Below are 52,455 nucleotides of genomic sequence, written 5' to 3'. Positions count from 1 at the left end.
CCGACGACACCCGGCTGCGTATTTTACTGCTGATTGTGCAAGAGCAGGAGCTGTGTGTCTGTGAACTGACCTGTGCGCTCGGCTTGTCGCAACCCAAAATATCCAGGCATTTGGCTTTGCTGCGCCAGCTCGGCATTTTGAGCGATCGCCGTCAGGGCCAGTGGGTGTTTTACCAGCTGCACCCGGAGCTGGACGACTGGGCGCAGACCATCTTGCAACAAACTCTGAGCGCCAATCAGGCCTTGCTCAGCCACAACCAGCAGCAACTGGCGCAGATGGGCGATCGCCCCGAACGCTCCAGCCAATGCTGCATCGCTTCTTGTTAATTCTTTAAGGAATCATCATGACCATCAAAGTAGGGATTAACGGCTTTGGCCGTATTGGCCGGCTGGCCCTTCGTGCAGCCTTCGATTGGCCTGAGTTTGAGTTTGTCCGTATCAACGATCCAGCCGCTGATGCTACCACCTACGCCCATCTGCTGAACTTCGATTCGGTGCATGGTATCTGGCAGCACAATGCCACTGCCGAGGGCGACAACATCCTTATTAATGGCCAGCGGATTGCGGTCACTGGCAACAAAGCCATCAGCGATACTGACTGGTCGGGTTGCGATCTGGTGATTGAAGCCTCCGGCAAGATGAAAACCGTCGCTGCACTGCAAGCCTATCTGGACCAGGGCGTGAAACGGGTGGTGGTCAGTGCCCCGGTCAAAGAAGCCGGTGCGCTGAATGTGGTGATGGGTGTGAACCATCAGCTGTACGATAAAAACAAACACCCTATCGTCACTGCCGCTTCGTGTACCACCAACTGCTTAGCGCCGGTGGTCAAAGTGATCCATCAATCGCTCGGCATTAAGCATGGCTCCATCACCACCATCCATGACTTAACCAATACCCAAAGCATTATGGATACCCCGCATAAAGATCTGCGCCGGGCCCGCGCCTGCGGTACCAGCTTAATTCCAACCACCACCGGCTCGGCGACTGCCATTATTGAGATTTTCCCGGAACTAAAAGGGCGCTTAAATGGCCATGCGGTGCGGGTGCCACTGACCAATGCCTCGTTAACCGATTGCGTATTTGAAGTAGAGCGCGCTACCAGCGCCGAAGAAGTGAATCAGTTGCTGAAAACCGCCGCCGAAGGCGAGCTGAAAGATATTCTGGGCTACGAAGAGCGGCCACTGGTGTCGATTGATTACAAAACCGACCCCCGCTCCAGCATTATCGATGCCTTATCGACCATGGTGATCAATGGCACCCAGGTGAAAATCTACGCCTGGTACGACAACGAGTGGGGCTATGCCAACCGTACTGTCGAGCTGGCTAAAATGGTTGGTTTGCAGGATCAGGCAGGCTAACGGCCATGCCCGGTTTGCTTAACCAGCTGCGGGCACTTAGCCCGGATATACGCCAGTACCTGCTGGTCACCGGCAATTACTGGGCCTTTACCCTGACCGATGGCGCCCTGCGTATGCTGGTGGTGCTGTATTTTTACAGCCTGGGCTATGGCGCCCTTAGCATCGCCATGCTGTTTGTGTTTTACGAGTTCTTCGGCGTGGTCACCAACTTGATCGGTGGCTGGCTCGGTGCCCGTATTGGCTTGAACAAGACCATGAACATCGGGCTGTTTTTGCAAATCGTGGCGTTATCGATGTTGCTGCTACCAGCCGAGTACTTAATTGTGCCCTGGGTGATGGCAGCGCAAGCGCTGTCAGGCATCGCCAAAGACCTGAATAAAATGAGTGCGAAAAGCAGCATCAAGCTGTTGGTCAGCGATGAGCAGCAAGGCACACTGTACAAATGGGTGGCCATTTTAACCGGCTCGAAAAATGCGCTTAAAGGCGTCGGCTTCTTTTTAGGCGGTGCCCTGCTGGCGCTGTTTGGTTTCTGGTGGGCGATTTTGCTGATGGCCGTTGCGCTGCTGCTGGTCTGGCTGCTTAGCCTGAAGCTGTTAAAACGCGATCTTGGCAAAAGCAAAGCCAAAGCCAAATTTCGTGAGATGCTCTCAAAAAGCCGCGCCATCAACCTGCTATCGGCTGCCCGCCTGTGCTTATTCGGCGCCCGTGATGTTTGGTTTGTTATTGCGCTGCCGTTATTTTTAGCTGGGCAGTTTGGCTGGGATCACTGGCAGGTTGGCGGCTTTTTAGCGCTCTGGGTGATAGGTTACGGCGCCGTGCAAAGCATAGCGCCGCAGGTTACCGGTAAGCGTCAGGGGAAAGTTCCGGATGGTCGCAGCGCCGTGCACTGGGCTTTATTGCTGTGCGCCCTGCCTGCGCTGATCGCGCTCAGCATTCAGCTGAATTGGCAGGTAGGTCCTGTGCTACTGATTGGCCTGCTGCTGTTTGGCGCGGTGTTTGCTATCAATTCCTCGCTGCACAGCTATTTGATTGTCAGCTATGCCGGGCGGGATGGCGTATCACTGGATGTCGGCTTTTACTACATGGCCAATGCCATGGGACGCTTGCTCGGCACCGTGCTATCGGGCTGGCTGTACCAAGAGTATGGTCTTGCCACCTGCTTATGGGTCTCCAGTGCCTTACTGATCGCCACCGTGCTGATTTCGCTGGCATTGCCGAAGCACAGCTCTATGCCCAAAAGTAGCCATTGATGTTTAGCAAACTGAAACAAGGCCATTCTGATTTAACTTAATGGCTTCCCTTCAATGCAAATGGCTTTAAGGGATCTTTCCTTAAAGCCATAATTTCTGCAATCAAACAGTCCGGGCTCTGAATATGCAAGTCATCACCCATGGCAATACACCAGCGTACTAGCTCATAGGTCATGGGAGTGTCAAAGCGAAGCTGGTGAACCTCCTGGCTAACCTGCTCTTGCTCCAAAACCAAAGCACTGTCTTGCAATTGCTGTAAGGCTACGCCCTTCGCTTGCAACTGGACCGTTATCGGCTCCTGCTGGATGCGCCAACCAGATAAACCTTGGTTGCTGAAATGCTTTAAATCCAAGCCTTCCGGTGTTTGCAACTGCTGCCAGTGTACCTCCGCCGCTTTGAAGCGTTGCAAAGCAAATAACCGCACAGATGACAAATCGTCTGGTGTATCTGTGGCTATCAAGTACTTGCGCTCCCCCGCATTGATCAAACCATAGGGGTGCAACAGCATGGTTTTTAGTGCGGAACCCGCAGCCTTATACTGAACCTGTACGCACGATTGCTCAAATAGTGCCTGATAGAGGGTATTTTTAATCTGTTGTTCAACAGCAATAGCTAATGGTGGGAAGCTACCCGACACTTGGATCACCCGCTTTTGCCAGTCGCCCAGTTTATCCTGCATCAAAATACGGTGCGCCTGATGAATACGACTTCGGTACGTTTCCAGTAAAGCTGCAGGTGCATTCTGCTCTAACGGTGCTTCAGCCAATACATAGGCTAGCGCCAATTCAGAAGTTAAGCGCTCGCCAAATAAATATTTATCTGGATGGCGGCACCAATGATTGGTTTTCCCTTCCGTGAAGCAGCACAGCAAATAGTTGCCTTCCAACAGCACCAGATACCGCTCTAAGGTACGTTTGGTAAAACCAACCTCAGCATTGTCCTGCAAGCGTTGGAATAACTCCCCCGTACTTAACCGGGCTGGTGCTGCAGGGATATGCTCCAAAATGGTAAAAACGCGTTGTAGTAGTTCGGTGCTCATGGCTATCCACCACGGTATTGAAGATATATGCGAACATACCCCAGAAACAACAACACAAATCCTAGGTTGCTAATCAGTGGTCGTATTAACCAGCGCAGTACTACTGATTGCTCTGCCTTGCTGGTTAATGTAAAGCTTGCAATCAGCACAGACCATCCAATAGGTAAAAACACCGAATTCACAACTAAGATGCAGACAAAAAAGTTGATTGCAGCATAGAGGTAGATCATTGCAACAAAGGCGGGACTTCGCGCTTTTACCACCACCGCCATCGTACTCCAGATGGCGAGAATGGTGGTATGTAGGATAATTTCCAAAAAAACTCCGATTTAATTTTTGGTTTTAGTTTAATAAACGTACGCCACTCCATTACGAAACGAGATCTATTAAACCAGTTGAACAAACAAGCTTACCGGCTGAAGAATAAAGTGACATTTGATTTTAAACACCTTCAAAATCGACAGGATAAAATTATCATGATCTTGTGTTTAAAGAGGCTTTTGAAATTCAGCTTTGACGAGTTCTAGGCCGTATTTACCCTCTTGCATTTTAACAATAAAGCATCCTTGCGGCATATCTTGACATCAATCGGTAAACATTATACTTACCGTCACCCCTACTATACCGCCAATTACAGGCACTGCTTGAGCTACTGCCTTATTAGTAATAACAATTCCAAAGCGTGCAGCAACTTTCTCTATTAAAGTTGCCAGCAACTTGCTCGCTAGTCTCGGCATAAGATATTTTTAGTGGCTACATCAGCTAATTCTCTAACTGTGCTGGTAGGCAGCAACCATAGAGTTAAAGATACAGCACTCACAATAGCTATCATGACGTGATTTTCACTAACAAATATATTCCAAAAAACTCCATCTACCTTTCATCTAGTCAAAGATGTCGCTTCAATAGCCGACGCTGCTTTACCTGCGTCTCGCGCCGAAGGCGCGCAGTGTATTGTCTTGTTAACAAAAACTCAGTCCGATGTATGCGAAGGTCGAACTGAGCCTAATATGACTCGGCATTCATTGATGCTGGTGTATTTACTTCTTATAGCTGAAAACTTCCTTGAAGACGGATATAATTCGTTCTGAATTCTCTGGGAAAATGACTTCACCTGTTTCTGGGTTATAGAATTTTTCCAATACCGAAATATAAGCATGGCCGACAGCTTCCGTAATAGCAATTGCGGTAGTAGCTGAAATTGCGCCGCCGATTAAGGTTCCAGCACCGGGAATGAATTTCAAGGCATTGGACACTACAGCCTTACCCACTTGAGCTAGTGCGGTAACTCCCATGATGCCGGTTAAAATAGATGTCATTTTAGAATTATCTGCATCTAGTTCAAACTCCGTATTAATTTTATAAATCATAGTGCTTTGTATTGCCGCGATGATAGGTGCATCTGAACCGGGAATAGGTGAAGCACCTGCGGTTCCAGCTGCGGCAGAAGCAATGTGAACCCATTTTTTGGCCCCATCTTTCATAGCAGCAAGGCGCTTTTCCACTTTTGAACGCTGAGCTTTTAGAAAGGCATTTTTTGCTGATTTTTTGCCCGTAGGAAATCGTGACTCGGTGACCTCGGTTAGTAATTCAAGCCCTTTGACCTTTACTACCATATCTTCATCAATTTCATAGGGTACGGAATTGACAGAAACATATGCTCCGCTCAGGAAGTCTTTAAATTCTTTGTCGATGATGAGCTTTGCTTTTTCAACAAATTCTCTCTCGGCCTTACCTGTAACACGGGTGAAAACAACGACAGCGGGGATTTTTCGATCAGTGAGAAGCCTAATCAACGTGAGATCGCGATCTTCAACTCGATCACTGCTAGCTTTAATGCAAACCCAGCCAATATGAGGAAGGTCGCTGTCGTCAGTGGCGTTATCAATTGCTTGCCTGAATTCATTTTTCAGTGATGCCATTGTGGCTTGATAGTTTTCAGCTTCAATACCCTTAGTGTCCCAAAGGCAAATACCTTTTTCAGGAATGGTAACTTTTTGAAGATGCTGAGTGACGGGCATACCTGCTCCGGCTTCAACAACTTCTTCGCCAAAAATAGCGTTAATCAAGGTACTTTTACCTACACCGCTGGCACCACAAATAATGATGTTACATTTTTCTCTTTCATTTAAAGCCTTATTTTTGGCCTTGCGCTGATCAAGTTCACCGCTTTCCTCGTTGTAGCTGTCGCCAAGAAAATCCCTATAATCGCTCATTATTTTTCTCCATATCACTTCAGTTAAAAGTTAGAATTATTTTTTTAGAATTAAATGCTAACTAATCAATTAAACCAGAAACTTATTGATATTTTTTGAATATATCCCGCTTTTTCCGGGCAAACCAGCCTTTTATCGCTCCGGCATTCTGATAGCTTAGGTTCTGGCTGCTGCATTCTGGGCAGCTTGTTGGCTGTTCGCCAGGCATCAATACATCACTGCTGGGTGCAAAGGTTTTGCTCCAACCGCACTGTTGGCAACTAACCGTATAAGGGGAAGGTGGTAATGGCATCTTTGCATCCTTTTTTGAGCAAGTGCTACTGTTATAGCCTGATCATGCGACATTATTGGTCGCAAAAAAGAAAAAATGCAATTTTTTGGTCCTGCTTGATTCGGAACGGCTAGATAACAGACATTAGCCCCGCATCAACTGATGCCGATACAAGGCGCGCACCAGATCCTGCTTGCAGTGCAGCACCAGGAGCACAAAAATCTGGTCGCCTTGTTGGCGATACAGCAACCGGTGGTCCTGATCCAGCCGCTCGCGCAGCATCAGACCATAATCGGCCAACAGGGCGTTAAAACGATAACGGTCCGGGGCCGCTAAAATGGCTTGCACACTCTGCTGCAGGTAATCATCAACCCAGACTGCCGCCGCCTCAGGGCCTTTAAACGCCGCCTGCCAGGATTCTATATCCTGCAAACAACGCAGGGCGGTACGAGTGAACTGCAGCTGCATGTCAGCGTCTGGCCGCTCGCAGTTGTTGCAACGCCTGCTCTGCACTCAAGGTATCGCCCTGTCGAATATCCTGCTCGGCAAGCATCGCCAATTTCAGCAACGCCATACTTTGACGCTCCCTCTCCTGTGCGGCCAGCTCTTCCGCTCGCTCATCCGCGGTCTGAATAAAAAGCTCCGCCACGCCATTGCGCGTGACGTAACACCCGCCACGAAATGTGTCCGGTGCCCCTAACGCTTCACGCGCACGTTTTTGTGACATGGTGTTGGCACTGTATTTTGCCGTTGTCTCACTCACCTGTAACTCCTCACTATCCAGCCCTTGGTAAGCTTAATGCAACTTCATTTGAGGAGCAAATTAAGGACAAATTTTACCCCTTGCTATTCGTCAGCTAACCGCTAAAATAACTGTATATCTAACCAGTATTTGTGATAGCCATTCCTCATGAGCACAGAGCCTGCTTTACGTCATGATACCAGCCCGGATATGCTGGGAGTGCCAGCCGATCCGGCTGGACGGGCGCTACCGATGTACCTGAATACCGTGGCGGCCGGTTTTCCATCACCCGCGCAAGATTATCTGGAAGGCTGTCTTGATTTGCATGAACTGCTGATCAAGCACCCGACCGCGACTTTTTTTGTGAGAGCCCGCGGCGATTCCATGCGTGGTGCCGCTATTTTTGATGGCGATATTCTCCTGGTCGATCGTGCCCTGCAGGCACAGCATCAGGACATTGTGATTGCCAGCGTCAACGGCGATATGACCGTCAAACGTTTGCTGCTACGCCCGCAGTTAATGCTGCAAGCCGCCAACCCCAAATACCCATCCATCGAGATTGCCGATGGCATGGAGTTTGAATTGTTTGGCGTGGTCAGCAGTGTGATCCATCAACTGAAGCGTTAAGCCATGCCAGTGCCTCTGAATACCAAGCGCTGCTTTGCGCTGGTGGACTGCAACAACTTTTACGCTTCCTGTGAGCGCTTGTTCCGGCCGGATTTAAAACAACGACCTGTGGTGGTGCTGTCCAACAACGATGGTTGCATTATCGCTCGCTGTGCGCTGGCCAAGCAGATCCCCATTCCGATGGGGGCCCCCTTTCATCAGGTCAAAGCGCTACTGAAGCAGCATCAGGTGGCGGTGTTCTCTTCCAACTACGCGCTGTATGGCGATCTGTCTAACCGAGTGATGCAAACCCTGGAGCAACTGGCGCCGAAAGTCGAGATTTACTCCATCGATGAAGCCTTTCTGGAGCTATCTGGCCTGGAGTTTGGCCACAACCTGACCGACTTCGGCCAGCATATCCGCAGCAGCATCCAACAGCAGCTTGGCTTGCCAGTCTGTATCGGTATAGCGCCCAGCAAAACCCTGGCCAAGCTGGCCAATTATGCCGCCAAGAAATACGCCCAGTTCGACGGTGTACTTGATGTAACCGACCCTCATAAGCGCTTGCATATTCTGGCCCGCACACCCGTGCAGGAAGTCTGGGGGGTTGGCCGCAAACTGGCCGAACGGCTGCAGGCGATGAACATAGATACCGCCTTGCAACTGGCCAGAGCCTGCCCACAGCACATTCGCAAAAAGTTCTCGGTGGTGCTGGCCCGCACCGTCAATGAGCTAAACGGCATCGCCTGTCTGAAACTGGACGAAGTACAGGAGCCAAAGCAACAAATTATCAGCAGCCGCAGCTTTGGTCAGCGGGTGCAAGACAAAACCGCCATGCAGCAGGCCATTACACTGTACATCAGCCGGGCGGCAGAAAAGCTGCGGGCACAAAACAGCCTGGCACGTCAGCTTAGTGTTTTTATTCGCAGCAGCCGCTTTGACCAAAAAGCCAGGTTTTTCGGCGATCAGGCCAGCCTGGTACTGGAGAGTCCCAGCAGCGATAGCCGGGTACTGCAACAGGCAGCGATGCAGCTGCTGGACAGGATCTGGCGGGATGGCCCGGCCTATGCCAAAGCAGGGGTCGTGCTGAATGATCTGTGTCCGGTACAAGGCTTGCAAAACAGCTTATTCACCCCACCGCCCTCTGAGCGCAGCCAGCGGCTGATGGCCACCATCGACCAGTTGAACCAGAAACACCGCGGCAGCGTATTTATCGCCCGGCAAGGTCGAGACGGTGACTGGCAAATGCAGCAACAATTTCTGTCCCCGGCCTATACCACCCGCTGGGATCAGCTGCCGGAAGTACGATAAAAAACACCCATGGCACTGTTATTAGCAGCGTCAGCACTTATACTGGATGGAGTGCCTGACACTAAGCCTCTGACCGGCAAATAGGAGTCCTGAATGCCAAAATTTCGTCAGCAAGCCTTTCAAATTGCTCTCTACGTTAACTGTGGCTTATTCATCCTGGCCATGTTGCTCGCGTTTTTGCACAGCACCTGGCTGATCGCCTTGCTGATCGGTTTACCGGCCGTGATTATCCCCCTGTGGCTGCAGCAAAGCCTGGGCGATCATCCATTGGCCCGCATCAGTTACGGCATTAGTTTTATGTTGTTTTGTGCCCTGCATATTCAACAAAGCATGGGCATGACCGAAGTGCATTTTGGCATCTTTGTGCTACTGGCTGTGCTGATTGCTTTTCGGGATTGGCTGGTGATTTTGGTCGCTGCTGGGGTGATCGCAGTGCATCATTTGCTGTTTATGTGGTTGCAAGCCAGTGGGCAGCCGGTTTATCTGGTCCCTCCAAGTGATGCTACCTTCAGCATTGTGATGATCCATGCCGCTTATGTTGTGGTGGAAGCCATCGTGCTGATGCTGATTTGTCGTTACAGTTACAAAGAAGCACAGATTGGTCAGTTTTTTATGAACAGCTCTCAGCACATGCTCAATGAAGATGGGCAAATTGTACTGCATACCCAGGTACCCGCCGTTAACTCCAGGTTGATCGGGCGATTTATTAAAGTTGTCAGCACGATTCAACAAACCGTAAATACTATAGATAAGGTAGCAAAACAGCTGGATCAAGGATCCGATGAGTTGCTGCAGCAGGGTAGCTCACTGGCAGAACGGATGACACAAAAAATGAAAGAGGTTGAGCGCATTGCTTCAGCTACCGAGCAGATGTCGGCCAGCATTCAGGAGCTGGCTGAATTGGCCAACCAGGTGGTAACACTGGCGCACGATTCGGACCGGGCAGCCGACTCCGGTCAAGAGTCCATTACCACTACCATCAAAACCATTCAGGCGCTGGCGGACAATTTGCTTGCCTCACGCCAAAAAGTGCATGGTATGGCGGAGTCCACTCAGGAAATCAAAGGTGTACTGGATGTCATTCAAGGCATAGCCGAGCAAACCAACCTGCTGGCACTGAATGCTGCCATTGAAGCAGCCCGGGCCGGTGAACAAGGCCGTGGCTTTGCGGTGGTTGCCGATGAAGTGCGGACTCTGGCATCACGAACCACCAGCTCAGCCGGTGAAATCAAAGGCATGATTGCACGGATGGTGCAAAGCAGCCAGCAATCGGTCGAAGCAGTGGATCAATGCCTGAGCCAGCTGGAGCAAACCAAAGAGAGTGCCAGCGACAGTGGTGAGCAACTGCAAGCCATCTTGCAGCAAGTACAAAGTGTACTGCAATCGGCCGAAATTATGTCCACCACCTTAAGCCAGCAAGGCCAGGCCAGCCAGGAGATTGCCGAGTCAGCGCAAGAGTTAAGCGCCATGGCCCTTGAGCAACAACAGCAGGGCCAACGTGTGGTAAATGTTGCTCAAGGCGTGAAAACCGCCTCCAATACTCTGGCCATCGAAATGAAGCGGTTTAGTCACTAGAATGAAAGTTGTGCTGGCAACCCTCATACTGCTGTGTTGGCTGCTGCTTAGCGGCTATCTGCTGTGGCAGGATCAGCGCAGTGTCGTAGGCGCTTTTGACCCGGAGCAGCGCTGGCAGCAACAAACAACACAAGGTCTTGAGCTTGCCAGCGTGGGCAAGGCATTGGGCGCAAGCCAAATGAAACTGCTGCATGTAATTGACCCAGGTTGCCGCTGCCATCGTCAGCACCAACAACACCAACAGGCACTGCAACAAACCTTTGCAGAGATCCCGCAGCAGACCCTGAGCATTGCTGAGGCCAGGCAGCTGGGTTTGAGCATACCGGCAGCGCCAATGGCTATTTTACTGAACGGTGATGAACTGGTATACGCGGGCCCCTACACAGTGGGGCCGCTCTGCGGCTCTGGGGATGGTTGGATAGAGCGATTGCTGCGTGGTGAAATCCAGCTTGCAGGTAGCTGGCTAAATGGCGAGAGTAACAGTTGCCGCTGCTTGCAATCGACCTAATCACCACCAGAATAAAACAGCTACCAGGCTGGCCGCCAAGCAGTAATACAGCATCGGCACCAGGGTATACCGAATAATATCGCCTTCACGGCCGCTTAAATTCACCACACTGGCCGCCGCCACCACATTCACTACACAGATCATATTGCCGGCATTGGCACCGAGCAGCTGCAACCCAAGCACCAACGTTTCTGGCAAACCCGCCTCTGTCGCGACCGTTTGCTGAAACGAAGCAAACATCATATTAGAGAAAGTCGCCGAGCCGGCCAAAAAAGACCCCAAAGCACCAACCAAAGGTGCCACCCAAAGCCAATAATCAGCCAGATGCAGTGCTGCAACCTGCGCCAGTTCAAACGGCATGGCTGAGAGGCCTGCTTCATTGACACCGGATTGCAGGAAAATCCGCACCATAGGCACCGAAGCCATCAGCGCAATAGTCGCAGGCCCCAGCCGGGCCAGGCTGTCACGTCCTGCTTGCTGCAGACAGCGCAGTGGGCTCTGACGCTGCGCGCTGTGATGCAGCCAAAGCGTCAGCAAAGCCACCAATACAAAAAAAGAACCCGGTAAATACAAGGGTGCCAGACTGGCGCTGATGGTAGTACCCAGAATATCCGGCCAGCGCAACACCCAGCCACTAAGCCAGCCCTGCAAGGGCAACTGCGGTACCCGGCTTACTACCAGCAGCACAGCAACCAGCACATAAGGTGACCAGGCACGCCACAGCGGCATCGCCAGCTGCATAGTCAACGCCTGACGCTGCAGGGCTTCGCTTTGGGTTTTGTCTGCTGCCGAAAAGTACCAGGCCTGTTTGGGTAACAAAATGCGATAGCGCGCTAACGTGCTCATCAGTGCCAGCCCGACCAAAGCTCCTAAAATGGATGGAAACTCCGGCCCCAGCGCCCAGGCCACGCCATAAGCGGGTACCGTAAAGGCGAGCCCCCCCAGGATGGCAAAGGGGGCAAGTTGCAAGGCAGGCCACCAGCTTTTATCCTCGCTGAAAAAGCGCGTCAGGATGAAGCAAAGTATCAGTGGCAGCAAGGAAGCCACCAGCACATCAATGCCAATAGCGGTTAAGGCAATGGCACGCAAAGCCTCCGGACTGGCACCTTCCATGCCTTGAGCAATACCCACCAGCACAGGGGTACCAACAGCACCGAAAGAGACACTGCTCGAATCCGCAATCAGCGCCAGCACCACAGCCGCCAGCGGCGAAAAGCCCAGCGCCACCAACAAAGGGGCCGCAATCGCAGCCGGAGTACCAAAGCCGGCCGCCCCTTCCAAAAAGCTGACAAAGAGCCAGCCAATGAGAATAGTTTGTACCCGCCGGTCTGGCGAAAGCTTGGCAAAGCCTGCCCGAATCACATCCAAACCACCACTGTGCTTCAGTACATTCAGCAGCAAGATGGCACCAAAGACGATCCATAAAATGCTGATGGCAATAACACTGCCTTCCAGCATGGCCGCCAGCAACTGCATAGGCGGCATCTGCCAGACCAGCAGCGCCAGAATGGCAGAAACCAGTAAACTCAGCGGCATGGCGCGGGTGGCTGGTAAGCGCAGCAAAACCAGCAGTACAAAGACGCTTAGCACCGGCATCAATGCCGTTAACCACTGCAAACCAGTCATGCCATCCCTTCCTTGTCAGTGGTCATCTTAAAATGCAATGTCCGGCTTGGGGGTTAGTCAATAAAGCCATAATGCTGTGCTACTCGGTCAAAATACTGCAGACACTGTTTGGCGTACTGGCGCTTTTCGACATAATTTCCCGGGAAGAAATTCTTCTTAAAGCCATAGGCCACCATATCTTTGAGGCGCTTGAATGGAATATCAAAGTGATCCAGCGCCAGCTTGTACTCATCACTGAGCGTGGTATTGGAAACCAGCCGGTTGTCGGTACAAATCACTGTCGCCATGCGGTGTTTGAGCATATCACCAAACGGGTGCTGACGAATATCGGCAATGGCCGGGTTGGTTTGCAGATTGCTGGTCAGGCAGACCTCAATGGCGATGCGTTTATCGGCCATAAAGGAAGCCAGGCGCTGACTGTAGGCCACAGGATCGGCAATGGTCGGGTCCTGGATGCGCTCAGGCAGAAACAAGGAGTAGCCGTGACCAATGCGATCGGCATGGCACTCAGCAATGGCTTCAAACACACTTTCAGCACCATAGGCTTCACCGGCATGTACGGTTTTCAGCAAAAAATGCTGATGGGCGTACTCATAGACTTCTTTAAATTTACTGGCCGGATACCCGGATTCCTGCCCGGCTAAGTCCAGCCCGACAATCGGCAAGCCTTCATCATCACGCAGCCGCACACTGGCCCGCACCAACTCCATTGCGGCCAGCTTAATCACCTGCATCGGTTCAAAATCGCGCATTAACTGAAACAGTTGATCGTAATAGGGCGAAAAACCTTTAGCAGCAAACATCCGCATGGCGCAGTTGATAATGCCGTAGCGAAAAGGCGGCTTGCCTTGCTCCAGCACCGCAGCCGAGCTGTTGTATTCCTGCTCGGCTTGCAGTAAACCAGCATTCACCGCCCGCATCACGGTATCAAAGTCCAGCCCTTTGCTTAGATCCATCAGCAGCTGCGGCGCAAAACGCACTTCGATGTAATTAACCCCTTCGGCCAAGTTATCCTGCGCCAGTTCATAAGCCGCCTGCGTCAGATGATTGGCATCGCGCAGCACAGCACAGGTGTATTGAAAGCCGCGCAGGTATTCACCAAGGTTTTGATAGGCTGGTTTAAAGACCTGAGCCTGCATGCCCTCCACCGTATCAGCCGGCAGCGGCACTTTCAGTGTCTTTGCCATTGCCAGTAAGGTATCCAGCCGTAAGCTGCCATCTAAATGCAGGTGTAAATCGGCTTTCGGCATGGCACGGATAAAGTCGGTGGAGTAACGGGGCATAGCAATTTCCTTAAGCAGCTCCCCCTTAGTTTAGCTGCAAAAGCACCACGAAAGAAGGCAAAAAGGCCAGCTACCTAGCAGCTGGCCTTCCGTAACAAACCAAGACAGAGCTTATTGCATCTTGACCCAGGCGGCACACCAACCTTCGTTGGCCACCAATTTACCCGGGAAAATGGCACATGGGCGCCAATCGGCTTCCTCCCCCTGGATCAGGTTGCAGTTGTGGCAATACTGGCCTTCCACCTCCGACTCATGCGTGTAGCGCATGGCTTTAGCCAGCGGGTCATCCAGCTTGATTTTTTCAGCGGCCACCGCCCGTAAACTGATGCCGCCCAGCGTCATACCAATCAAACCTCCGGCAGAGAGTTTGAGAAACTGGCGACGTTTTTCATTGGTTTTAGACATGGTGTTACTCCTGCATTGTGAAAATAAATTTTCTTATATTCTTTATAATACTGCGCAAAGCCCGCCCTGGTTTTGATACCGCGCAACAAAACCCCAGCAAACAACGACTCCCTAGAGCTTAGTTGCTTTATCACTGAAACCCAAACCTGCATTGAGACTTCCCGCGGCTCACTCTACAATGAAGACCACCAAAGTCGTTCGGAGTTTCCCGTGCAGGTTGATCACAGTTATTCCCGCTTACCCAGTGTCTTTTTCCAGCCCTGGCAAGCCAGCCCGGTAGCAAACCCCAGCTGGCTGGCATTTAATCAGCAACTGGCGACAGAGCTTGACCTGCCAGCGCAGCAAGGTGAAACCGAGCAAGGCTTGCTGCAATTCTCCGGTAACACCGTGCCCGCTTGGGCCAAGCCACTGGTGCAGGCCTATGCTGGCCATCAGTTTGGCCAGTACAATCCGCAGCTGGGCGATGGCCGGGCGCTGTTGCTGGCAGAAGTCATTGCCCACAATGGTAAGCGCTATGATATTCAGCTCAAAGGCGCAGGCCCTACGCCCTATTCACGTGGTGGCGATGGTCGCTCTGCCATTGGCCCGGTGATCCGGGAGTATCTGGTCAGTGAAGCCATGCAGGTACTTGGCGTGCCAACCACCCGGGCGCTGGCAGCCGTTACCACCGGCCAGCCAGTGTTTCGCGATGATGAACTGCCAGGTGCCATCCTGACCCGGGTTGCCAGCAGCCATATCCGTATCGGTACCGTGCAGTACATTGCGGCTTTGGGCAATACCGACTTCTTGCGCACCCTGGCCGATTACCTGATTGAGCGCCATTACCCTGACTGCAGCTCAGCAGCCACCCCTTATCTGGCCTTACTGGAGCAAGTCATCAGCAAACAAACCACCCTGATTGCTCACTGGATGCGATTGGGCTTTATTCACGGCGTGATGAATACCGACAATACCAGCATCTGCGGTGAAACCATCGACTATGGCCCCTGTGCTTTTCTCGATCAGTACCAGGCCGATAAGGTATTTAGCTCGATTGACCGGCGCGGCCGCTATGCCTATAGCAATCAGCCGCCGATAGCGCTGTGGAACCTGGCCAGGCTGGCCGAATGCCTGCTGCCGCTGATTGCCGACGATGAAAAGCAAGCTGTCGAACAAGCCACCGCAGCACTGCAACAGTTTCAACCACAGTACGAAGCCCAGTGGCTTGAGCAAATGGCCGCCAAACTCGGCATCAGCCAAGCCGTGCCTGCGGACAAAACCTTGATTGACGATTACTTGCAGCTATTGCAACAGCAGGCGGTGGACTTTACCTTAGGCTTTCGCTATCTGAGTGGTGAATTGCAGACGGGGATGGACAACAAAGCCAGTGCTCTCTTTGCCAGCCCCGCTGCCTTTGCCAGCTGGCGCGAGCGCTGGCTGGCGCGGCTGACAGAACAAGCACTCAGTCATAACGAGATAGCCGGGCAAATGGATAGCGTGAATCCGCTGTTGATCCCACGCAATCACTTAATTGCCAAAGCCATTCGACAAGCCGAAGATGATGGTGACCTAACCCTGTTTCATCGGCTACATCAGGCCTGGAAAAAACCTTTTGCCAGTGCAGCGGATGCCGATTTAATCGCCCCACCGAAGCCGGAAGAAGTAGTGCAGCGGACTTTTTGCGGCACCTGAATATAAAAACCCCTGCCAGGGTATCCACCCTGGCAGGGGTTTTAACGGCAACAAGGGCTGTTACTGGCCTTTGATTTCGCTGCGGCCTTTGTAGATAGCTTTATCGCCAAGCTCCTGCTCGATACGCAGCAGTTGGTTGTATTTAGCAACGCGATCCGAACGGCACAGTGAGCCGGTTTTGATTTGACCCGCGGCAGTACCCACGGCTAAATCGGCGATAAAGGCATCTTCGGTTTCACCGCTACGGTGTGAAATCACCACAGTAAAGCCAGCGTCTTTTGCCATTTTAATCGCCGCCAGGGTTTCGGTTAAAGAACCGATCTGGTTGAATTTGATCAAAATGGAGTTGCCAATGCCTTCTTCAATACCACGTGTCAGGATCTTGGTGTTGGTGACAAACAAATCATCACCCACCAGTTGCACCTGATTGCCGATTTTTTGCGTCAGATCTTTCCAGCCATCCCAATCGCTTTCATCCAGACCATCTTCAATCGAGACAATCGGGTATTTTTGCGTCAAATCGGCCAGGAAGTCGTTAAAGCCAAACGAATCGAAGCTCTTGCCTTCGCCAGACAGCACATACATGTTGTCTTTGTAAAACTCAGAGGCGGCGCAATCCAGCGCCAGGGTGATGTCTTTGTTCATCTCGTAGCCAGCAGCTTTCACCGCTTCTACGATCACCGCTAAGGCTTCTTCGTTCGATTTCAGATCCGGTGCAAAACCACCTTCGTCACCAACAGCAGTATTCAGACCACGCTGTTGCAGCTCTTTTTTCAGCTGGTGGAAGATCTCAGCGCCCATGCGCAGGCCTTCGCCGAAGCTCTTAGCACCAACCGGCTGGATCATAAACTCCTGGATATCGACGTTGTTGTCGGCATGCTCACCGCCATTGATGATGTTCATCATCGGCACCGGCATGGAGAACTGGCCTGGCGTGCCATTTAAATCGGCAATGTGCTGATAGAGTGGAATTTTCTTATCCGCAGCTGCAGCACGTGCCACCGCCAAGGAAACCGCCAGGATGGCATTGGCGCCCAGCTTGCTTTTGCTTTCGGTGCCATCCAGCTCGATCATAATGCGGTCAATCTCAGCCTGCTGCTGAGCATCTTTACCGAGCAAAGCGGCTTTAATGGGGCCGTCGATATTGGCCACAGCTTGCTGCACACCTTTGCCCAGGTAACGGCTTTTGTCGCCATCGCGCAGCTCCAGCGCTTCGCGCGAGCCGGTCGAGGCACCAGACGGGGCACAGCCACGGCCGATGATGCCGCTGGTTAGGATCACATCCGCTTCCACGGTCGGGTTGCCACGCGAGTCGATAATTTCACGGGCAATAATATTGGCAATAGTTGACATAGTAGTTTCCCTGTAGAAAAAACAACAAAGCCGTGCGACTTGGGCACGGCCTGGTTTCAGTTATACGCGTTGTTGCTTCTGGTGCTGGTGGCTCGCGGCCACGAAGCCCTCGAACAGTGGATGTCCATCCCTGGGTGTGGAGCAAAATTCCGGATGGAACTGGCTGGCCACAAACCATGGGTGGGTAGGGATTTCTATTATTTCCACCAGTTGGTTATCGGCAGATAGCCCGGACACGACCAGGCCTGCTTCTTTCAGTTGAGGTAAAAAATGGTTGTTCACTTCGTAGCGGTGACGATGCCGCTCCTGGATCACATCTTTGCCATAGATAGCACGGGCTTTGGTACCCTTGACCAGATTACAGGCCTGGCTGCCAAGCCGCATAGTGCCACCTAAATCCGAATCTTCGCTGCGGGTTTCCAAAGCACCATCGGCATCAAGCCACTCGGTAATCAAGCCCACCACCGGATGGGTACTGGCTTTATTGAATTCGCTGGAGTGCGCATCGGCCATGCCAGCGACATGGCGGGCAAACTCGATCAGTGCGACCTGCATGCCAAGGCAAATACCAAGGTAAGGCACATTGTTTTCACGGGCGTACTGCGCCGCCTTGATTTTACCTTCCACACCGCGCTCACCAAAGCCGCCTGGCACCAGAATGCCATCCAGCCCGGCCAGAATGCCAGTGCCTTTGCTTTCGACATCCTGTGAATCGATGTACTTGATGGTGACCGTCAGGCGATTTTTTAAACCGGCATGGCCCAGGGCTTCATTGACCGATTTATAAGCATCGGGCAATTCAACGTATTTACCCACCATACCAATGGTGATTTCACCCGTTGGGTTGGATTCTTGATACAGCACCTGCTCCCACTCGGCCAGATCGGCCTCTTTGCAGTCGATATGAAAACGACGCACAATCAAATCGTCCAGGCCCTGCGATTTTAACAGCGCCGGGATCTGATAAATGCTGGAAACATCTTTTAAGCTGATGACTGCCTTCTCTTCCACATTAGTAAAGAGAGCAATTTTCGCCCGCTCATTGGATGGGATCGGCCGATCGGAGCGGCAGACCAGGATATCAGGCTGGATACCAATGGAGCGCAGCTCTTTGACGGAATGCTGGGTTGGCTTGGTTTTGATTTCACCAGCGGTGCCTAGGTAAGGCACCAGCGTCAGGTGCATAAACAGGGTACGTTCACGCCCTACTTCGGTCGCCAGTTGACGAATGGCCTCTAAAAACGGCAGCGATTCGATGTCGCCAACGGTGCCACCAATTTCGACGATGGCAATGTCGTGGCCTTCACCACCGGCAATAATGCGGGCTTTAATTTCGTTGGTAATATGCGGGATCACCTGAATGGTGGCGCCCAGATAGTCACCCCGGCGCTCGCGGCGAAGGACGTCGGCATAGACGGCACCCTGGGTAAAGTTGTTGCGCTTGGACATCTTGGTACGAATGAAGCGCTCGTAATGGCCCAGATCCAGGTCGGTTTCTGCGCCATCTTCGGTCACATAGACTTCACCGTGCTGGATAGGGCTCATGGTGCCTGGATCCAGGTTGATGTAAGGGTCCAGTTTCAGGATGGTAACGCTTATACCGCGTGCTTCCAGAATGGCGGCCAGCGACGCTGCCGCAATGCCTTTACCAAGGGAGGAAACCACCCCGCCCGTCACAAAAATATACCGTGTAGTCATGAGACCCCTAGACGACGTTAATGAAAGCAAAGATAACCAACTCATGCCTGTTTGCAGCAACGACAAAAGCACCCACAGCATGGGTGTTGCAAACAATGGAAATTGGTATCAGGACGGGAGGAAAGTATAGCAAAGCAATGCCAACTGCTCAATGCTGTTGCAGGGAAAATCGACAGCAAGGCTCCACAGCTGCAACTTAAGTTATCGGTTTCGGTGTTTGATCTGCTCCCACAGCGCATCCATCTCGGCTAAATCGCTTTGCTGCGGGGTTTTGCCACGCTTGGCCAGCTCTGCCTCCACCGCACGAAAACGGCGCTCGAATTTGCTGTTGGCCTGACGCAAGACACCTTCCGGCTCCAGCTTATGCTTGCGGATTACATTGACCAGCGCAAACAACAAGTCGCCGAGCTCTTCGGCCAGTTCCGGGCTATCCGCTGGCAGCTCTTCGACTTCCAGCACCTCTTCTTTGACTTTGAGCCAGGCACCGGCCACATCGCTCCAGTCAAAACCGACGTTGGCACAGCGTTTTTGCAGCTTGTAAGCCCGGCTTAATGCCGGCATGGCGGCCGGAATATTATCCAGCACGCTGTGCTGCCCACTGGCTTTACGCTCCTCGCTTTTCAAAGCTTCCCAGTTTTGCAGTACCTGCTCGGCATTCGTAGCCGGATTGCTGACTGTGCTATCGGCAAATACATGCGGGTGACGCCGTACCAGTTTGTCGCAGATGGCCTGTACACAGTCATTGAACTGAAAGCGGCCTTCTTCTTCAGCCATGCGGGCATAAAATACCGTTTGAAACAGCAAATCGCCCAGCTCGTCTTTCAGTTCATCAAAGCTTTGCCGCTCAATGGCATCTGCCACTTCGTAGGCTTCTTCCAGGGTATAGGGCACGATGCTGCTGAAAGTTTGCTTGATGTCCCAGGGGCAGCCATGCTCCGGGTCGCGCAACCTGGCCATAATGGCCAGTAGATCATCCATCTGGTACGACATGCTGTGGCTTCCGTTAATTTTGGTGGCAGCGCCGGGCTTCAATGACATCACTGACCTGGCTGATTTTACTCAGCAGCTTGTTCAATGAATCCTGGTTGTACAGCTCCAGCGTCATCGTAATCACCACGCTTTGTTCTTTGATGTTGGAATGGCTGTTCATCTGGGTGACATTGGCTTTTTCATTGGCCAAAATGCTGGTGATATCACGCAACAAACCATTGCGATCATGCGCCAGAATGCGAATATCAACCGCATAGCCAGAGGCATACTGATCGCCCCAGTTGGCATCCACCACCCGCTCCGGATGCTGGGCTTCCATCAGTTTAAACTGATCACAATCATCCCGGTGCACCGCAATACCACGGCCCTGGGTAATGTAGCCTATGATGGCATCACCCGGCAGCGGCTGACAACAACCGGCCATATGGGTGAGCAGGTTGCCTACGCCCTGCACCACCACATCACTCTGGACTCTGGGCGCACTGGGTTTTTGCTTAAGCCGTGGATCAATTTGTGGTTCATTGGTTTTAGGCTGCTGGCTTTGCAGGTAATGCACCACCTGCGTCAGCTTGATATCACCGCCGCCAATGCCCACCAGCAGCTCGTCCATGCTGTTGACGTTAAAGCGCTGCAATACCTTGGCCGGATGCTCCATCGGCAGATTAAGCTTCGCCAGCTCACTGTCCAGCAAGTCACGGCCGGCAGCCAGGTTTTTATCCTTGTCCTGCTGGCGGAACCAGTACTGTACTTTGGAGCGGGCCCGGCTGGACTTCAAATAACCTAAGTGCGGGTTTAACCAGTCGCGGCTAGGGTTTTGCTCGCGCCCGGTCAAAATTTCCACCTGATCGCCGGTTTTTAGCTGGTAGGTAAAAGGCACAATGCGGCCGGATACCTTAGCCCCGATGCAGCGATGGCCCACACTGGAATGCACATAGTAGGCGAAATCAAGCGGCGTTGAACCCAGCGGTAAATCGACAATGTCGCCTTTGGGGGTAAAGACATAGACCCGGTCTTCGGTAACCTGGTTACGCAGCTCCTCGGCCAGATCCGCGCTGTCGACCACCTCTTCCTGCCACTGCAACAGCTTGCGTAGCCAACCAATTTTCTCGTCATAACCTTCGCGGCCATGCTGAGAGCCTTCTTTGTACTTCCAATGCGCCGCCACGCCCAGCTCGGCATCTTCGTGCATCTGACGGGTACGGATTTGGATTTCCACCGCCCGCCCCTGCGGGCCTATCACCACGGTATGAATGGATTGATAGCCGTTTTGCTTTGGTGTCGCGATGTAATCATCAAACTCGGTAGGTAAATGCCGCCAGGAGGTATGCACCAAACCCAGGGCAGCATAACAGTCCTGTACTTTCTCTGTGACAATGCGCACCGCGCGGATATCGTAGAGCTGATCAAAAGCCAGATGCTTTTTCTGCATCTTTTTCCAGATGCTGTAGATATGCTTGGGCCGGCCATAGACTTCGGCAGCCAGGCCGGCTTCTTCGATTTTTCGTTCAATCTGCGCGACAAAATCCTGCATAAACTGTTCGCGATCAAGCCGTTTTTCTTCCAGCAAGCTGGCAATCTGTTTATACAGTTGTGGGTGCAGGTAGCGAAAGGCCAGATCTTCCAGCTCCCATTTGATTTGACCAATGCCCAAACGGTTAGCCAGCGGGGCAAAAATGGCATTGGTTTCTTTGGCAGCCAGAACCCGGGTTTCTTCGTCGGCATTTTTAACGTTGCGCAGCTCACAGATCTGACTGGCCAACTTGATCACCACAGCGCGCACATCTTCGACCATCGCCAACAGCATGCGGCGCAAGTTATCGGCTTGCTGAGGTTGCAGTGTTTGGTTGACCCCAATTGGAATACTGCGGATGGCTTCCATCTGTTTGACCGCCAGCAACATCGGCAGTACAGCGGAAGGGAAATTATCTTCAATGCTTTCGGCAGACAGCAAGCCGGCATCAAACAGCGGGAACAACAAGGCCGCCAGCAAGGCGTCTTTATCCATCCGTAACTCGGACAGAATTTCGACCATTTCCCAGCCATCACGCAGCTTGGGCTGGTCGGCACCCAGCTCGTTCTGTAGCAACCAAGACTCCGCAGCCAGCAGTGCATCGATTTTCTTGTCCGATAGCTTAAGCGCCGTTAAACGGCTTAGCAGTTCAGTGCTATCAGTTCGGTGCACATGGCGAACGGTGACCATGGTTTTCCCCTTGTCGTTTCATACGGATATCAGTCAGGCTCTGACGACTGGGTAGCGCACGCAGACACGCCGTAAACCCATCCATGGGGGCTGCGTTTTGCCATCCATGGCAAAAAGCGTCTGCTTAGCGTACCCAGTCATCAGAGCTGCTCACCGAGCGTAATAACTCTCTTCTTTAAGACTGCTCAAACAGCGCCATTACTTCCAAATGGCGGGTTTGCGGAAACATCTCCACCGCTTTGAGCCGCGTTAGCTGATAGCCCTGCCGAAGCAGCTGAGTCGCATCTCGGGCCAGCGTCTCCGGGTTGCAGGACACATACAAAATCATGCTGGCCCCGGTGCGGCCCAGTTGTTCAATGCTGCCAACCGCCCCGGCCCGGGCCGGATCCAACAGGACTTTATCAAAGCGCTGCTGGCTCCAGCCAGTGTCCGGCCAGGGCAGGTGCAAATCCGCTTGCGCAAATTGCACATTGCTAAGACCATTCTTTGCGGCATTGGTTGCAGCGCGTTCGACCATAGCCGCCAAGCCTTCCACACCAAACACTTCAGCGGCTTGTTGCGCCAACGGCAGGCTAAAATTGCCAATACCACAGTACAAATCCAGCACCCGATCCTGCGGCTGAATTGCCAGCCAGTCAAGTGCCGTTGCGACCATTTGTTGATTCACTGCGTCATTGACCTGAATAAAATCATCCGGCTGAAAACGCAGCATCAACTGCTGCGATGGCAATGAATAATGCAGCATAGTATCCGCCTGCTGCCAGGGGGTAAATTGACCAGACTCCGCTTCGCCCAACCAGCACGCCTCTGGCCAGCTGGCGCAGAGCAACTCAATATCACCGGGCGGAAGTGGTTCGGTATGACGCACCACCAAAGTAACTACGCCATCGGCATCAATCAGATCAAGATGCGTAATACTTCGCCCTTGTTGCAAACGTTTCAGCACTGGCAGCAGCTTCTCGAACACCGGCTGCAGCACCGGGCTTAGCACAGCACACTGCATCAGTGGCTGAATGCGAAAATCGCCTTGCTGGCGAAACCCCAGCTGAAACTGCTTTTTGCTCTGTTGATACCAAACTCCCAAGCGGGCCTTACGACGGTAGCCAAAGTCCGGGCCCGTGATGGCCTCCTCCCAGGGCAGTTGCTCAAGCCCAAGCTGATGGCACAGTAGTTGCTGCACCGCTTGTTGCTTCCAACGCAGCTGTGCAGCAGGTGTGGCATGTTGCAACTGGCAACCGCCACACTGCTGATAATGCGGGCAGGCCGCAGGCTGTCTTTCTGGCGAGGGTGTCAGTACCTTTTGCAGCTCGGCTTTGCTGAAGTTTTTTTTCTGGCTACTGAGCTTAACTTGCACCGTTTCGCCCGGCAAAGCGCCCGGGACAAACACCATACGACCATCCAGCCGCGCCAACCCCTGCCCCAGATGATCTAAGGCACTGATGGTCAAACGCTGGGCAGGCTTCGCAACGACAGCTTTTTTTGCTTGATAAATGATGGCCATAGCCAAAGACCCTTGTAGGCATTTTCTGACGGTTGTGTCATGATAGCTGAATCAATGAGCTATTGTAGCAAGCCGCTTTCGCCATGACGACTCTTGCGCTGCATCACCGTGTTCTGTTGCTGATTGTTGCACCGACTTTTCTGATCAGTGCACTGCTTGGCTGGTATTTTACCCAGGCCCGCACTCAGGATGTACGGCACTTTTTAGAACAACAGGCCAGCAATATCGCCGAACCGCTGGCACTGGCCAGTGCTGAAGCGCTGGCACAAAACAACCAGTATATGCTTGGTCAATTGCTGGATGTCAGCCACCGAAAAAACTCCCCATTGGTTAAGAGTATTACGGTATTTGACCCTCAACACCAACTGATAGCGACCAGCAATCACTACCCTGGCATTCATCAACTCACGCTCCAAGGCAACAAAGCTCCGTTGCAATTTACAGAGTTAGAAAGCGCCGCCAACTGGTTAATTATTCGAACACCTATTTGGCAGCAGGCAGAGCCAGAAGTAGCACCTCAGCAACTAGGTTATCTGGCGGTACGACTGCAGCGTGATAGCCTGATTCTGGCAAGACAATCGTCTATCCTGACGTCCGTGCTGGCCGTGCTGGCAGCATTACTGCTTAGCACTGTACTGGGCTGGCTGGCCAGCCGCACTATTAACCGGCCCATCCAGCAGATGCTGCAACTCATTCAGCAAGCTCAATCATTATCCTTACCGATGAAATCGAGTTCAGAGCAATCCAGCGAACTGCAGCAGTTAACCCAGGGCATTGAGCAACTGATCACGTGCTGCCAGGAGCTGCAGGATGACATGCAGCATCAGGTCGAACAGGCCACCGCCGATTTACAACAAAGCATGGAGCAGCTGGAAGTACAAAGCATTGAGCTCGAACTTGGCAAACGCAAAGCCATGGAAGAAAACCGGCAAAAAACCGAATTTTTAGCCAAAATGAGTCATGAATTACGCACACCTCTGAATGGCGTGCTTGGTTTTACCCGACAATTACTAAAAACCCAGCTTAGCGCCAGTCAATTCGACTACTTACAAACCATTCAGAAGTCGGCCAATAGCCTGCTGGTGCTGGTCAATGATGTGTTGGATTTCGCCCGGCTTGAAGAAGGAAGAATGCCGCTGAACCAACAGCCGGTGTCCTTGCGTGAACTCTTGGATGATGCCACCGAGCTGCTGGCCGCTCAGGCATTTGAGAAGCAACTGGAGCTAGCCCTGATTGTCGACCCCAGCTGTCCGGATGACATCGTGGTAGATGCTACCCGGTTAACCCAGGTACTGATGAACATTGCCGGTAATGCCATTAAATTTACCGACCGGGGCAGCGTACTGATCCGGGTACGCGCAAGCATTTTATCCGAACATCAACTGAGCTTGCATATTTCGGTGCAAGATACCGGCATTGGCCTGACCGAAGAACAGCAGCAACAAGTATTTCGTGGCTCTGGCCACCAGAAAACCAATATTGGCAAACACACCGGTGCAGGCCTAGGCCTGATGATTTCGCAAAAGTTGGTGCATGCCATGTCGGGCCATATCGGCGTTGACAGCCAGGCCGGTAAAGGGGCCACTTTTTGGTTTACACTCGAGTGCAAACGGCATCCAACCACGGTGGCAGAACCTTTACCGCTCGAATTGCTGGATGGCAAACGCTTGCTGTATTTCGAGCCGCAACAATACTCACGTGAAGCCTGCAGCAACCTACTGCTTAGTTGGGGGCTTAATGTCACCCTCTGTGCCACCCAGGCTCAATTGCAACAAGCCTTGGCACATCAACAGCATTACGACTTTGCCTTGCTTGGCCGCACCTTATCATTGCATCAGCTGAACCAAATCCAGGAGCTGGTGCAGCGTGTCAGACCGCAATGCGATCATTGCTTTTTGCTGGTCAATACACTCTCACCGCACCTGCGTGAAGCCATTCAGTTATCCGGTGCAGATGCTTGCCTCTCAAAGCCGGTGCATCACCGTAAATTAGCGCTGGTGCTGGCCCAGCCCTATGTGCAACAGGTCAGCATCCATGCTGTGGCATTAAAACCTGCCAAAGCCAATTTGCGGGTGCTGGTGGTAGATGATAACGAAGCCAACCTGAAGTTAATTCACACCTTGTTGTCGGAACTCGTGCTGCATGTGGATACAGCGGTACATGGTGCTGAAGCTTGGCACAAAGCCACCCAGCATCTGTACGACATGATCTTTATGGACATTAATATGCCAGTGATGGATGGTGTTGAGGCTTGTCACAAGATCCAACAAAGCTCACTGAATGAGCAAACGCCAGTGATCGCGGTTACCGCTCATGCGGTTGCCGGTGAGCGTGAGCGATTGTTGCAGTTGGGTTTTGCTGATTTCTTGAGCAAGCCGCTGGATGAATACATGCTGCAACTGACGTTGCAAGAGCATCTGACACTGAGCAAACCCAGCGCCCAGCTCCGACAAGAGCCTGCCATACCGCACAGCAACTACATCGACTGGTCGTTGTCCCTGCAACGTGCTGGTGGCAAAGCTGAGCTGGCACTGGAAATGCTGCAAATGCTCTGCAACTCCTTGCCGGAATCCTATCAGCATATTGAAAATGCCTGGCAACAACGTGATGCAGAGCAACTGTTGCACCATGTGCACAAGTTGCATGGAGCCACCTGCTACAGTGGTGTGCCACAATTAAAGCAGTTGACGGAGCAGTTAGAAACGCAGCTAAAACGTGGTCAAAGCCTGGAGCTGCTGGAACCTGAAATGCTGGAGCTGGCCGACGTGGTGCAAGGCCTGTTGCAGGATTTAGCAGGCACCGAGTGGCAACAACTGGTAGCAACACCAGAACGACAGGTGTGATTCAGCACTCCAGAATCACGGTAGCACAAGCATAGTCCTGCTCATCACTGATGCTTAGCCAGCAATGCTGAATTTGCCGCTGTTGCAATAATTCCTGGCTGTAGCCGCTACAAACCAGTATAGGAGCCCCAGCTTCATCGTGGTTGACTTGAAACTGCTGCCAGGACACACCTCGTCCAATACCAGTCCCTAAAGCTTTGGCGGCCGCCTCTTTGGCCGCAAAACGTTTGGCTAAAAAGCGGGCGGGCTGGGCATGACCAACAAACTCGACCAGTTCGGCCGCGGTAAGCACACGCTCCGCTAACGCAGGGCTGCGTGCCAGACTGCGTTCAATCCGGCTGATTTGCACGATGTCGGTGCCAAGCCCGGCGATCGCCATCAGCGACGCGCCTCAATCATCAGTTGCTTCATATCCGCAACGGCAACATGCAAACCGCTAAACACTGCTCGGGCAACAATGGCATGGCCAATATTCAGTTCATACATTTCAGGTATCGCCGCGATCGGTTGTACGTTGTGGTAATGCAGGCCGTGACCGGCGTTCACCACCAAACCTTTACTGTGGGCATAACGGGCTGCCTGCTGAATACGCACCAGTTCCTGCTGTTGCTGCTCACCACTGCTTTCCGCATAACGGCCTGTATGCAGCTCAATGTAAGGCGCTCCGGCTGCCAGCACCGCATCGATCTGGCTCAGATCAGGGTCAATAAACAAAGACACTAGTATATTGGCCTCGCCAAGACGCTGGCAGGCCGCACGGATTTTATCCAGTTGCCCGGCTATATCCAGCCCGCCTTCCGTGGTCAGCTCTTCACGCTTTTCCGGCACAAGGCAGCAGAAATGCGGTTTGACATCCAGCGCTATGGTCAGCATTTCGTCCGTCACCGCCATTTCAAAATTCAGCCGGGTACTAATGGTCTGGTTCAGTAAATACACATCCCGGTCAACGATATGGCGGCGATCTTCGCGCAAATGCACGGTAATGCCATCAGCACCGGCTTGCTCCGCCACCAAGGCTGCATGCACTGGCTCCGGATAATTGGTACCACGTGCCTGGCGTAAAGTTGCGACATGATCGATGTTAACGCCCAGAAAAATTGCAGACATTGCAGTCTCCTTAAGAATGTTCATCCTGCCACGGCATCCGCTCGGTTCCGGGGATGCGCGGGGAAAAAAGCCCCCTGCTTTGCAACGGCTTATCACCAAGCAAGGGTTTTAATAGCATACGGCTGATTTGTTTGGCGGCCTGGCGGCAACCCGGCTCTGCCCAACCCCCCTGGTCAATCTGCTGCAAAAGCAGGCCTGAAAAACCCTGCTCAGCCTGACACCAGCCCTGTTCGTGCTGCCAGCTATAACAAAGCTGGGGCTGCAACGGCTGGCCGCTGGCATCCAGCTGCCAGTCTACCGGCTGACCAAGCTCAGCCAGCAGCGCGAATTCGAACTGTCGCAATACCGGTTCCAGCTGATCCAGCTGGGCTGGTCTTTGCTGCAAGTGCTGCAGTGCTGTCTGATAGAGCGCAAACAGCTGATCACTGGCAAGGTTATCCGGCCATACCCGGCACAACAACTCATTCAGGTAAAAGGCACAGAGCAGCGCAACACCCTGCAATGGGATCCCGGGTGCCTGCTCTTCCAGTTTTAAAATGGTTTTTAACTCATGGCTGCCGGTCAGCTGCAGCGTTAACAGCTGAAAAGGTTGTAACGGTTGGCGCTGTTTGCCGCTCCGCTTGCGAACCACTGCCGATAAACGACCCAGCTCCGGCAACAGCAGCTGCAGAATGACTTTATGCTCAGCCAAAGGCCGGCTGTGTAGAATATACGCCGCATGCCAGGGCGTTGTCAGGCTAGTTCTCGCCATACCCCAGGCTGCGCAAGGCGCGCTCATCATCGGCCCAGCCCGATTTGACCTTCACCCAGATTTGCAAAAACACTTTTTGCTCCAACAAACGCTCCAAATCTTTGCGTGCTTCAGTGGCGATGGTTTTCACCCGCTCACCTTTATTGCCTATGACCATACGCTTTTGGCTATCCCGCTCTACCAATACCAGGGCGGCTATGTGGTACAGTTTCTCTTCCCATTTAAAGCGCTCAATTTCCACCGTGACCGAGTAAGGCAATTCATCGCCCAAAAAGCGCATCAGCTTCTCGCGCACAATTTCTGCTGCCATAAAGCGCATCGAGCGATCGGTGACATAATCTTCCGGGAAAAAGAACTCACAGGCCGGTAGCTGCTTTTGTACCAAAGCACGCAGTTCAGCCACATTTTTACCATTTTTGGCGGAAACTGGCACAATTTCCAGGAAGTTCAGCTGCTGACCTAACCACTGCAACTGCTGCATCAACTTTTCTTTATCTGCCACCTGATCGGTTTTGTTTACTACCAGAATCACGTCTTTTTTGGCAGCAATCAACCGGTTCAGTACCATTTGATCGTCGTCTGTCCAACGGGTACCTTCAACCACAAAGAGCACTAGCTCTACATCCAGAATAGAGCTGGCCGCTGCGCGATTCATGAGCCGGTTGATGGCACGCTTTTCTTCAATGTGCAGGCCCGGAGTATCGACATAGACGGTTTGCACCTCATCGCGGGTATCAATGCCCAGAATACGGTGCCGGGTTGTTTGCGGTTTGCGCGACGTAATACTGACTTTTTGACCAATCAACTCGTTCAGCAGCGTGGACTTACCGACATTGGGCCGGCCTACAATCGCGACCAGACCAGCACGGGTGGTTGGCTGCTCGGTTTCAGTGTTCATGTTGAATCAGCTCCAGCATTTTATGGGCGGCATCCTGTTCAGCCTTGCGGCGCGAACTGCCGGTAGCTTGCACTGGGGTGCGGCCTTCGATGGTGCAGCTAACGGTAAAGTGTTGATTGTGCGCCTCACCGGCCGTCTCTTCCACCTGGTACACCGGCAAGGCCAAGCGGCGGCCTTGCAAGTATTCCTGCAGACGGGTTTTCGAGTCTTTTTGCTGCTGCGGTGTAATCTGTTGCAAGCGGCTGGCAAACCAGCAAAGGATCCGCTCTTTGCAAACATCCATACCCGCATCCAGGTAAATTGCCCCCAGAATGGCTTCAAAGGCATCGGCCAGGATCGATTCACGGCGATGACCACCGCTTTTCATTTCACCTGGGCCAAGGCGCAGGTAATCGGCAATCGACAATTCACTGGCGATTTCTGCCAGGGTCACCCCTTTCACCAGACTGGCACGCATACGGGTCAACTCGCCTTCTTTGGCATTGGGGAAATACTGGTACAAAGCTTCTGCAATCACCATACTAAGGATAGCATCGCCCAAAAACTCCAGCCGCTCATTGTGACGACCTTTGCAACTGCGGTGGGTCAACGCCTGTTGCAGCAGCTCCAACTCTGTAAATTCATGCCCCAGCAGGGGCATCAAGCGGCTTAACGGATTTTGTTGCTTGATCATCTAGTGAATACGTCCTATGCGCTCAAAACGAACGCCAATTGGAATAAAGCGTGGTAGCGCGCGATCTGGGTTGTCACTGAACTCAAAGCTCATCCAGATGAAGACTGCTTTACCAACCAGCAAGTCTTCTTCGATAAAGCCAAAAAAGCGGCTATCGCGGCTGTTATCCCGGTTGTCACCCACAGCAAAATAGTGGCCTTCGGGCACCAACCACTCATCAATAGCTGTACCGGCCTGGCGAAAATACTGGCCTTTTTGCTCTTGCATTGCAGCGGTCAGCAAAATATCGTACTGCTTGTCACCAAACTGCTCCGTGTAGCGCCGCTGCGGCAAACCCTGCTGAGTAAACTCGCCTTCGGCAGTAAAACTATAGCGAATTTGTTCCAGGCCAGGGCAATTGCTCTGATGTGCCTCTGTGCAGGCACGCTGAATGAAAAATTGCTTATCACGGTAGATCACCCGATCCCCCGGTAAGCCAATAATGCGCTTGATGTAATCCAGCCTCGGGTTTTCCGGGTATTTAAACACCGCAATATCGCCATGCTGCGGCAGATTGTTACGATACAGCGTTTTACGAAATACCGGATCTTTCACATCGTAGGCAAACTTCTGCACCAGAATAAAATCGCCAACCAACAAGGTAGGCATCATAGATCCGGACGGGATCTGAAAGGGCTCAAACAAAAAAGATCGTAGCACCGTAATAAAGGCGATAATAGGGAAAATGGAGCGCGCCGTTTCCGCCAGCCAAGGCTCTTTGGCGATACGCTCAATGGCTTCAGGTGGAAGCTTGCCACCGGCCGCAGCGACCGCCTGCTCCACCTGCTCACGCCGTTTAGGCGCAAACAGCCGGGCATCCAGCAGCCAAATTAAGCCGCTGGCCAGGGTAAGCAGCACCAGAAAAATTGCAAAGTATCCAGCCATAAGGGGGTCCTGTATTATTTATCCATGCGCAGTACGGCCAGGAAGGCTTCTTGTGGTACTTCCACATTGCCAACCTGCTTCATCCGTTTCTTGCCTTCTTTTTGTTTTTGCAACAGTTTTTTCTTACGGCTGACGTCACCACCATAACACTTGGCAATCACGTTCTTCCGCAGTTGCTTGACCGTAGTGCGGGCAATGATGTGATTGCCGATCGCCGCCTGAATGGCAATATCAAACATCTGGCGGGGGATCAGCTCTTTTAACTTATCGGCCAGTGAGCGGCCACGATTCTGGGCAAAATCACGATGGCAAATCATCGCCAGCGCATCGACTCGCTCACCATTGATCAGCACATCGACCCGCACCATGTCCGATTCCTGGAAGTGCTTAAAGCTATAATCCAGCGAGGCATAGCCGCGGCTGGTCGACTTTAAGCGGTCGAAGAAATCCATCACGACTTCCGCCATAGGCAACTCGTACACAACAGCCACCTGGCGACCGTGGTAGGTCATATTGACTTGGGTGCCACGTTTCTCGACACAGAGTGTAATGACGTTACCCAGATATTCCTGCGGCACCAGAATATGTGCTTCAACAATCGGCTCACGAATTTCAGCGATATCATTGACGGCTGGCAAAATACTGGGATTATCGACCATCACGATATCACCGGATTTGGTTTTTACTTCATAAATAACCGTTGGTGCCGTAGTAATCAGATCAAGATCGTATTCCCGCTCCAGACGTTCCTGGATGATTTCCATATGCAGCATACCCAGGAAACCAATGCGAAAACCAAAGCCTAAAGCACTGGAGCTTTCTGGCTCGTAAAACAGTGAAGAATCATTCAGGCTGAGCTTGGCCAATGCATCGCGAAAATCTTCGTAATCATCCGATGAAATCGGGAACACACCAGCATAGACCTGCGGCTTCACTCGCTTGAAGCCTGGTAAAGGAGCCGTTGCAGAGTTTTTGGCTAAAGTCAGCGTATCACCAACCGGCGCCCCTTTGATTTCTTTAATACCGGCGATCACAAAACCCACTTCACCCGTTTTTAGCACGCCGGTATCGGTCGCTTTCGGGCTGAATAAACCAATCTTATCGACTTCGTAAACCTGACCGGTCGACATCACTTTAATTTTGTCTTTTTTCTGGATCTGACCATGCTTAACCCGTACCAGCGACACCACGCCCTGATAAGGATCAAACCAGGAGTCAATGATCAGTGCTTGAGTCGGTGCATCGGGCTCACCTTCTGGTGGGGGAATTTTCAGCACGATGGCCTCCAGCACATCTTCGATGCCAAGACCAGTTTTTGCCGAGCACTGCACCGCATCGACCGCTTCAATACCGATGATGTCCTCCACTTCAGCACTGACCCGTTCCGGATCGGCCTGAGGCAAATCAATTTTATTGAGTACCGTTAAAACTTCCAGATCCATCTCGATGGCGGTATAACAGTTCGCCACCGTCTGGGCTTCCACCCCCTGGCCAGCATCCACGACCAGCAAAGCGCCTTCACAAGCTGCCAGCGACCGACTTACTTCGTAACTGAAATCCACATGGCCAGGGGTATCAATAAAGTTCAGCTGATAGGTTTCACCATCGCGGGCTTTGTAATGCAGGGTTACGCTTTGCGCTTTAATGGTAATGCCGCGTTCGCGTTCCAGATCCATCGAATCCAGCACTTGCTGCTGCATTTCACGGTCGGACAAACCACCGCAATGCTGGATCAGGCGATCCGACAAGGTGGACTTGCCGTGATCAATATGAGCGATGATGGAGAAGTTACGGATATGACTGAGTTTTGGCATAATGTCTCAAATTGTTCAAACGCTGTGCTCTGCTCTACTGGCTTCATTGCTCTAACGCAGCAGATGGCATGATTGGATTATCGGCGAATTGTACTCGATCCTGCCGCGGCTGGCTATGTGATCTTAGCGGCAACCTCAGCTGGTTGCTGGTTGGTGACGGCCAGCTCCGGTAAGACTTCCAGCAATAACACAGCATCACGCTCCAATCCTTTCGACAGCCTGGCTGCCAGGCGGAAGCCTGCCCACAGTAGCAACAAGGCCACTCCTATCAGCCACAACTCGGCTAAGGCTGGCAACCACCAGCTCAGGACAGCAACCCCCAGCAGCATCAACACCAGAGGCAACAAATAAAGACTGAAAGCTGCCAGCAGTAAACGCTGCTCGGTGGTGCCAATCCTTACCTTCTGACCAGGCAGCAAGGCACTGTCGGTTACCAAAAAAAACTGGCTGCGCTTTGGGGTAAAGGTTTTAGCCACAATGCCGGTACCGCAATCCTCGCTGGCAGAGCAGGACTGACAAGTCGTAACCGGTGTCGTTTCCAACCAGACACCTCCCGAATCGAGCTTACGCACTGTCGCAATTTGTTCAATCATAACGAACGGCGTTCGCAATTTGGCGAGCAATGTCCAACGTGACTGGCCCTATCACTGTCACATCGAACTGCTCGGTCGAGTGCACATAAATGGTGGTGGCACCATCACGATAGGCCTGTGGCGGCTGTTGATTCGGGTGCTGCACGAACACCGAAACCTGATGCAAGCCATCACTCAGCAGCCAATAATTCAATAAGGGTACGCCCAAACTAGGCACTACCAAAGGGTCTTCAACCATCTTAAAACCAGATGGTAGCCAAGCCAATTGGATATCCGAAGCCATTGGGGCTGCAGCAGCTGGCTGTAGCTGACGCTGCTCCGGGGTGGGCAAAGGCAGCTCCAACAAAGCCAGCAAGGGTTCAGGCAATTGCGAACTTACATTCAAATGCGTCACCTGCCAGCGCTCCAGCATCTGATGGCCTTCAGCTACAGTATCAATTCTCAGTGGAAATCCTGATTCAACATCCAGCCAGAGCCAATAACTTAAGCGGCCCGGATGAAAAGCGGTCAGTCGCAATAATTGTGCCGAACGTCCCCCCATCTGACTGACACTGCCTGATACCGGATCGTACAACTCGCGCAGATCATCAATCGGCTGATAAAGTAAAGACGGTAATTCTTTGATGTAAGAACTAAGGGTAATAAGGGCCGGTTTTTCCGGTGTCAGGTAGTACACCACCTTGCCCTTACGCAAAATATCGATGCCGTCGACATCCATCGGCACCAATTGCTCAAGTTGCTGCTGTTCATGCACCCCATGCAGCCAACGAAAGCTGGTGATTTGCTCACCTTTGAATACCACATAAGAGGCATCAAAATTGCTGGTCCGAACAGCATGCTGACTTTGCTGAAAAAGCTGCCATCCCTTAGATTCGGCGTGAAGTGCCGGTACAAACAGCAGGCTGCTGGCAAGCAGCAGCAACAAAGACCATCGCATTAGTTGTTTCCGTCAGGCTCCACATCAACAGCAGGCTGTGATTGCTCATTGAGCAAAGCGGCCTGTTCCAGCACCCGGACTTGCTGATGGTGTGCATTTAATAATTCCTGCAAGCGGCGCTGTTGTTCAAGCATAGCCTGATGAGCATGCTGTTCCAAACGGGTATCCACCGTGGTCTGGCTCAGGCTCACCGGAGTCGCGAAGCCGGCAACAGGCAGAGTTTGCAGCACTGGCAATGGCGACATCAATTCTTGTTCAAACGGCTGCTGGTAATGCTGTACGCCAACCACAGCCATCAGAGCCACACTGGCTGCAATAGCCGTTTGTGCTGTGGGTTTAAACCAGTCGCTATTGGCAGCCGCTTTGAACCTGTGCCCCAGACGCTGCAAAATAGAACCATGCGGCTGCAACTGATGCACCGCCTCTTGCTGCAATCGGGCGGCAAAGTCGACCGAAAAATCAACCTGCACTTGTTTCGGAAGCTCTTGTCGGATGGCAGCACCGATCAGATGGTAGCGTTCGTATTGCTGTTGCAACTGCTCATCATGCAGAAGACGACCAAGTTGTTGCTCAGAGAGTCCCTGTTCATCAATGGCTGCCGAGAGCCAATCCAATGACGATTCAAGGCTCGACTCAGCCGAGTCGGACTGCTGCATTTGCTCGGCAGACTGCCAGTGCTGTTGTTTTGACGACATAGTCATTCCTGTCATTCACTTATGCTTAGCTTAGCAAAGGTTTAAGCTGTAAGTCTATGGCCTCACGAGCCCGGAAAATCCGGCTTCGCACTGTGCCAATGGGACAACCCATCACATCGGCAATCTCTTCATAACTCAAGCCATCCAGTTCGCGCAGTGTGATGGCTGTACGTAACTCATCCGGCAAGTTTTCAATGGTATCGAACACGACTTGCCTAATTTCATCGGATAGCAAAAGCTTTTCCGGTGAATCCTGCTCCTTTAATGCATCGCTGCCTTCAAAATAATCGGCATCTTCAGCATCCACATCGCTGGCCGGCGGTTTACGAGACGCGGCCACCAAATAGTTTTTAGCGCTGTTTACAGCAATCCGGTACAGCCAGGTATAAAAAGCACTGTCACCACGAAAGCCGGGTAAAGCCCGATACGCTTTTAAGAAAGCTTCTTGCGCTACATCAGCCACATCACCATGGTTAGAGACGTAACGCGAGATTAAGTTCGTAATTCGATGCTGATATTTTTTTACCAGCAAATTAAACGCAGCCTGGTCGCCCTGCTGCACACGCTGGACAATTTGCCAATCCAATTCTTGCTCGCTCATCCGAGCTTATCCCCTGTAACCCATTCTACTACTTTACTTTTTTGTAACTGGCGCTCGTCTAGCGTACTGATTAGGACAAAAGGTGTCATAAATAGTTCTGCCCCTTGCAGGAAAAAGTTACAATAAGCGTATGTCATCGCCTTTATCAGCGCGAACCTAACGCAACAGTGTATCTTATGACAGCGCAAAAAGAATACCCATGTGATGTACTTATTATTGGCAGCGGTGCCGCTGGCTTGTCGCTGGCCCTGCAACTGGCTGCCCACGCCAAAGTACTGGTGCTAAGCAAAGGCGCCTTGCGTGAAGGTTCTACCCTCTATGCTCAGGGCGGAATCGCAGCCGTGTTTGACGAGAACGACAGCATTGCCAGCCATGTCAGCGATACCTTGGTTGCCGGCGCAGGCCTGTGCAACAAAGAAGCTGTGCAATTTACTGCCGAGCATGCCAAAGAAGCCATGCAGTGGCTGATTCAGCAAGGGGTGCCTTTTGATCAGTACCAGGATCAGGATGGCAAGGTTAAATACCACCTGACCCGAGAGGGTGGCCACAGTCACCGCCGTATTTTGCATGCCGCCGACGCCACCGGGAAAGCTGTGCAAATTACCCTGGTCGAACAAGTGAAGCAACACCCGAATATTCGGCTGCTGGAGCATTATCACGCCATCGATTTGATCACAAACGTCGATAAAAGCCGTTGCCTGGGTGCTTACATCTGGAGCCAGCAGGTACGGCAGGTCGAAGTCGTCCGTGCCCGCTTTGTTGCCCTGGCGACAGGTGGTGCCAGCAAGGTATACCTGTATACCAGTAACCCGGATGTTGCCAGTGGTGATGGCATTGCCATGGCCTGGAGGGCGGGCTGTCGGGTCGCCAATATGGAGTTTAATCAATTCCACCCCACCAGCCTGTACCACCCGGATGCACCCAACTTTCTAATTACCGAGGCCATGCGTGGCGAAGGCGCTTACCTAAAACGTCCGGATGGCAGCCGCTTTATGCCGGATTTTGACGAGCGGGCTGAGCTGGCACCGCGCGATGTAGTGGCCCGCGCCATTGACTATGAAATGAAGCGCCTGGGGGCCAACTGTGTTTACCTGGATATCAGTCACCAACCGGCCGATTTTATTCTGGAGCACTTTCCAACCATTTATGCCAAGTGCTTAAGTGTGGGCCTGGATATCACCAAAGAACCGATCCCTGTGGTTCCGGCCGCTCACTATACCTGCGGCGGTGTGATGGTGAACTTAAACAGTCAAACCGATATTGCCAACCTCTATGCCATTGGCGAGGTAGCCTATACCGGTTTGCATGGCGCCAACCGCATGGCCAGCAACTCGCTACTCGAATGCGTGGTCTTCGCCCAGGCAGCAGCCCGCCATATCCTGGCTCAACTAGCGAACGCGACTTTACCCGAACATCTACCGCAGTGGGATGAAAGCCGGGTTAGTGATTCAGACGAAGAAGTTGTAATCACCCACAACTGGCATGAGCTGCGATTATTTATGTGGGACTATGTTGGGATTGTCCGAACCGATAAACGTTTAGAGCGCGCTCTGCACCGGGTCGAGCTACTAAAGCAAGAGATTCAGGACTATTACAGCCACTTCAAAGTCAGTAACAACCTGTTGGAGCTGCGTAATCTGGTGGTAGTGGCAGAGCTGATCATTCGCAGTGCCTTGCAGCGTAAGGAAAGTAGAGGCCTGCATTACAACCTGGATTACCCGCATACACTAAGTGATGACAAAGCAAAGCCTACTGTACTAGAGCCGAATAAACCTTAGGCCTGTCGTATTCCAGGCTTAGTTGACAGGAGCTTGTTGCCAGCGGCATTGACGGATGGCTCTGGCCAGCGCACGAAAATCTGCATCGCTGCATTGATCGGCCAAAAGCCAGTACTGCTGCAATCGGCCGGCCGGCGCCTTTTTGTCCGGTGCCGTGCGCCAGCAAAGCCAAATGGCCCAGGGCAACACCAGACTTTTAGCAAGTAGCACACCAGACGGACGATCAGCGGGTAACCACCGAACCTCACCCATGTCACCAAGCAGCAAGGTGTGTGACGGCTCTGCCTGCTGCCAGCTCTGCCACCAAATCCAGGCAAAGGCAAACCAGATCAACAAAAACAGTGCCAGCCAAAGACCTTGCAATGGCAGTAACAGACTTTGCACCAGAGCCGCAGCCAACAAAACCAACAGCAGCCCACGTCGCCATCGGGAGCGACTGACGCTGATGCTAGACGCGAACACGATCCAGAATCACGCCAATCAAACGTTGCAACTCGGCATCATCACTCTTGGCATGCCCCATAAACCAGGCAAACAGATCCGGATCATCGCAGGCCAGCAGCCGCTCAAATACCTGTTTATCAGCCAGGCTAAGAGCATCGTAGCCCTCCTCAACAAAAGGCGCCAACAGCACATCGAGCTCCAGCATGCCGCGTCGGCAGGCCCAGCGTAAGCGTGGTTTACTCATTAATTCCGACATCAACACAATGCTCCTGAGTGAGGTGAGTCTGACCAGTTTGTCTGAATTATACCTAAAAAAGCCCAGGCCGATATGGCCCGGTCGCAGAAGTTGCTAAGAAAAATACGCCCCCGGGGTTGAGCTTTTGGTCGAAATCCCCAATGATCGTCATAATGTGCTCTTTATACGAAGCGTAAACCTATGCAATCCAGCTGGATCCAGGCCGAACAACTGGCCCATCTTTCCAATCAACCAAGCGCTGCCTGCATCGTCCCATTGCCTGGCTTTGATGTACTGCGAGTGCATGGGCCGGATGCTGAAAAGTATCTGCAAAGCCAAACGACTTGCGACTTGCGGCGCCTAACGCCGGATAACTTTTTGCGCGGAGCTCATTGCGATGCCAAAGGCAAGATGTGGTCGGTGTTTCACCTGTTGCAGCAAAGTAACAACGATTTACTGGTAGTGGCCTACCGCGATGAGTTGGCCGCCTCTTTAGCTCAATGGCAAAAATTTGGTGTTTTCTCCAAAGTCAGTTTTGAACCAGGCCAACAGCAATGGGCCGTATTTGGCATTACTGGTGCTGAAGCCGATGTAAATGCATTGGTGCAACAGCTCGGTTTTACAATGCTTGGCAGCGGACAACGACAGCAACAACAAGCCATGCACTTACTGGCCTTAACCAACGATCATTACCTGCTGCTATGCAGTCATCAACAAGCCCACCAATTGCTGAACGATGGCACACTGCCATTTGCGGCGCCCACCCGTTGGTTGCAGGCACATATTCAGCATGGTTTTTGTTATCTGGAGCAAGAAAGCATCGGCCAGTACGTGCCACAAATGCTAAACTTACAAGCACAGGATGCTATCAGCTTTGATAAAGGCTGTTATCTCGGCCAGGAAATGGTCGCCCGGATGAAGTACCTGGGAAAAAACAAACGCGCTGCTTATATTTTGTCGGCCACGGCCAACAGCACTCCTGTTGCGGGAAGTGATATTGAAATGCAGCTGGATACAAACTGGCGTCGGGCTGGCCAGGTCATCAATGCCGTCAATGTGAATCAGCAACTTTGGTTGCTGGCGGTACTGCCGAATGATACAACAGCGAACACACAGCTGAGGTTGGCAACTGAGCCTGAGACGTTGCTTGAGTTGCAACCCTTGCCATACACCCTTCAATAACTGAGGTCTTCATGTCTATTTCGCAAAACAAAGTTGTCGCCATGCATTACAAAGTGACCGATCCACAGGGCACTGAACTGGATTCATCCTTTGGCGGCGACCCGCTGATTTTTCTTTATGGTCACGGCTCCCTGATCCCAGGCCTGGAAAAGGCGCTGGCCGGCAAAGCACCGGGCGATACTTTTAATGCCACCATCGAAGCGGCTGAGGCCTATGGTGAGCGCCATGACCAACTGATTCAATCGGTACCACGCTCTATGTTTGAAGGCATGGACGTGGATGTTGGCATGCGTTTTCGGGCAGCAGGTCCGGATGGACGCGAGCACTCCGTAATCATTATCGAAGTCGGTGATGAAGAAGTCGTCGTGGATGGTAACCATCCGTTATCCGGTATTGATTTAACCTTCGATGTCGAAGTTGTGCAGGTCCGTGACGCTACAGAAGATGAAATCGCCCATGGCCATGCCCATGGCTTGGATGGCACTGCAGGCCATTAATGCCAGTTTAGCTTCGCCCGGCAGCACCGCTTCCGGGTGAAGCTTATTTGCACAAAACTTGACAGCATCGTTAATTCACCTTATTTTCAGTTCTTTTCGCCGCGAATAAACTCAGCCAGCAGGTAGTATGAAAGACAGACTGCTTATATCCATATCCAGTATCCATGGCTCACGCCATTACACCATTGGTAAGCTGCTGCGCCGCTATTTTGTTATCGTTGCTATGATGCTGGGTTTGGTAACCTTCGGCACCATTATTTTTGTCAACTACCTGCTGAACAAGGTGGAACAACACCACCAGCAACAGCTCGCGCTGGAACAGCATACCGAGCAACTGCTAGCCAATATTGCTTTGTTAGAAAGCCACCGCCACAACCTCGAAGATGAACTGGCTGAACGCAGTGATGAAATCTACATGGCAACCAGTCGCCTTGGCGAAATTGAGCAGGCGCTTGGGCTGGATCAGGTCTACAGCAATCAAAACCTTGATCAACGTCTGGATATTGCCACCATCAACTCCGCCGTGCGAAGCACCATGCTGCAAATGATCCCAAGCGGTTCGCCATTGGAGTTTCGGTATCGTTCATCCCGCTTTGGTAATCGTACTCACCCAATTCACGGCAATCAGCGCCATCATCGCGGTGTCGATTTAGCGGCCAACCGCGGTACTCCCATCTACGCACCTGCCGACGGTGTGGTAGAAAGTGTCCGCCCCAGCAACAGCGGCTATGGCAATCTGTTGAAAATTCGCCATGCCTTTGGTTTTGCCACCCTCTATGCGCATTTGCACGAATTCAAAGTCAGCGCTGGCAGCTTTGTTGAAAAAGGCCAGTTGATTGCCACTGTTGGAAATACAGGTGCCTCGACCGCACCTCATTTGCATTACGAAGTCCACTTTCTTGATCGGCCCATTAATCCACAAGCCTTTATGGATTGGGATGCGACCAACTTCGACCATGTATTTGCACAGGAAAGGAGTATTCAATGGGATTCTTTAGTCAGCATGCTGGAAACAAAGGTAAGCAATCAGCTGCTACTGTCATCGCACAAGGCAGCTCCTTCCACGGAAGTTTCCGATTAACCTGCGATATTCACGTAGATGGCTACATGGAAGGGAAAATTAATACCGAAAAAACCCTGATCATCAGCCGCTCCGGCAGAGTGAAAGGTGAGATCATTGCGGATAAAGTGATTATCAATGGCCTTTTTGAAGGTGAGTGCTATGCCAACCATGTAGAAATTCTGCCACATGGTAAAGCTCAGGGCACCATTCACAGTGATGAGCTCAGCATTGAACGAGGGGGCCATTTTATCGGTGAAAGCCAGCCGACCACGGAAGATCAGGTCGTCAAACTGCAGCAGCATGGAGCCAAGGCCGAGTTAACCAACGATAAAGCCAGTAAGAAAGAAAGCTCCGCCAGCTAATTGCCACCATCAGCCATAAAAAAACCGTGCTTTGCAGCACGGTTTTTTATTAAAAAATCAAACAATTAAGCATTATGCACGAAATCTTCACCCAGCTTGATATCCGCTTGCAGGGTTGGCAGCATCTCGTTCATGGCTTTTTGCTCAAAGGCACTCAGGCTGCCAACAGGCAACAGACGCTCAACACCCTGCTTACCCAGCACCAGTGGCTGTGCAAAGAAACGGGCATGCTCCCCTTCGCCTTCGACATAAGCGTACTCAGTAACTTCCACACCTTGTAAACCTTTGACCAGAGACACGCAGAAACGCGCCGCCGCCTGACCCATCGACAAGGTTGCTGAACCGCCACCTGCTTTGGCTTCCACTACCTCGGTACCTGCATTTTGGATACGATGCGTTAACGCAGCCACTTCTTCATCACTAAAGCTAACGCCAGCTACCTGAGACAGCAAAGGCAAAATAGTGGTACCACTGTGACCACCGATCACCGGCACTGTGATATCCGCTGGGTTCTTGCCTTTTAATTCAGCGACAAAAGTCTCTGCACGGATCACGTCCAGCGTAGTCACACCAAATAAACGACTCGGATCGTAGGTGCCAGCTTTCTTGAATACTTCAGCAGCAATGGCAACCGTGGTATTGACCGGGTTGGTAATCACGCCAACCAAGGCTTTCGGACACTGCTCAACAATGGCTTCAGCCAGGGTTTTCACTACATTGGCGTTCACATTGAACAGATCGGAGCGGTCCATGCCAGGCTTGCGTGGCATACCGGCCGGGATCATTACCACATCAGCCCCCTTCAGAGCCGGTGCCAAATCATCTTTACCATAGCCTTTTACCTGCACAGCGGTTGGGATATGGCTTAAATCCACGGCTACGCCCGGGGTAACCGGCGCCAGGTCATACAGGGCCAGTTCAGTCCCGGCTGGCAAGTCCAGCTTCAATAACAACGATAACGCCTGGCCAATCCCACCGGCCGCACCTAACACAGCTACTTTCATTGGAAATCCCCTTGTTCAACTGGTAAGCAGGCATAAATATGCATGCATTGAATAAAATCGCGGGTATTTTACCCCATTTTGAGTTAATTTACTGCACAGACTTTAGTAATATAACACCCTGCACTGACCTTGCCAGAATAGTGCAGTCGTATAGAAAAGTGACCATTATGACCAAGCAATCCAAACAAGAAGCCCTGATCCAGGCATTTAAAAATTTGCTGAAAGAAGAGCGCTTTGGTTCACAAGGCGATATCGTCGACGCACTCAAAGCACTGGGCTTTGACAACGTCAGTCAGTCCAAAGTGTCGCGCATGCTTAGCAAATACGGTGCTGTTCGTACTCGTAATGCCAAGCAGGAAATGGTATACAGTTTACCACCAGAGCTCGGAGTACCGACCACCAAAAGCCCTCTGCGTCAGTTGGTACTGGATATCGAGCACAACGATGTGATGATCATCATTCGTACCAGCCCAGGTGCCGCTCAGTTGATCGCCCGGCTGCTGGACTCCGTTGGCAAAGCAGAAGGCGTGCTGGGCACCATCGCTGGTGACGATACCATCTTTATAGCTCCGATCAGCGTGAAGAATATCAACTTCACACTGGAAAAAGTAACCGAGCTATTCGAAAAAGTTTAGGCGCTAAAGCACCCTGACTCAACCACGCTCAAACTGCTCTAAAAAGCTGACCGAAGGGGCAAAAAACGCCGCCCCGAGGTCGGCCTGGCTGTAATCGAGCAGGCGATCGTAAGCATCAACCGCCAACTCATTTAAACCCAGCCGCTGCCGCATCAGGGTTTCAAAAGCGGTGCTGTCTGCACTGCACGACAACCAGAGCAGTCCTTGTTGCTTTAAATCGGCAAAAGGCATGTTCTGAGTCAGCAGCGGCAATGGCTGCTTGCGATCTTTATCCTGATAAAAACACAGGCTGTGGCAGTCCGCTTCCAACTGCGCCAACGGCAGCCAGTCACCATCGGCTTTATTACGGCCAATAATGGCTTGCTGAGCGGAAACAGGTAGCAACTGCCAGCGCTTAATGTCGTGCCGAAAGCGCTGCAGATGCAGATAACTGCCAGCCGCGAACTGCGGCTCCTGCTCCACAGTCAATAATGCCAGTTCCCGCCGTTTGCGACCACGAACCGCTTCTGGCGCATCAATAAAGCCCGTCAAATCCCGGCCATCCAGATACCGAAAGCCGCGCATTTGCTCCACCAGCTCAACCGCAGGTGCCAACATCTGATAGACCTGCTGTGCCACCAGATAATTGACATCCTGCCGATCAGAGCGGATTTGCAACAGCAAATCAAATGAGTCGGCCGGCATCAATAGCTCGGATGACTCCAATACCGGAAAAGGCAACAAACCGGCTGGCCGCGCCTGAGGATACAAACTATCCCAGTAACTGGCACCAATGGCGACCACACCGGTCAGCATAGCTTCGGAAAAGTGATCAGCCAGTTGGCTGAGCAATGCAGGGATCTGCGCTAGTTGCTGTCTGATAAAGCTTTCTTGTCCATCCAACGCATTTAAAAGCAGATAATCCCCATGCAAATTGGCTTCCGCACAGATGCCCAGTTGCTCTCTTGCCATGCGTTTTGTACTCCTTTAATCCTTGAACAGTGGTAAAGCTTCGCCTTGTCCAGCGAGCTAAAAAGACAATTATCCTATTTCCTTGTGAGATATATCTCACAAACAAGTGCGCCAAAGCGGCAAAAGCTGCCTTACACATCGCACTCTTAATGCATATCTTACTGTTTTATATGAAAATTAAAAATAAAATCCACTTTTACAATAATATGACAACAAAGATTTTTCCTTACACTCGCTGGTTGTCGCCGCTGGTTCAGCAGATAATAGCCATGTCAGCGGATGACAGGTTCAGGATGAACAAGACGCAACAGGATGTCACTTATTATATGTCATTTTAAGTGAATAGCGATGCACAGGGTGTGTGAAGGACGATTCAGGACAGGTTCAGGACGAACCCGCATGATAGGACGACATGCAGGCAATGGAAGCCGGTCAGGATGACCACAGGACTCACTCAGGACGAGTGACCATGGCAAGGTGGCCAGGGCAGGATGCACAGGACACGCAATGGATAGCAAGTGACTTTAGGATAAAGTCAGTAAAGGGACCAGGCAGGACGCCACGATCGACAGGATTTCGATTGACTAGCGCAGATGGAACCCAAGGATGAAGCAGGACCACTCAGGATGAGTGTGAGGCAGCAAGAAGCCGCTTCTAAGGACAACAGGACACGGCTAGGAAGCCAGGCAGGGAACCTTCGGGATGAGGGCACAGGAAGCCAGGCAAGGACAGCAACAGCAGGATGCTGAGCACAAGACGCAAGACGGCCGCTATTTGTAGTGCGGCCGTTTTCTTTTTGGGGCGCCATCGACACCCCCTATTCTGCTACTTTACCGAAGATACAAATTCAGGGTAGGCTTCAATGCCGCATTCGCTGCGATCCACCCCTTCGTATTCAGCTTGCTCGCTGACTCGAATACCCATGACTTTCTTCAGAATAGCCCACACCACCAGACTGGTACCAAAGACCCATACAAAGATAGTCACAGCACCAATTAGCTGACCCGTGAAGCTGCTATCGCTGTTCGTAAGGGGTACCAGCAATAGACCAAACAAACCGACCACACCATGCACAGAGATAGCACCAACCGGATCGTCAATTTTCAACTTATCCATGCCGATAATAGCCCCAACCACTATACAGCCCGCAATGGCACCAAAAATGGTGGCTTGCAGTGGCGTTGGGGTAGAAGGCTCGGCTGTAATGGCCACCAGACCCGCCAGGGCACCGTTCAGCACCATGGTTAAATCAGCTTTTCGAAACAGCACCACTGACAGGATCAGAGCGCCAATAGCACCGGCGGCAGCTGCCGCATTGGTATTAACAAATACGACAGCCACTTCATTGGCATTGGCCATATCGCCCAGCTTTAACACCGAGCCGCCGTTAAAGCCAAACCAACCCATCCACAGGATTAACGTACCCAAGGTTGCCAACGGCATATTGGCGCCCGGAATTGCATGGGTTTTACCGTCTGCGGTGTACTTACCTTTACGGGCTCCCAACAGCAGCACACCAGCCAGTGCAGCAGAGGCGCCAGCCATATGCACGATACCAGAACCAGCAAAGTCAGAAAAACCGAGCTCGCCTAAATCGTACAAACCAAAGACCGGCAGCTCACCCCAGGTCCAACTGCCTTGCACCGGGTAAATTACCCCGGTGAGCACCACAGCAAACACCAAAAAGGCCCACAGTTTCATGCGTTCGGCCACCGCACCGGATACAATCGACATGGCCGTGGCGACGAAGACTACCTGGAAGAAGAAATCCGAAGCACCGGCATAAATGGAGTCACCGGTAAAACCATCTTCCCGCCCGGCAAACTCAGCCAAAGTGCCATCAACATCCAGCTCGGTAATGCCACTTAAAAAGAAGCCGCCCTGATACATCAGCTGGTAGCCGCAGATCAGGTACATGATGCAGGCAATGGAATACAGTGCGACGTTTTTAGTCAGAATTTCGGTGGTGTTTTTGGAGCGCACCATACCTGCTTCCAACATGGAGAAGCCTGCGGCCATCCACATCACCAGGACACCGCACATCAGAAAGTAGAAGGTGTCCATCGCAAATTGTAAGTGATAAATTTGTTCTTGCATGCTGTTTCTCCCTAGATGGCGTCGGCGTCGGTTTCACCGGTACGGATCCGTACCACCTGCGACAGCTCAAACACAAAGATTTTGCCGTCACCAATGCGTCCGGTGCAGGCGGCTTTTTCAATGGCTGCGATCAAGCGATCAACATGCTCATCCAGGGTGGCAATTTCCAGTTTGACCTTCGGCAGAAAGTCCACCTGGTACTCTGCCCCACGGTAGAGTTCGGTATGCCCTTTTTGCCGGCCAAAGCCTTTGACTTCGGTGACCGTTAAGCCTTCAACGCCAATCTCCGCGATGGCTTCGCGAACATCGTCCAGCTTAAAGGGCTTGATGATGGCACATACAAGCTTCATAGATGTTTCCTTCTGGGGTTATCGTTATGGTTGCCATCAGCATAAGGAAGTCGTGTGCCACTTTTTTAAGTGTCTGAATAAGAACAGGTAAATTATATATTCTGCGCTTGGGCATAAAAAAACGCACCAATAGGGTGCGTTTATTCCCAGCGAAAGTGCAGGGTTAGCGGTAAGCGCCGTTCAGTTTAGCCTGCTGCCCGGCAACGAATACCTGCCATTGTTCTATCAATTTAATCAGATCCACCAGGCCGCATTCAGCCTGCAGATTGTCTTCATCCAACGAGAGCTCACTGCCCGCCAGTTTATCTGGCAAGGGCTCATGCTCCAGTTCCAGCAAAGAGTGATGGCAAACCAGCACATCACCATCTTCGACAAACAGCGACCAGTTCTTGCCCTGATACTGCCAGCTGCTGTGCTGACCCAACGCATGTAGCTCCCGCAGCAATAAGTGATAACCGGCCTGATCCAGCACAAACTCATCCAGCAGAAAACGAGCGATGGCATCCTGCTCCGATGGCAGCTGCAAGTTAAAATTGCCGCTGTCCCGGCTGTAATAAAATTCGTAATCCACAGTGCTTACCTCCTGCTCTGGATTATAGCCCAAAGCCAAACACCATGCTGCGCATCCAAAGCTATTTCCGGTCAGGGCATTGATAACAGGATGGCTGGCGCGGGCAACTGGTACCGCGCGAGCAGATCAATTCGGCTGGCTTATCCAGGCTGCGGCTTACCCAATTAATATTAAGGATATTGGCCACACTGATCAGCGGGCTGCGCACCGAGCTGGGGATTCTCGCTCCCCCTCCCTGCGCAATGCACAGCGCTTTCATATCCGCTGCCAGGCTATCAGCATCCACCCCTTGTGCAGCCAGAGCTGGATTGAGATCTATACCAGCACAAAGCACATGTGCATTGCCTGCCAAATCCTTCACCCTTACAGATTCACAGCAATAAATCCGTGGCCGTCCATGCACATCCAGCAGCGATAGTTGCGCTGAGCTGCCCTCGCCAGGCACATCAAACATGCGAAAGACCGCCCAGTGCTGGCAAGGGTCATCCACCGCCCGCATATTGCCCCACGGCAGTGGGATGCCATTGCCCCGGTACACGGCTTTTAGTTTACCCGGCGTATAGGCATCAAAGTAATGCCAATGCGGGTAGCTGGATACCGCCGTCATGCGCCGCATCGCTACCGAAGCCGACACCTCAGCCAATTTATGGCTGCTGATTTCATAACCATGGCGGTCTAGCAACTGGCGAAACGGCACTTTCGGACACAGCAAAGCACCGGCAAAAAAACTGGACTCAAAATCACGCCAGGCATGCAAAATATCTTCCGGCGACACCCGGTCGGTCACCATGACACCGGCGCTGTGCGCTCCCCCAACCGACATCGCACTTTTCACGCCATCTTTGTTGTGCAAAACAGCATGACCAATATGCACCGCCAGCTCGTATTTCAGCCGGGTTGGAAACTGTTGCAACAATCGGTTCAGCTTCAGCGCTTTTGGTGGTTCGAACCAGGACGTGGGCACATTGTTGCTCCGCACGCCCAGCTCGTCCAGCACTTCGGCAGGCGCTTCATCGAACCAGCTGATTTGCAATCCTTGTGCCTTTGCCAAGTGCATTAAATCGTCCACACTCAGAGGCATACGCTTTAAACCAATTTCTTCAGCCGCTCGTTCCAGCTCCGGAAAATGATTCTGGTGGTGCTCCTGGTGTGCCCGAATCAATAACTGAGCAAATTGACGCGAGCTGGTGCCGGTTTGAGAGAGCATTTCTGGCAAGGCTATTTGCAGGATATCTGGCGAAAATAAAAAGCCCGGCTCCAGCGGCATGCCATGAATACCACCACGGCTGCCTTTATTCGGAATAATATCTTCCTGCTGCTCTTCACCGTCTAGAAACCAATCCAGTGGCTTTTGAAAAACTTCAGCAATCACCTCCAGCATTTCGACACTGGGCACCCGCTTGCCACGCTCGATCATCGATAAATAGGAGACCGAAGGTGCATAATCAGGACTGACCCGCACACAGCGCGTCGATAAATCATCCATGGTTAAGTGGTTGCGTTTACGCAAGTTTCGTATTTTCGTACCCAGAAAATGAGACTTTCGCAGCAAGGATTTATTGGCTTTCATTTTGTAAAATTCACACTGTAAAATTTTTATTGTCAAATTACTCTACAAATTAGCCTAGACTAAAAATCGAGCAAGGGCAATAACTCCCTGCCGGTACCCGACAGCACCAGTGGCATGAACCACCGGGCACACCATACGGATAGAGAGTGAGGAAAGACAGATGATGAATACGATGACACAAGCCACCACAAACCGCGATGTTCAACCGCTGATCCAACAGGAGATCAGCCAGATCAATCAATTGAACGAACAGCATGTGCAGCAAGTCATGGCGTATTCCAAAGGCTTGCTGGATAAATTGTTTCCATTGACAGAAGGATCACACCGGGATGTCTGCCAGTACGAAGTCTACTACCAACACTTGCTGGCTTATTTTGCCGATGGTCGTAAGGCCGGTTTGCAGCAGCCTGGTCAGTTTGTCGCTTTGTGTGGCCGCAAAAGCGCTCCGGATGCCATTGTGTTAGAGCATGATGGGCGCCATGTTGAGATCAGTCTGGGCCACTGTGAGCACAGCGATAGCGCCGGCATCAACGATATTCAGATTGAACTGCCCGAGCAACACACCTGGTTCAGCCTGGTGCATGGTCGTCAGTTCGCTGCCACCAGCAAGCAGTTCACAGCACCGGATGGCGAGGATTACCGGATTGATTAAAGCAAAGCCGTTAATCCGGTAAATCCAGCTGATACTCAGTACGAAGAGCCCTGTACTCAGGGCTTTGTACAAAATCGACTAAGGCCTGATTAAAAGCCTGTATTTGGGCAGAGCTCAGCAAGCTACGCCGGCTAAAAGCAAAGTAAATGTCCACAGCGGCGAGAAAGGGTTCCAGGATCTCAAGAGGTGGATTTTGCTGCTGCATCAGAGCAGAACGGCTTACCGTCAGATAGGAAGCAATACCAAGCTTCAGTCGGCCATGGGCCACCAGATGCAGCAACATGGTATCGGACTCTACCATGGTCAACGCATTCAATGGCAAAGCATCCAGCACCTGGCCATAAGAAAACCCACGTACCAGTGCAACTTCTTTCATTGCCAGCGCATGCACATCGCCATCAAACTCAGTATTACAGGGTCGATGGCACAACAACACAATCGCATCCTGCACATAACTGACATCGCTAAACAGAAATTGCTCAGCCCGGCTGTCGGTATGGTACATCACCAGAATCAGATCAGCCCTGCCTTCCTGCACATGATGCATTAAGCGTTTCCAGGGCAAGCGCTGCCAATTTACAGAAAGCGACAACTGCTGGCTAACCGCCCGCAATACCTGGATTGAGAACCCATCCATTTCCCCCTCTGAACTCTGAAAGTAAAATGGCGGATAATCTTCAGCCGCTATCGCAATACGAAGCGTATCTGCTGCAGGAAGGGTGTTTGTTGAAAAGAGGTGTGTGGAGAAAAAGAGCAACCTACAAAGCAGGTAGGTACGGTACCAGGATACCATACGCCGGGGCCAGGAATACCCTCTCAGTCCGGCAGCCATAACAAGCATCCTTCTGAAACTTCCCTGTACTAAGCATAGACACTTGTTAACAAAGCGACAGATTAGAAATGACTAATAACCGTTTCTTTAGACATTTTTCTTCTTAGTCGCCCTACAATCTTGGAATTACTGCAACTGACTTAAGACCTCCGGCACAAAGGGCCTGCCCTTCGCATTCACCGAGGTACCAATGACCAGCGCTTCCAGCATCACTTTCTGATCGCGGCTACGGACTACCTGCTGGCGAAAACCAAAGCGCAGTTTTGAGATGGGCTCATAAGCGACCGTGACCACGAAGTGATCGCCGCTTTGCAAGGGTGCTTTGTAATCCATTTCTGAGCGCACCACCACCAGATTCACCTGCTGACGAGCCAGCTCGGCGAAATCAATGCCTTTGCTGTGCAAAAACTCATGGCGGGCATGCTCCAGATAATTGAAATAAACGCCATTATTTACAATGCCCTGCATATCGCACTCGTAATCACGAACTTTAAATTCAACAGAAAACACCAGGTATTTCTCCACGTCGACATGGTATGGAATAGGTTGGCCAGTGTACCAAGGAATACAGTACAGCTGGTCGGGCATCTGATAGTTATCCCCAAGGAACCTTAAGGATTCGGCTCATCCGGATCCTGCCAATGCGCTTTTAACCGATCGCCTTTACGACGTTTAAAAAACGAGCCGTTGCGCTCTGTCCACTCGCTGTATTTGCGATGCACCCCACGCCGCATGGCAGCAGAGGAGTTTTCCAGGGCATCAATACCCAGCAGCACAGCCACCACCAACAGCGATAACTTGATGGCCGCCGCATCCTGACCGATGCCAATACAAACACCCACCGCAGCCAACATCCAGATGGTCGCGGCGGATGTCACACCCAGCACCATGCCATCACGGGTCAGCATCACACCGGCACCAAGAAAGCCTACCCCGGTGATCACCTGGCCGATAATACGGGATGGATCGGTGACCTCCGTGTTGGTCGAAACCGAGGCGGCAATAAAGACATAGGTACCCAGTACAATTAATATCGAGGTGCGAATACCAGCTGGCTTGCCACGCAATTGCCGCTCCAGCCCAATGACAAAACCACAAAACAAAGCGGTGGCAATTTCCTGCCAGGCCAGTGGGCTTAAATCCAATAGTTCAGACAGTTCCATCACTTGGGCTCTTCTTGTAGCTTCAGCTGTATTGCTTCACCATCCGTTTGACCGCAGTCATGCAGGGGCTGAATACTGGCGATAGCCAGTAGTGGAATGGCCCGCTCACCGCTGGCAGTTTCGCACAGCAGGTACTCCTGTTCGGCCGTATTGCGGGTATCGGTCGCTCTGACTGTCAGCGCAGTGCCATCCAGTAAATTCAACAAGAGCAGCTGACGGCGCAAACAAAAAATCTCTACCCAATCGTGCTGATCGCAATCGATAATCATGATGGTTTCCAAGGCGATTTTATTGATCTGAGTGTAGCTGAGTTATAAACCCAAACAACCTTAACCTGCAGATTTCACCGTCTTATTAAACTGGAATCGCACCAAAGTGGATAGCTAAACCTGCAGCCGGCAGCAAAGCCCTTACTCTGCTTTAAAGTACAGCCACAGATACAAGCCGCCTACCAAAGTACCAATGGGCAGCGCCAGTAAATTTACCAGAGCGACGGGCAGTGCCAGCCGATGCACAGGTTCATGTTGCTTGAGCAAATAGATACCACAAAGCAAGGTTAAAAAATCAATCATTAGCATCAGGTTGACGTGCAGCAAAAATGGGATCGGTAACAGGTGTAAGAAGGGCTGGTAGCTCATGTCTAACAGCCGCAGGTTAAAAAACCAGAGCACGCCAGCGCCACCATAAAGAACGAAAGCCCATCCGGCCATGCGGTATTGATGTTTCGAGAGCATAAAGGCTATCCTTGCGATTGCAGCGAAATGTCATCGACTGCCTGAATAAACATCTATTTTCGAGTGCAGGATGAACCATAGCACAGGTTTGATGCAACACAAAATTCACATAAAAGGATCGCTACCATGCTGAGAGTTCCAAACATCGACCGGCTAAGCTTTACCTTGCTAACCATGCAGGATGCCGAGCTGTTGTACGAAGTGGATCAGGATGAAGCAGTGATGCGCTACTTAAATGGTGGCAAACGCAGCAGCATGGCCGACATTGAACAGACCATGCTACCCCGCATGGCGAAGTACCTGGATCCAGCTCTTGGCTTTGGCATTTGGCAGGTACGCCGGTTAAGCGACCAGGCGTATCTTGGCTGGGTGCTAATCCGGCCCATGGGTTTTGATACCGATACCCCGGCCAGCGATGATGTAGAAATTGGCTGGCGTTTTAAGCGTGCCTTTTGGGGCCAGGGCTATGCCAGCGAAGCAGCCCAGGCTGTGGCTAAGCCCGTACTGGCCGATAAACCCCAGGTACACTATTTATCCGCCATTGCAGTCGAAGATAACCTTGGTTCCATTGGCGTAATGCGTAAGCTCGGCATGCAGTTTGTGAAAAAATACCGCCACCGAGATTCCTTAGGCGAGCTGGATGCTGTGTTGTATAGCCTCAAGCTTGTTTGAGTGACCGGCGCTGCTGCAGCCAGCGCCGCCCCTTCGCCGCCAGCCAGGCAATCAGAATAGCCGGGCTCGACATCAAAAGCGGCAATACAGCGCCAAATGCCAGGCTTAAAGCAGCCACATAGCCCAGTATGATTTCCGGGCGGTGCAAGGGCACCACTAGTGCTAACAGATAAGTACCAAAAAACAGCAGCCCCACCGGCCGACTGATACCATTCAGATACAACA

The 52,455-nt window shown here is 52.0% G+C and carries 55 protein-coding genes; 17 read left to right on the top strand and 38 right to left on the bottom strand.

All coding sequences use genetic code 11. The features are described 5' to 3' along the window. The 3 genes from JJU14_RS09370 to arsJ form a co-directional block, all read left to right on the top strand. The coding region (locus JJU14_RS09370) for a metalloregulator ArsR/SmtB family transcription factor (RefSeq protein WP_228612863.1) at positions 1-326 on the top strand (326 nt) is incomplete at its 5' end. Positions 327-343: 17 nt separating this feature from the next. Beyond that, entirely contained in the window at positions 344-1,357 is a 1,014-nt protein-coding gene (locus tag JJU14_RS09365; RefSeq protein ID WP_228612861.1) for an ArsJ-associated glyceraldehyde-3-phosphate dehydrogenase, read from the top strand. Between the two features lie 5 nt (positions 1,358-1,362). Further along, complete coding sequence (arsJ, locus tag JJU14_RS09360) at positions 1,363-2,607, top strand: organoarsenical effux MFS transporter ArsJ (RefSeq protein ID WP_228612859.1); 1,245 nt, start codon at positions 1,363-1,365, stop codon at positions 2,605-2,607. A 37-nt stretch (positions 2,608-2,644) separates the two neighbouring features. Here the strand turns inward: arsJ and JJU14_RS09355 are convergent, their stop codons facing one another. The 5 genes from JJU14_RS09355 to JJU14_RS09335 form a co-directional block, all read right to left on the bottom strand. Further along, the gene (locus tag JJU14_RS09355; protein ID WP_228612857.1) at positions 2,645-3,646 is read right to left on the bottom strand and encodes a WYL domain-containing protein; all 1,002 of its coding nucleotides are present in this window, start codon (positions 3,644-3,646) and stop codon (positions 2,645-2,647) included. A 2-nt stretch (positions 3,647-3,648) separates the two neighbouring features. After that, positions 3,649-3,963: a hypothetical protein gene (locus JJU14_RS09350; RefSeq protein ID WP_228612856.1), complete on the bottom strand. Its 315-nt coding sequence runs from the start codon at positions 3,961-3,963 to the stop codon at positions 3,649-3,651. A gap of 723 nt (positions 3,964-4,686) precedes the next feature. Further along, positions 4,687-5,862, bottom strand: coding sequence for a GTPase (locus JJU14_RS09345; protein ID WP_228612854.1), 1,176 nt, complete (start codon positions 5,860-5,862; stop codon positions 4,687-4,689). A gap of 415 nt (positions 5,863-6,277) precedes the next feature. Next, positions 6,278-6,601, bottom strand: coding sequence for a type II toxin-antitoxin system RelE/ParE family toxin (locus JJU14_RS09340; RefSeq protein WP_228612852.1), 324 nt, complete (start codon positions 6,599-6,601; stop codon positions 6,278-6,280). A gap of 1 nt (position 6,602) precedes the next feature. Then, entirely contained in the window at positions 6,603-6,860 is a 258-nt protein-coding gene (locus tag JJU14_RS09335) for a hypothetical protein (protein WP_228612869.1), read from the bottom strand. Positions 6,861-7,043: 183 nt separating this feature from the next. Here JJU14_RS09335 and umuD point away from each other — a divergent pair, with 183 nt between their 5' ends. The 4 genes from umuD to JJU14_RS09315 all read left to right on the top strand — a co-directional run bounded on the left by umuD (position 7,044) and on the right by JJU14_RS09315 (position 10,875). Next, entirely contained in the window at positions 7,044-7,502 is a 459-nt protein-coding gene (umuD, locus tag JJU14_RS09330; RefSeq protein WP_228612849.1) for a translesion error-prone DNA polymerase V autoproteolytic subunit, read from the top strand. Positions 7,503-7,505: 3 nt separating this feature from the next. Beyond that, entirely contained in the window at positions 7,506-8,792 is a 1,287-nt protein-coding gene (gene umuC, locus JJU14_RS09325) for a translesion error-prone DNA polymerase V subunit UmuC (protein WP_228612847.1), read from the top strand. Positions 8,793-8,885: 93 nt separating this feature from the next. Then, positions 8,886-10,367, top strand: a complete 1,482-nt coding sequence (locus JJU14_RS09320) for a methyl-accepting chemotaxis protein (RefSeq protein WP_228612845.1) — start codon at positions 8,886-8,888, stop codon at positions 10,365-10,367. A 10-nt stretch (positions 10,368-10,377) separates the two neighbouring features. After that, on the top strand, positions 10,378-10,875 hold the full coding sequence (locus tag JJU14_RS09315) for a DUF6436 domain-containing protein (RefSeq protein ID WP_228612843.1): 498 nt from the start codon (positions 10,378-10,380) through the stop codon (positions 10,873-10,875). Here JJU14_RS09315 and JJU14_RS09310 read toward each other — a convergent pair whose 3' ends face one another. The 3 genes from JJU14_RS09310 to JJU14_RS09300 all read right to left on the bottom strand — a co-directional run bounded on the left by JJU14_RS09310 (position 10,876) and on the right by JJU14_RS09300 (position 14,189). Then, a complete protein-coding gene (locus JJU14_RS09310; protein WP_228612842.1) occupies positions 10,876-12,501 on the bottom strand; it encodes an L-lactate permease in 1,626 nt (541 codons plus the stop codon). Positions 12,502-12,554: 53 nt separating this feature from the next. Beyond that, on the bottom strand, positions 12,555-13,784 hold the full coding sequence (locus JJU14_RS09305; protein WP_228612840.1) for an adenosine deaminase family protein: 1,230 nt from the start codon (positions 13,782-13,784) through the stop codon (positions 12,555-12,557). Positions 13,785-13,895: 111 nt separating this feature from the next. Next, positions 13,896-14,189, bottom strand: a complete 294-nt coding sequence (locus JJU14_RS09300) for a high-potential iron-sulfur protein (protein ID WP_228612838.1) — start codon at positions 14,187-14,189, stop codon at positions 13,896-13,898. 210 nt (positions 14,190-14,399) lie between these two features. Here JJU14_RS09300 and JJU14_RS09295 point away from each other — a divergent pair, with 210 nt between their 5' ends. After that, positions 14,400-15,860 carry a protein adenylyltransferase SelO family protein gene (locus JJU14_RS09295; protein WP_228612836.1) on the top strand — a complete coding sequence of 487 codons (1,461 nt, stop codon included), beginning with the start codon at positions 14,400-14,402 and terminating at the stop codon, positions 15,858-15,860. Positions 15,861-15,920: 60 nt separating this feature from the next. Here the strand turns inward: JJU14_RS09295 and eno are convergent, their stop codons facing one another. The 5 genes from eno to rlmD all read right to left on the bottom strand — a co-directional run bounded on the left by eno (position 15,921) and on the right by rlmD (position 23,602). Next, complete coding sequence (gene eno / locus JJU14_RS09290) at positions 15,921-17,213, bottom strand: phosphopyruvate hydratase (RefSeq protein WP_228612835.1); 1,293 nt, start codon at positions 17,211-17,213, stop codon at positions 15,921-15,923. Positions 17,214-17,273: 60 nt separating this feature from the next. After that, on the bottom strand, positions 17,274-18,911 hold the full coding sequence (locus JJU14_RS09285) for a CTP synthase (RefSeq protein ID WP_228612833.1): 1,638 nt from the start codon (positions 18,909-18,911) through the stop codon (positions 17,274-17,276). 201 nt (positions 18,912-19,112) lie between these two features. Continuing rightward, positions 19,113-19,901: a nucleoside triphosphate pyrophosphohydrolase gene (mazG, locus tag JJU14_RS09280; RefSeq protein WP_228612831.1), complete on the bottom strand. Its 789-nt coding sequence runs from the start codon at positions 19,899-19,901 to the stop codon at positions 19,113-19,115. 13 nt (positions 19,902-19,914) lie between these two features. Continuing rightward, complete coding sequence (relA, locus tag JJU14_RS09275; RefSeq protein WP_228612829.1) at positions 19,915-22,101, bottom strand: GTP diphosphokinase; 2,187 nt, start codon at positions 22,099-22,101, stop codon at positions 19,915-19,917. Positions 22,102-22,276: 175 nt separating this feature from the next. After that, on the bottom strand, positions 22,277-23,602 hold the full coding sequence (gene rlmD / locus JJU14_RS09270; RefSeq protein ID WP_228612827.1) for a 23S rRNA (uracil(1939)-C(5))-methyltransferase RlmD: 1,326 nt from the start codon (positions 23,600-23,602) through the stop codon (positions 22,277-22,279). Between the two features lie 83 nt (positions 23,603-23,685). Between rlmD and barA the strand changes: the two genes are divergently transcribed. Further along, positions 23,686-26,445, top strand: coding sequence for a two-component sensor histidine kinase BarA (barA, locus tag JJU14_RS09265; RefSeq protein WP_228612826.1), 2,760 nt, complete (start codon positions 23,686-23,688; stop codon positions 26,443-26,445). Between the two features lies 1 nt (position 26,446). On the opposite strand, the gene acpS is transcribed toward barA, so the two are convergent. The 11 genes from acpS to rpoE all read right to left on the bottom strand — a co-directional run bounded on the left by acpS (position 26,447) and on the right by rpoE (position 35,438). Then, positions 26,447-26,824, bottom strand: coding sequence for a holo-ACP synthase (gene acpS / locus JJU14_RS09260; RefSeq protein ID WP_228612825.1), 378 nt, complete (start codon positions 26,822-26,824; stop codon positions 26,447-26,449). Next, the gene (gene pdxJ / locus JJU14_RS09255) at positions 26,824-27,552 is read right to left on the bottom strand and encodes a pyridoxine 5'-phosphate synthase (RefSeq protein ID WP_228612823.1); all 729 of its coding nucleotides are present in this window, start codon (positions 27,550-27,552) and stop codon (positions 26,824-26,826) included. The genes acpS and pdxJ overlap by 1 nt, the downstream gene beginning before the upstream one ends. Before the next feature lie 10 nt (positions 27,553-27,562). After that, positions 27,563-28,303, bottom strand: coding sequence for a DNA repair protein RecO (recO, locus tag JJU14_RS09250; protein WP_228612822.1), 741 nt, complete (start codon positions 28,301-28,303; stop codon positions 27,563-27,565). Beyond that, entirely contained in the window at positions 28,290-29,201 is a 912-nt protein-coding gene (era, locus tag JJU14_RS09245) for a GTPase Era (RefSeq protein WP_228612821.1), read from the bottom strand. Before era ends, recO begins: the two co-directional genes overlap by 14 nt. Beyond that, positions 29,191-29,874 carry a ribonuclease III gene (gene rnc / locus JJU14_RS09240; protein ID WP_228612815.1) on the bottom strand — a complete coding sequence of 228 codons (684 nt, stop codon included), beginning with the start codon at positions 29,872-29,874 and terminating at the stop codon, positions 29,191-29,193. The genes era and rnc overlap by 11 nt, the downstream gene beginning before the upstream one ends. Further along, a complete protein-coding gene (gene lepB / locus JJU14_RS09235; RefSeq protein WP_228612813.1) occupies positions 29,875-30,798 on the bottom strand; it encodes a signal peptidase I in 924 nt (307 codons plus the stop codon). A gap of 14 nt (positions 30,799-30,812) precedes the next feature. Beyond that, positions 30,813-32,612 carry a translation elongation factor 4 gene (gene lepA / locus JJU14_RS09230; RefSeq protein WP_091343519.1) on the bottom strand — a complete coding sequence of 600 codons (1,800 nt, stop codon included), beginning with the start codon at positions 32,610-32,612 and terminating at the stop codon, positions 30,813-30,815. A gap of 113 nt (positions 32,613-32,725) precedes the next feature. Beyond that, positions 32,726-33,205, bottom strand: coding sequence for a SoxR reducing system RseC family protein (locus tag JJU14_RS09225; protein WP_228612811.1), 480 nt, complete (start codon positions 33,203-33,205; stop codon positions 32,726-32,728). Then, positions 33,198-34,142 (bottom strand): MucB/RseB C-terminal domain-containing protein, encoded by a 945-nt coding sequence (locus JJU14_RS09220; protein ID WP_228612809.1) that lies wholly within the window; start codon positions 34,140-34,142, stop codon positions 33,198-33,200. The genes JJU14_RS09225 and JJU14_RS09220 overlap by 8 nt, the downstream gene beginning before the upstream one ends. Further along, positions 34,142-34,837, bottom strand: coding sequence for an RseA family anti-sigma factor (locus tag JJU14_RS09215; RefSeq protein WP_228612807.1), 696 nt, complete (start codon positions 34,835-34,837; stop codon positions 34,142-34,144). Before JJU14_RS09215 ends, JJU14_RS09220 begins: the two co-directional genes overlap by 1 nt. Positions 34,838-34,862: 25 nt before the next feature. Next, positions 34,863-35,438, bottom strand: coding sequence for an RNA polymerase sigma factor RpoE (gene rpoE, locus JJU14_RS09210; protein ID WP_091343525.1), 576 nt, complete (start codon positions 35,436-35,438; stop codon positions 34,863-34,865). A gap of 176 nt (positions 35,439-35,614) precedes the next feature. Here rpoE and nadB point away from each other — a divergent pair, with 176 nt between their 5' ends. Then, on the top strand, positions 35,615-37,216 hold the full coding sequence (nadB, locus tag JJU14_RS09205) for an L-aspartate oxidase (protein ID WP_228612805.1): 1,602 nt from the start codon (positions 35,615-35,617) through the stop codon (positions 37,214-37,216). 18 nt (positions 37,217-37,234) lie between these two features. Here the strand turns inward: nadB and JJU14_RS09200 are convergent, their stop codons facing one another. Together JJU14_RS09200 and JJU14_RS09195 are read right to left on the bottom strand one after the other, a co-directional pair. Beyond that, entirely contained in the window at positions 37,235-37,678 is a 444-nt protein-coding gene (locus tag JJU14_RS09200) for a protein YgfX (protein ID WP_228612804.1), read from the bottom strand. Then, positions 37,665-37,916, bottom strand: coding sequence for a succinate dehydrogenase assembly factor 2 (locus JJU14_RS09195; RefSeq protein ID WP_228612802.1), 252 nt, complete (start codon positions 37,914-37,916; stop codon positions 37,665-37,667). The genes JJU14_RS09200 and JJU14_RS09195 overlap by 14 nt, the downstream gene beginning before the upstream one ends. 180 nt (positions 37,917-38,096) lie before the next feature. On the opposite strand from JJU14_RS09195, the gene ygfZ reads away from it, so the two are divergent. The 4 genes from ygfZ to JJU14_RS09175 all read left to right on the top strand — a co-directional run bounded on the left by ygfZ (position 38,097) and on the right by JJU14_RS09175 (position 40,999). After that, positions 38,097-39,077 carry a tRNA-modifying protein YgfZ gene (gene ygfZ, locus JJU14_RS09190; RefSeq protein ID WP_228612800.1) on the top strand — a complete coding sequence of 327 codons (981 nt, stop codon included), beginning with the start codon at positions 38,097-38,099 and terminating at the stop codon, positions 39,075-39,077. 11 nt (positions 39,078-39,088) lie between these two features. Further along, positions 39,089-39,574 (top strand): peptidylprolyl isomerase, encoded by a 486-nt coding sequence (locus tag JJU14_RS09185; RefSeq protein WP_091343532.1) that lies wholly within the window; start codon positions 39,089-39,091, stop codon positions 39,572-39,574. Between the two features lie 127 nt (positions 39,575-39,701). Beyond that, positions 39,702-40,655 (top strand): M23 family metallopeptidase, encoded by a 954-nt coding sequence (locus JJU14_RS09180; protein WP_228612798.1) that lies wholly within the window; start codon positions 39,702-39,704, stop codon positions 40,653-40,655. After that, positions 40,616-40,999, top strand: a complete 384-nt coding sequence (locus tag JJU14_RS09175; RefSeq protein ID WP_366914889.1) for a polymer-forming cytoskeletal protein — start codon at positions 40,616-40,618, stop codon at positions 40,997-40,999. Before JJU14_RS09180 ends, JJU14_RS09175 begins: the two co-directional genes overlap by 40 nt. A 65-nt stretch (positions 41,000-41,064) precedes the next feature. Here JJU14_RS09175 and mdh read toward each other — a convergent pair whose 3' ends face one another. Then, positions 41,065-42,003, bottom strand: a complete 939-nt coding sequence (mdh, locus tag JJU14_RS09170; RefSeq protein ID WP_228612794.1) for a malate dehydrogenase — start codon at positions 42,001-42,003, stop codon at positions 41,065-41,067. 167 nt (positions 42,004-42,170) lie between these two features. Here mdh and argR point away from each other — a divergent pair, with 167 nt between their 5' ends. Beyond that, a complete protein-coding gene (argR, locus tag JJU14_RS09165; RefSeq protein WP_091343761.1) occupies positions 42,171-42,638 on the top strand; it encodes a transcriptional regulator ArgR in 468 nt (155 codons plus the stop codon). Positions 42,639-42,656: 18 nt separating this feature from the next. On the opposite strand, the gene JJU14_RS09160 is transcribed toward argR, so the two are convergent. The 5 genes from JJU14_RS09160 to JJU14_RS09140 all read right to left on the bottom strand — a co-directional run bounded on the left by JJU14_RS09160 (position 42,657) and on the right by JJU14_RS09140 (position 48,177). Then, the gene (locus JJU14_RS09160) at positions 42,657-43,589 is read right to left on the bottom strand and encodes a Dyp-type peroxidase (protein WP_228612791.1); all 933 of its coding nucleotides are present in this window, start codon (positions 43,587-43,589) and stop codon (positions 42,657-42,659) included. 825 nt (positions 43,590-44,414) lie between these two features. Continuing rightward, complete coding sequence (locus JJU14_RS09155; protein ID WP_228612789.1) at positions 44,415-45,686, bottom strand: ammonium transporter; 1,272 nt, start codon at positions 45,684-45,686, stop codon at positions 44,415-44,417. Between the two features lie 11 nt (positions 45,687-45,697). Beyond that, positions 45,698-46,036, bottom strand: a complete 339-nt coding sequence (gene glnK / locus JJU14_RS09150; RefSeq protein ID WP_091343543.1) for a P-II family nitrogen regulator — start codon at positions 46,034-46,036, stop codon at positions 45,698-45,700. Between the two features lie 163 nt (positions 46,037-46,199). Next, positions 46,200-46,607, bottom strand: coding sequence for a YacL family protein (locus tag JJU14_RS09145; RefSeq protein WP_228612787.1), 408 nt, complete (start codon positions 46,605-46,607; stop codon positions 46,200-46,202). Between the two features lie 61 nt (positions 46,608-46,668). Further along, a complete protein-coding gene (locus JJU14_RS09140; RefSeq protein WP_228612785.1) occupies positions 46,669-48,177 on the bottom strand; it encodes a DUF3612 domain-containing protein in 1,509 nt (502 codons plus the stop codon). Positions 48,178-48,340: 163 nt separating this feature from the next. Here JJU14_RS09140 and JJU14_RS09135 point away from each other — a divergent pair, with 163 nt between their 5' ends. Beyond that, positions 48,341-48,829 carry a malate synthase gene (locus JJU14_RS09135; RefSeq protein WP_228612783.1) on the top strand — a complete coding sequence of 163 codons (489 nt, stop codon included), beginning with the start codon at positions 48,341-48,343 and terminating at the stop codon, positions 48,827-48,829. Between the two features lie 10 nt (positions 48,830-48,839). Here JJU14_RS09135 and JJU14_RS09130 read toward each other — a convergent pair whose 3' ends face one another. The 5 genes from JJU14_RS09130 to JJU14_RS09110 form a co-directional block, all read right to left on the bottom strand. Further along, positions 48,840-49,622 carry a transporter substrate-binding domain-containing protein gene (locus JJU14_RS09130; RefSeq protein ID WP_228612867.1) on the bottom strand — a complete coding sequence of 261 codons (783 nt, stop codon included), beginning with the start codon at positions 49,620-49,622 and terminating at the stop codon, positions 48,840-48,842. A 165-nt stretch (positions 49,623-49,787) separates the two neighbouring features. Then, the gene (locus JJU14_RS09125) at positions 49,788-50,174 is read right to left on the bottom strand and encodes an acyl-CoA thioesterase (RefSeq protein WP_228612865.1); all 387 of its coding nucleotides are present in this window, start codon (positions 50,172-50,174) and stop codon (positions 49,788-49,790) included. Positions 50,175-50,272: 98 nt separating this feature from the next. Continuing rightward, positions 50,273-50,824 carry an MgtC/SapB family protein gene (locus tag JJU14_RS09120; protein WP_228612781.1) on the bottom strand — a complete coding sequence of 184 codons (552 nt, stop codon included), beginning with the start codon at positions 50,822-50,824 and terminating at the stop codon, positions 50,273-50,275. Continuing rightward, positions 50,824-51,093: a Rho-binding antiterminator gene (locus tag JJU14_RS09115; RefSeq protein WP_228612778.1), complete on the bottom strand. Its 270-nt coding sequence runs from the start codon at positions 51,091-51,093 to the stop codon at positions 50,824-50,826. The genes JJU14_RS09120 and JJU14_RS09115 overlap by 1 nt, the downstream gene beginning before the upstream one ends. 141 nt (positions 51,094-51,234) lie before the next feature. Next, on the bottom strand, positions 51,235-51,558 hold the full coding sequence (locus JJU14_RS09110; protein WP_228612776.1) for a hypothetical protein: 324 nt from the start codon (positions 51,556-51,558) through the stop codon (positions 51,235-51,237). Between the two features lie 126 nt (positions 51,559-51,684). Between JJU14_RS09110 and JJU14_RS09105 the strand changes: the two genes are divergently transcribed. Then, a complete protein-coding gene (locus JJU14_RS09105) occupies positions 51,685-52,230 on the top strand; it encodes a GNAT family N-acetyltransferase (protein WP_228612774.1) in 546 nt (181 codons plus the stop codon). Here the strand turns inward: JJU14_RS09105 and JJU14_RS09100 are convergent. Beyond that, the coding region (locus JJU14_RS09100) for a hypothetical protein (RefSeq protein WP_228612772.1) at positions 52,217-52,455 on the bottom strand (239 nt) is incomplete at its 5' end. The two genes, JJU14_RS09105 and JJU14_RS09100, sit on opposite strands and share 14 nt — an antisense overlap.

Origin of the sequence: Alkalimonas sp. (assembly GCF_020831925.1) — a bacterium.
GTDB lineage: Bacteria > Pseudomonadota > Gammaproteobacteria > Enterobacterales > Alteromonadaceae > Alkalimonas.
Note: the sequence above shows the minus strand (reverse complement) of the source record. Positions and strands in the feature narration are given on the sequence as shown.

Coding starts and splice junctions, on each gene's coding strand:
- JJU14_RS09110 (WP_228612776.1), bottom strand. CDS start 51,558: ATGCTCTCGAAACATCAATACCGCATGGCCGGATGGGCTTTCGTTCTT.
- JJU14_RS09310 (WP_228612842.1), bottom strand. CDS start 12,501: ATGACTGGTTTGCAGTGGTTAACGGCATTGATGCCGGTGCTAAGCGTC.
- JJU14_RS09195 (WP_228612802.1), bottom strand. CDS start 37,916: ATGTCGGAATTAATGAGTAAACCACGCTTACGCTGGGCCTGCCGACGC.
- nadB (WP_228612805.1), top strand. CDS start 35,615: ATGACAGCGCAAAAAGAATACCCATGTGATGTACTTATTATTGGCAGC.
- JJU14_RS09300 (WP_228612838.1), bottom strand. CDS start 14,189: ATGTCTAAAACCAATGAAAAACGTCGCCAGTTTCTCAAACTCTCTGCC.
- JJU14_RS09130 (WP_228612867.1), bottom strand. CDS start 49,622: ATGGTATCCTGGTACCGTACCTACCTGCTTTGTAGGTTGCTCTTTTTC.
- umuC (WP_228612847.1), top strand. CDS start 7,506: ATGCCAGTGCCTCTGAATACCAAGCGCTGCTTTGCGCTGGTGGACTGC.
- rpoE (WP_091343525.1), bottom strand. CDS start 35,438: ATGAGCGAGCAAGAATTGGATTGGCAAATTGTCCAGCGTGTGCAGCAG.
- JJU14_RS09115 (WP_228612778.1), bottom strand. CDS start 51,093: ATGATTATCGATTGCGATCAGCACGATTGGGTAGAGATTTTTTGTTTG.
- recO (WP_228612822.1), bottom strand. CDS start 28,303: ATGGCGAGAACTAGCCTGACAACGCCCTGGCATGCGGCGTATATTCTA.
- JJU14_RS09220 (WP_228612809.1), bottom strand. CDS start 34,142: ATGCGATGGTCTTTGTTGCTGCTGCTTGCCAGCAGCCTGCTGTTTGTA.
- JJU14_RS09105 (WP_228612774.1), top strand. CDS start 51,685: ATGCTGAGAGTTCCAAACATCGACCGGCTAAGCTTTACCTTGCTAACC.
- JJU14_RS09340 (WP_228612852.1), bottom strand. CDS start 6,601: ATGCAGCTGCAGTTCACTCGTACCGCCCTGCGTTGTTTGCAGGATATA.
- arsJ (WP_228612859.1), top strand. CDS start 1,363: ATGCCCGGTTTGCTTAACCAGCTGCGGGCACTTAGCCCGGATATACGC.
- JJU14_RS09180 (WP_228612798.1), top strand. CDS start 39,702: ATGAAAGACAGACTGCTTATATCCATATCCAGTATCCATGGCTCACGC.
- JJU14_RS09320 (WP_228612845.1), top strand. CDS start 8,886: ATGCCAAAATTTCGTCAGCAAGCCTTTCAAATTGCTCTCTACGTTAAC.
- pdxJ (WP_228612823.1), bottom strand. CDS start 27,552: ATGTCTGCAATTTTTCTGGGCGTTAACATCGATCATGTCGCAACTTTA.
- JJU14_RS09365 (WP_228612861.1), top strand. CDS start 344: ATGACCATCAAAGTAGGGATTAACGGCTTTGGCCGTATTGGCCGGCTG.
- JJU14_RS09335 (WP_228612869.1), bottom strand. CDS start 6,860: ATGTCACAAAAACGTGCGCGTGAAGCGTTAGGGGCACCGGACACATTT.
- argR (WP_091343761.1), top strand. CDS start 42,171: ATGACCAAGCAATCCAAACAAGAAGCCCTGATCCAGGCATTTAAAAAT.
- mdh (WP_228612794.1), bottom strand. CDS start 42,003: ATGAAAGTAGCTGTGTTAGGTGCGGCCGGTGGGATTGGCCAGGCGTTA.
- rnc (WP_228612815.1), bottom strand. CDS start 29,874: ATGATCAAGCAACAAAATCCGTTAAGCCGCTTGATGCCCCTGCTGGGG.
- JJU14_RS09120 (WP_228612781.1), bottom strand. CDS start 50,824: ATGGAACTGTCTGAACTATTGGATTTAAGCCCACTGGCCTGGCAGGAA.
- acpS (WP_228612825.1), bottom strand. CDS start 26,824: ATGGCGATCGCCGGGCTTGGCACCGACATCGTGCAAATCAGCCGGATT.
- JJU14_RS09285 (WP_228612833.1), bottom strand. CDS start 18,911: ATGACTACACGGTATATTTTTGTGACGGGCGGGGTGGTTTCCTCCCTT.
- JJU14_RS09215 (WP_228612807.1), bottom strand. CDS start 34,837: ATGTCGTCAAAACAACAGCACTGGCAGTCTGCCGAGCAAATGCAGCAG.
- JJU14_RS09135 (WP_228612783.1), top strand. CDS start 48,341: ATGAATACGATGACACAAGCCACCACAAACCGCGATGTTCAACCGCTG.
- JJU14_RS09155 (WP_228612789.1), bottom strand. CDS start 45,686: ATGCAAGAACAAATTTATCACTTACAATTTGCGATGGACACCTTCTAC.
- lepA (WP_091343519.1), bottom strand. CDS start 32,612: ATGCCAAAACTCAGTCATATCCGTAACTTCTCCATCATCGCTCATATT.
- rlmD (WP_228612827.1), bottom strand. CDS start 23,602: ATGGCCATCATTTATCAAGCAAAAAAAGCTGTCGTTGCGAAGCCTGCC.
- JJU14_RS09345 (WP_228612854.1), bottom strand. CDS start 5,862: ATGAGCGATTATAGGGATTTTCTTGGCGACAGCTACAACGAGGAAAGC.
- JJU14_RS09185 (WP_091343532.1), top strand. CDS start 39,089: ATGTCTATTTCGCAAAACAAAGTTGTCGCCATGCATTACAAAGTGACC.
- mazG (WP_228612831.1), bottom strand. CDS start 19,901: ATGTCGTACCAGATGGATGATCTACTGGCCATTATGGCCAGGTTGCGC.
- glnK (WP_091343543.1), bottom strand. CDS start 46,036: ATGAAGCTTGTATGTGCCATCATCAAGCCCTTTAAGCTGGACGATGTT.
- JJU14_RS09160 (WP_228612791.1), bottom strand. CDS start 43,589: ATGGCAAGAGAGCAACTGGGCATCTGTGCGGAAGCCAATTTGCATGGG.
- JJU14_RS09140 (WP_228612785.1), bottom strand. CDS start 48,177: ATGAAAGCCAATAAATCCTTGCTGCGAAAGTCTCATTTTCTGGGTACG.
- era (WP_228612821.1), bottom strand. CDS start 29,201: ATGAACACTGAAACCGAGCAGCCAACCACCCGTGCTGGTCTGGTCGCG.
- JJU14_RS09225 (WP_228612811.1), bottom strand. CDS start 33,205: ATGATTGAACAAATTGCGACAGTGCGTAAGCTCGATTCGGGAGGTGTC.
- eno (WP_228612835.1), bottom strand. CDS start 17,213: ATGTCAACTATTGCCAATATTATTGCCCGTGAAATTATCGACTCGCGT.
- umuD (WP_228612849.1), top strand. CDS start 7,044: ATGAGCACAGAGCCTGCTTTACGTCATGATACCAGCCCGGATATGCTG.
- ygfZ (WP_228612800.1), top strand. CDS start 38,097: ATGCAATCCAGCTGGATCCAGGCCGAACAACTGGCCCATCTTTCCAAT.
- JJU14_RS09355 (WP_228612857.1), bottom strand. CDS start 3,646: ATGAGCACCGAACTACTACAACGCGTTTTTACCATTTTGGAGCATATC.
- lepB (WP_228612813.1), bottom strand. CDS start 30,798: ATGGCTGGATACTTTGCAATTTTTCTGGTGCTGCTTACCCTGGCCAGC.
- JJU14_RS09305 (WP_228612840.1), bottom strand. CDS start 13,784: ATGCCCCGTTACTCCACCGACTTTATCCGTGCCATGCCGAAAGCCGAT.
- relA (WP_228612829.1), bottom strand. CDS start 22,101: ATGGTCACCGTTCGCCATGTGCACCGAACTGATAGCACTGAACTGCTA.
- barA (WP_228612826.1), top strand. CDS start 23,686: ATGACGACTCTTGCGCTGCATCACCGTGTTCTGTTGCTGATTGTTGCA.